The organism is Natronococcus occultus SP4, assembly GCF_000328685.1.
Taxonomy (GTDB): domain Archaea; phylum Halobacteriota; class Halobacteria; order Halobacteriales; family Natrialbaceae; genus Natronococcus; species Natronococcus occultus.
On the sequence record NC_019974.1, the window covers coordinates 3,449,858 to 3,507,528 of the forward strand.

Here is a 57,671-nt window from a genome sequence, read left to right on the forward strand (position 1 = left end):
GATCGCGGACAGCGCCGTCACCGACCTGATGATCCACGACATCGACGTCGTCCGCGCGCTGCTCGAGGACGACCCCGTCGACGTGGCGGGCTGTGGCGTCGCCGGCGACCGTCACGCCGGTGCCCTGCTCGAGTTTCCCGACGCGATGGCGTCGCTGACCGCGAGCAGACTGACCCAGCGCAAGGTTCGGACCCTCGAAGTCACCACCGAGGAGTGTCTCGTCGCGGTCGACTACCTCGATCAGTCGGTCGAGATCCACCGGCGTTCGATCCCCGAGTACGTCGAGCGCGACGAGGGGGTACGGTTCAGACACGAGCGCCTGATCGAACGGGTTCGCGTTCCGAACGAGGAGCCCCTCCGGCGGGAGCTCGCGTCGTTTCTCGAGGCCGTTCGAACAGACTCGACACCCGAGGTGACCGTCGATGACGGGCTCGCTGCCCTCGAGATCGCCCGGCGCATCGAACGCGAAGAACCCGACGATCGGCCGACGGTTGATCTGGAGGTTCCGAATGACTGAGCGACGGCGGCCGGAACACGTGACCGCACGTCCGAGGCAAGCGCCGACCTGTACCGGTCGCTCGCCCCGAAACCGCGAGGAACGGACGGATGTATAGGGGGCGAACGGTCGGTGTCGTCGTCCCGGCGTACGACGAGGCAGGGTTCGTCGGCGAGGTCCTGGAGACGGTGCCGGACTACGTCGATCGGGTTTACGCCGTCGATGACCGCTCGACGGATCGTACCTGGACGGCGATCACCGACGCTGCGACTCGGCTCAACCGCGAGGACGCGACCGACCGGGGACAGGGAACGGTCGCTGCGACCGACGCCGCGTTCGACCGCCGGATCGTCCCGATTCGCCACGACCGAAATCGGGGGGTCGGGGCCGCCATCGCGACGGGGTATCGCAGGGCCCTCGCCGACGGTCTCGACGTCGCGGCCGTCATGGCCGGCGACGGGCAGATGGATCCCGACTACCTGCCCGCGTTGCTCGATCCGATCGTCGAGAACCAGGCCGACTACGCGAAGGGAAACCGGCTGGTCGACGACTCCGGAGAGATGCCCCGGCTCCGACTGCTCGGAAACGCCGTTCTGACCGTTCTCAGCCGAATCGCCTCGGGGTACTGGCGAATCGGCGACCCCCAGAACGGCTACACCGCGATCTCCCGGCACGCGCTCGAACGCCTCGATCTCGACGCCGTGTACGACCGCTACGGCTATCCGAACGATCTCCTGGTGCGGTGTAACGCCGCCGGGCTGCGCGTCGCAGACGTATCGATCCCCGCCCGGTACGGCGACGAGGAGTCCTCGATCGAGTACGCGACGTACGTGCCGACCGTGTCGGCGCTGCTCGTTCGGACCTTCGTCTGGCGGCTCGCGAACCAGTACTCGCCGTCTGCCGGCTGGTCGGTTCCGTTCTGGTACGGACTCGGTGCGCTCGCGCTCGCCGGGAGCGTCTGCGAGAGCGTCTGCGGGCTGGTCCGACGAGGTCCCGACGACGAACCGTCGATCGGGCGGGGGACGTTGCTCGCGATCGCGGGTGTGGCGGCGATAGCGATCGCTGCCCGCCTCGAACGGCGACTGAACGCCCCCCTCGAGGTGAGGCGGTATGACTGAGCAGGTCGTCGTCACGATCCAGCACCCTGCCCACGTCCACTTCTTCAGGAACGCGATCGGCGAACTGCGCGACCGGGGGTACGACGTTTGCGTCCTCGCCCGCGAGAAGGACGTCGCCTGCGAGCTCCTCGATCACTACGGAATCGACTACCGACGGCTGTCCGGCGCCCCGAGATCGACACTCGGGCTGCTCTCGGTCCAGGCAAGATACGAGTACGAGATCCTCAAGCGGGTGCGCCACCTCGAGCCCGCGGCGATCCTCGGGATCGGCGAACCGGCGGTGGCCCACGCGGGACGGGTCGGCGACGCCGAGAGTGTCCTCTTTACCGACACCGAGCACGCGGCGCTGCAAAATGCCGTCTCGCTCCCGCTCGCGGATCGGGTCTACACGCCGTCGGCGTTCTGGGACGAGTACGGACCACACCACCGCCGGTACCCCGGCTACCACGAGCTGGCGTACCTCCACCCCGATCGGTTCGACCCCGTGGAACTGGCGGCGGTCGGCGGGGACCGCCCGCTGGTCGTGCTCCGACTTGTCTCCTGGACCGCAGCCCACGACGTCGGCCGAAGCGGACTGGACGACCTCAAACGGCTCGTTGCCGGCCTCGAGCGGTTCGGCGCGACGGTTCGGATCTCCGCCGAGGGACGGCTGCCGCCGGCGCTTGCGGCCCGTCGCCTCGCGGTCGCCCCCCACCGGATTCACGACCTGCTTGCCAGCGCCGACCTGTTCCTCGGCGAGAGCGCGACGATGTCCCTCGAGAGCGCGCTGCTAGGGACCCCCGCGCTGTACGTCTCGGAGCTTCGGGCGGGCGTCCTCGAGGACGTCGAGCGACGCTCCCGGCTGCTCCGGTGGCTCTCGGACGGGAGCGGTCCCGGCGAAGTGCTGTCCCACGCCCGGGAGCTGCTGGCGGTCCGTGACTCGACCTGGACGCGCCGTCGGCGACGGCTCCTCGAGGACCGCATCGACACGACCGCCCTCGTCGTCGAAGTCGTCGAGGACGTCGTCGGCGCCGAGCGGGCGGAGGCGACCGCGGCCCGGATCGGTCCGGAGGGCCGCCGATGACCGATCGCCTCGGGGGGTACGAGTTCGCGCTCTGTCTCACCCACGACGTCGATCGGGTCTTCAAGACCTATCAGGCGCCGTACTACGCCGTCCGCGAGCGCGACCCCTCCCACCTCCGGGCGCTGGTCAGCGACGAGCGCCCCTACTGGCAGTTCGAGGAGCTGATGGCCCTCGAGGACGAACTCGGCGTTCGATCGTCGTGGTACGTCCTCAACGAGCGGTCGCTGTGGGAGCGCTCGCCCCGCGAGTGGCTCCGCCCGGAGAGCTGGAAGCTGTACGCGGGACGGTACGACCCCACGCAGCCGGAGCTGGTCGACGCCATCCGCACCCTGGATCGAGGCGGCTGGGAGGTCGGACTCCACGGCTCCTACGACTCCGCCGACGACCGGGAGCGACTCCGTCACGAGAAACGCGTCCTCGAGGGCGTCCTCGGGAGCTCCGTCGTCGGCGGCCGCCAGCACTACCTGAACCTCGCCGGTCGGCGCACCTGGGAACACCACCGCGCGATCGGACTGCGATACGACGCCAGCTACGGTTCGAGCACCCGCTACGGGTTCGACGGCCGGTACGACGTCTTCCGGCCGTTCGACGACGCGTTCGTCGTCTTTCCGCTGACGCTGATGGAGCGAGCCCTGGTTCCGTCGGCGCCCTCGCTCGAGTGGGCCTGGCGGGAGTGTCGGCGGCTGCTCGAGGAGGCTCACGATCACGACGCGGTGATGACCGTGCTCTGGCACCCCCGGTACATGAACGCCGAGGAGTTCCCCAGCTACCGGGCCCTCTACGAGCGCCTGATCCGCGAGGCGAAGGCGATGGGCGCCTGGATCGGCCCCTGCGGGGAGTGTTACGAACTGCTCGAGCGACGTCGGGAGGCGTCCTCGCAGCGGTAGCTCAAACTCGCCCGTATCGAGGGTTCTTCCATGGAGATGCCTATTACTCGACATCCGCCTGAAGACGGAGGTATGCGCTATCAGTTTATCAATACTACTGGCAATGGGGAGAGGGCGGGAAAATCAAATCAGAGAACATGCGACCAGTTGATCCGGTTGAGAGCGCCCACCCCTTCGTGGTCGGTAACTGTTAAGGGAGAACTCAGAGACACACCACTGTTTCCGGAGCTACGCCTTCCTACACACCATCGGTTCCGGAGCTACGCCTTCCTACACACCATCGGTTCCGGAGCTACGTTTGGGCTAGTATACTAAGCGATCCCCTCCACTATTGAGCTACCCCTCCACTGTTTCCGAAGCTTTCAGTCAGTTTTGAATTACTTCAATATCGAATGGACGAGCAATAGTAGCGGGTTTCAGTAGTTAGAAATCCCGGACTGTAGGAGATCATTGTCGGTGGCCGTAGACTGGATAATGTTGGCGATCTCCTCAAAGCGATTTGTCGAGAGAAGAACATCCAGAACTGCGTTTAGTGGTACATCAAGTTCGTACTCGTGGTAGCGACCCGCCGAGAGTCCTTCGTTGCGTTCGTAGACGCAGATCAGTCCGAGCATATTCATATCAGAAAGGTGATCGCGAACGCGGCGTTCACTCACATTATCAGTGTCGAGCCGGTCACAGATGTTCACATATCGTTCGTAGAGATCTCGAGAACGAATTGGGACTTCATTGAGCGCCTGGTGGTAAGCAAGCGCACAAAGGACAGCGTGGCCCTGGGTTGTGAGTTCTTGCATCCCTTCGTACAGTTGGTTCTTTTCGAGCTCCTCCTGAGCATCACGGACATGCTCTTCAGTTACGGTGTCAGCGTCTTCTGCTTGAGCCAGTTCACCGGCTTCACGAAGAAGACGAATTGCCTGCCGAGCTGAACCAGTATCCTGCGCAGCGAAAGCAGCACAGAGTGGCACAACCTCACCACTGAGGACACCCTCGTAGAACGCTTTCTCAGCACGGGGTTCGAGAATTGATCGAAGTTGATTTGCGTCGTATGGTGGGTAGAGGATCTCTTTTTCCGCTAACGTGTCTTTGACTTTCGGCGAAAGATTCTCCCGAAACTGGAAATCGTTACTGATACCGATGATAACCGGTCGGACGTCCTCGACATAGCCATTCGATCGCGCCCGAGGGAGCCCATAGAGAATCTCATCCGAATGCCCAATATTATCGATTTCGTCGAGAACAACGATTACTGTTCCCCCAAGTGCATTGAGTTCCTCATAGAGAAGATCGAAAACCCGCTGCTGTGAATACCCAGTGGTGCTGATTCGTTCTTTAGTTTGGTTCTCTCGGAGCGTATTCACAAGTGCGACGGCGACCTGGTAGGAAGAAGAAAGATTCTCACAACTTACCCACACGGTCGAAAGGTCAATATCATCGTACTCGGCAGCGTCGCGCTCGAGATGAGATAACATAAATTTCGTCGCGACGGTTTTCCCAGTTCCGGTTTTTCCATATAAGAAGATATTGGATGTTGGCCTGTTGTCAATGATTGGCTGAAGCGCCCGTTGATATTTCTCGAGCTCCTCGTCTCGTTCACGGATATCCTCAGGTTCGTAGGAATCATCAAGAGGTTCGGCGTTCGCGAATACCTGCTGATCACGCTCAAACATTCCCATATGGACATGTACTTATTTTAACCACAATAAAACCACTAGTTCCTTAGCTTCCGAAGCATCCGAAGCTTAGAGATTTATAAAGACAGGCGGACCAAAGTTTCCGGAGCTAGTTCACTTATAAAATACACTCCCTCCACCATTTCCGGAGCTCTGATCTATAGATGAGCCCTCTCTACGGAGATATCTGTGGATACCCAACTTTTAATACAAGCTACAACCAATACGGACTGTAATAGGTAAATAAAAGCTAGAAGAATCTAGATTTCGTTGATGTCTAGGTCGTCCTTATTAGCTTCAGTTCTCCTGGCCGCTCTCTCGTAGGATAGCTCCGGAAACAGTGGTGTGTGTGTGTGTGTCCAAACACTCTCGGAAATAGTAGAGGAGGGGGGGTTCCTGTGGAACAACCAGTCAACTACCCATCCTACTCGCTCGGGGCTCACACCTGCTTGCCTCGTTGAGGTGGGACTTGTCCGTAGACTCGGTCTCGAACTCGTCTGAGTAGGGATGTATCGTAGTAACCCTCGAAGGGTTCTGGCCTCGGGGAAAACCCCAATATCCAGTGAATTACTATCCGGCCGAATCCACTGTATACCGTAGATTGCAACGGTATTTGCTCCGGAAACGGTGGTGTCTTCTTCGCCGCTGTTTCCCCTCTCATTGACTCCTACGAAACCTTTCGATTTACGTACTATACCTTCCACTAGATGCCTTAGTTGTCCTTGTGAGTCTTGGCATGATCAGCGACCCACGACTGAAGTCGTGGGCTTCTTCCCGCACCGTACGGGGTTGTCGGTTGACTCCCGTTCTGCCGCTCATTTCAAGTGGAGGCGATGAACTGGAAGTGTTTACTTCGGCGGATGTTCATCGGTTGTACGTCTTGTCCAAGATCGACTCGTACACTGGCAACGAGGAATCGCGACACCCTCTCCAACCGATTCACTCGGTCACTCCGTTCCCTCGTTCCTCCCTCGCGCGGTGTCGTCGACCGATTCTCGTTATCGCTCGAACGGATCGACAGCGCACCACCGCAGCGTGGTCTGTAGACTCCCTTAAACGAGCCGATCGACCGTTGGCAGGCAAGGCCAACCCCTACCCGTACCTGCCGAGTACGCCCGTCAGAGACACGTGGTCGTCGCTACCGAAGTGCTGGTCGCGCTGGTCGTCCTGGCCTTCCTCGGCGGGATCATCGTCGCCACGATCGGCCCCGGCGGGATCCTCATCGTCACCGGGCTCTACCTCATGACGTCGCTTTCGAGCGCCGAGGTCGCGGGTACCTCGAGCGCCGTCTTTACGATCGGCGCAGTGCTCGGCAGTCTCATCTACGCGCGCTCGGGCGAGATCGACTGGTGGATCGCAGGCGTCGTCAGCGCCGCCGCCGCGGCGGGCACCTGGGTCGGCGTTCAGGCGAACGCCTACCTCTCCCGGGCGCTGTACGGGATCGTACTGGCGGTGCTGCTGGCCATCGTCGGCGTCACGATCGTCTACCAGGAGTACCACGACCTCGAGCCCCGCGTCGAACTCGGCCGCGGCGGGTGGGACACCGCCGGCTTCGTCGCGGTCGGGATCGTGATCGGCGTCGCCGGCGGCCTGCTAGGGATCGGCGGCGCGGCGCTGTCGGCGCCCGCGCTGGTGTTGGTCGGCGTGCCGATGCTCGCGACGATCGCGATTACGCAGGTTGTGGTCGTCGCGACCGCGCTGTTTACGACGCTCAACTACGTGTTACTGGACGCGATCGTCACCTCGCTGTTCGTCCCGATCACGCTCTCGTATCTCGGCGGCGTCGGGATCGGCTGGTGGCTCGCCCACCGGGCCGAGCCGGGCCGGCTCAAGCTCACGCTCGGCGTCGCGCTGATCGGGCTGGCGGGCTCGCTGGTCGTCTAAGGGCTACCCGAGCCTGCTGCGAGCGTCCTCGCGGTCCATCCCGAGACCGATCTGGTGCTCGCCGTAGTAGAGCGTGCCGCCGCCGCTGCCGACGATGTAACCCAGCGGACCGACCGCCTCGATGCGGTTGTCGTCGCTGGCCGTAAACCGCATCGACGCGTCCTCGAAGGCGAGATCGCCGTTGACCCAGTATCGCATCTCGCCGTCGGCCGCGGCGGTCCCGCCGTCGTAGGAGTTGACCGCGACGTGGCACTCGATCTCGTTCCAGGCGTCGGTCTCCACGACGGCGTCGGTCATCTGGAAGTCGCCCGAGCCGTCCATGTGGTAGGAGTACGAGAAGAACTTGTACCCCTCCGGCGCGGGCGAGTCGTTCCGGTTGGCGAACCCGATCGCGTTCGACCAGCCGTTTTGCCCGTCCGCCGCGCCGCCCCCCGATGAGCCCCCACCGTTGGTCAGCGGCGCCCAGAACAGCCGGACCGTGTCGTCGTCGCCCAGATCGAAGTCCTGGGGGTAGACGGTAAAGCGGGTGTAGAGTTCGTCCTGCTGCTCGCCGACGTGGTCGGCTAGCCGGTACTCGCAGTTCGCGATCTTCGAGTCGCCCGTAAACGCCGTCCGCAGCGATCGACCGTGACGCGTCGTCGGTTCGGTGACGAACTCCGGAACGTCCGACCCCCGGACGTCGTTGATGTCGTAGACCTCGCTCGGCTTGGCGTACTCGTCGTAGTCGACGTCGATCAGCGCCGTCTCGTCCGTTGTGGCTGCAGTCGTCCCTGCACCGGGGCCGACGCCAAGCGCAGTAAGCGCTCCGCCGGCGAGCCCCAGATAGGATCGTCGGCCGAGAGTGCGACCGTTCCCCCCGCGAAATCCCTCGTTGCGCGTCCCCTCGGATCGCTCTCGAACCGGGTGCTGTCGTTCCATGCGGTCGGGAAACGGGCGACCGTGGCTATAAATTTTCCTTTTACATTGAATGTAAGAAAATCCGAAACTGATTCTGCCTGGCCGGATCCTGTGTAACGTTTGACCGGTGTGTCGGTCCAAATAGCTCCGCTCGAAAACTCCGATTACGGATTCAAATACGGCGTTCACCGACGACAATCGCTCCTTGAACCGACAGACGGCGTCGCATCGGTTTGCGGTCGTCCGGTCGGTCGCGGGACAATCTGTCGTTACCGTCCGCGAGGACGCGAGACGGTCGGGACGGCTTTCCGTTCGGCCCTCGCCCTCGCGCTATGCGCTCGGATCCACGGGTGCTGGTGCTCGACGGCGACTACCCGGCCTCGCTGACGATCGCCAAGGAGCTCTCCGAGGACGTCGGGGCGACGGTCGTCGGCGCGGGAACGAGTCGGCACAGCCGACTCCTCCGCTCGCGGTACTGCGACGTCGCGGTCGCGATCCCCGCGACCGACGATCCCCGCTATTTCGAGGCCGTCCGTGCCGTCATCGAGACGCACCGCCCCGATCTCGTGCTTCCCGTCGGCTACGGGTCGGCAGCCGCACTCGAGAGCGGCCGCGACGACCTTCCAGCGTTCGTCTCGACCTGTCTCCCGGAGCCCGACGCCTTCGAGACCGCGGCCGACAAGCGAGCGACGGCGGAGCTGGCGAGGACGCTCGGGATCGACGTTCCCCGGGACCACTCGGCGCTCGTCGCGACCCTCGATTCGGAGGGCCGCGAGCCGGGGGCGCTCGACGTCCTCGAGTTCCCGCTGTTCTGCAAGGCCCGCCGCGAGGCCGGTGGCGGGGGAGAGACGACCGCCCGGATCGTGGATCCGGGACGGTTCTGGGAGGTCTACGACCGGCTCGCGGCCGCCTCGCCGACCGGCGAGGTGCTCGTCCAGGAGTCGATCGACGGCTCGGGGGCGACCGACGGCTGCGGGTTGTTCTGTCTAGACGGCGAGGTCGAGCTCCGGATGGCCCACGAGGAGCTGCGATCGGTCCCCCGCCGGGGCGGCAGCGGCACGCATCTCCGGCTGCGCCGGGACCCCGCGGTCGAGTCGGCGGCGACCGAGCTGCTCCGGAGCCTCGACTGGCGCGGGGTCGCCCTCGTCGAGTTCAAGCGCCGCGAGGACGGCGAGCTTGTCCTGATGGAGATCAACCCGAAGTTCTGGGCGTCCTACGCGCTGGCCAGCACCCACGGCTACCGGTTCGCCTCGCGGCTGGTCGCGAGGACGCTCGGACTCGAGGATCGCCTCCCCGACCGATCGCCCGAGCCGACGGGGGAGATGACGTTCCCGCTGCGGGAGCTGTACTACTACGCGCGAAACCGCGACGAGGAGCGACTGCTTGACTGTCTGGGCGCGATCGTGAAACCGGGCGTCCCCTGGAACGTCGACCGCTCGGATCTCGGGGCCTGGCTGACGCCGCCGGCCGCCGTCCTCGAGCGGCTGCCGACGAGCGCCGCGGAGCCGGACGGAGCCCTCGACCGCGAGGCGGTCGCGTTCACGCGTCGGTAGGCGAGTCGGGGTAGTCGTCGGGATCGACCTCGTCCCCACCGACCCACAGCTCGTCGGGAGCGGGGTCGGCCTCGAACGCGACGACCTCGCCGTCGAAGAGGTAGCCGTCGACGGTCTTCGGTTCGGCCGTCGCCTCGGCGATCGCGTCTCCGCTTTCGGACTCGTCGGCCGGCGTGATCTCGACGGTCCCGTTGTACGTCGCCTGGTGGCCGTCGGCGTTGCTCCAGTCAGTGTGGACGACCGTGCCGTCGACCGAGAGGCGATAGGTCGCGGACTCGGCCCCGTTGACGTAGGTTACCCGTCCGTCGTAGGCGTCCATGTTCGCCGGGTCCTCGAAGTAGGGGTGCTGGTCGTAGGGAGGAATCTCGGGGAGCCCCGTCGCGAGCAGCTCGTGCTCGTCGTAGTAGATCGCCAGATCCGCCGGTGCGGTCTCGCGCCCGCCGTAGCGCACGAGCGGACCGGCGTACTCGACGGCCTGCTCCTCGATCGTCGTCCACCTGAAGTCCGTCCGCTCGTAGGCCAGTTCGCCGTCGAGCCAGCACCGGACCTCGCCGTCGGGAACGGCCTCGCCGTCCTCGATCGAGTTCATCGAGACGGCGGTCTCGAGGGCGACCCACTCGTCGGCCGGCACCCGCACGCCCGTCAATTCGAACTCGCCACTCGTCGAGGGTTGATCGAGGTGATAGGTGTAGGTCGCGAGCGCGTACTCGTCGGCCGACCGCCCCTTCCGGTTCGTGACCGCCAGCGCGCTCGACCAGCCGTCGGTCCCGGAGGGACGGCCGCGCCCGCCCGAACCGCGCTCCCCCGCCTCCGTGTTCAGGCCGAGCGCCCAGAATCGACAGACGTCGCCCGCCCGCATCTCCCAGTCGGCCAGCCGAACCATCGCGCGCTGGCGAACCTCGAGGGGTTGCCCGTCACCGTTCGCCGGAAACCAGTAGGCGGCGTTGCTCCCGTTGCTCTCCCCGCGGGGGATCTCACAGCGCAACGCGCGCTCCCCCTCGAACGTGTAGTTGTCGACAAGCGAGAACGCCGTTGGATCGCCCGACCAGACACGGTAGACGTCGGTCGGCGACTCGAGGACGTCGTAGTCGACGCCGACGAACGCGGCGTCCTCGTCGGCGCGGTCGGCGAGCGAGTCCTCGAACCCGACCGGGTCGTCGTCCGCCGGCGGAGCCGCGGGCGGCTCTTCATCGTCGTCCTCGTCACCGTTGTCCGGCGGCTCGTCGGGCTCCGTCGGCTCCTCGGGATCGTCCGACGGACACCCCGCGAGGACGGTCGCTCCGACGAGGGCGCCGCTGGCCTTCAGGACGGTTCGCCGCTCCATCCTCCGAAGGGAGGGGGTGGCGGTGCTATAGCGTTCGGTACCGTCGCCGCGAGAAGTCCGGGATTGTGCTCGCCCGACCGCGCGGACGGTTCGCAAACGTCCGGTTACCGCTGTGCGGGACGACGGGCCCGAACCTCGCAACCGGCGCCGACCGCCGCGACCCAGCGGCCGATTACCCTCGCGTTGTTCGTCGAACGTGCTGTAACGTTTTTCGCACCGGTTCGCGTAGCGAGGCGCCGACGATGCACCACCGCCAGTCGGCGACGCTCGCACCGTCGGCGACCGCCTCGCCCGCGTCGAACGCCACGCTCGCACGGCTCCGGAGGGTATCGTGAGCGTGAGCCGACGGTCCGTCGAGCCGGTGTCGCTCCTCTCGGTCGCGCTCGTCGGCGCGGCCGTGCTGGGGGTCGGGGTCCCGCTGGTGCTGGGCCTGCCGAACCTGTCGATCCTCGGCCTGTACGTTGCAGTCCCGATGATCGCCGCGCCGCTGGTCGCTCGCCTGGTTCGTACCGATCGGGCGGGCGTCGGAAGCGCCGCGACGGCGATCCGGGTCGACTGGCGGCTCTGGTCGACGTGCTTTCACCTCCTGGGGGCCGCGCTCGTGGTCGCGCTGGTCGTAACCGAGGTTCGCCCCTACGGGTTCTACGCGGGCGTCGCCGTTCTCTACGGACTTTGCTTTCTCCTGATCGTCGCGACGCCGCCCGGGCGATCGAGGCGCGCCGTCGCGCTCTATCACCTCGTCGTCGCCCTCCTGCTCGTCGTCTACAGCGTCACGCTGAACTACGGCTTCTTCGTCGGCCACACCGACCTCTCGGCCCACACCGCGATCACGAACTCGATCCTCGAAACCGGGCGGACGTCGACGCTGCTGCCGGGCTACGAGTCGTTCCAGCTCTGGCACGTCCACGCCGCGTTCGGCTCGCTCCTGCTGGGCGACGGCGTCGCGGCCCACACGACCGCCTTCCTCCTCTCGGGCGGGCTGTTCGCGGCGGGGGTCGGCCTGATCTACGGGTTCGCCCGTCGGCTTCACCCCGACGAGACGTTCGGGCTCCTCTCGGCGCTCGTTGCGATCGCGTTCCCGCTGTATCTCTTCTACGGGATGTACTCGATCCCCCGCAGCGCGACGTCGATCCTCCTGCTTGCCCTGCTGGTCGCGCTCGCGAGTCGCCCGACCGGGAACGTGCGCCTGCTGACCCTCGGGCTCGTCGTCGCGATCGTCGTCGCCCACCCTGTCACCATCCCGTTCGTGCTGGCGATCCTCGTCCTCGTGGCCGTCGCCGAGCGCGCGACGGGGCGATCCGAGCCGCTGGTCGACGTCTACGTCCTCGGGGTGTCGGTGCTGGCGACGGGACTCTACTGGCTGTACGCCGCGGAGTTCGTCGTCGCGCGGATCGCGGGGACGATCCAGTCGGTGCTGTTCGACCCTTCGGAGTCGGCGGTTCCGGAGGGCGTGATTGCCAGCCCCTGGGTCGAGGTCGCGAACTACGTCCCCTACGGCTTCGCGCTCTTTTTCCTCCTGCTCGGCTTTCTCTTCCTGCTCGAGCGGCGGTCCCGAGAACCCGTCGCCGACGACCGCGCTCCTCCGGACGGGGCCGTCGCGGGCGACGGCGGCCGAGTGCAGCGTCCGCACCTGCTGACCATCGGCGTCGTCGCGGTCGCGCTCGCGCCGCTGGTCTTTCCCGGCCCGCTACTCTTGCTCGACGCGCTGGCTGGCGTCAACGTCGACCGGTTCGGCCACTACGCGTTCGCGTTCGTCGCGCTGACGGGCGGGTACGGGCTGTACGAACTCGTTCGCCGGGGCGGCCTCGCGACCCTGCTCGCCGCGCTCGTGATCCTCTCGCTGTTTACGTTCACCGCGGTCTCGAACGACTTCACCGCCTCGGACAACCCCGTCGTCGAGCGCCCGTTCTACACCTTCTACCTCGCGGACGAGGAGCGCCAGTCGTTCGAGACGATCGACGACCGCTACCGCGGCGCGTTCGGCACGGATCGGGTCAGCTGTCGGTACCTGGGCGAACTTCACGGCGCGCAGTGTTCGGTGATCGACGCCGGTGCGGGCGAGGCCATGTTCGACGAGCACGACGCCGTCCTCGTCCGCGAGGACGAACTCGCGGACCGACCGCTGCAGTTCTCGGCGTACGTCGACGAGGCCGAGCTTCCCCGAGAGTCGCTCGCGGAGCGCGACCGCGTCTACGACTCGGGATCGGTGTCGTTCCACGCCTGAGGAAGACGTCCGACCGCGCTCGAAACGTCCGATTACCGCACTCCCGAGCCGAGAGCGTCCGGTGACTTTACGGCTCCGACCGTGGAGGAGCGTCCGATGACGACGCCGCGACGACGCCGCTACCTCCGACTCCAGCTAGCCTGGGCCCTCGGCGCTGCGCTCGGGCTCGCCGTCCTCGGCGCGTTCTCCCTCGGCGCGTTCATCCTGCTGGCCGTCCTGGGAGCCGTCGTCCTCGACGAGGTGCTGACGCCCGTCGAGGTCCGGCCGCGCTGGCGCGGGCGCCGCCTCCGGTGGCTCGCCGCGGTCGGCGCCCTCGCCGTCGCGGCCGTCCTCGTCGGTCGCACGCTCGAGCTGCTCTCCGTCGGTCTCGCACTCCCTCCGGGATCGGTCGTCGCCGTGGGGGTGTTCGCGTAACCGTGCTCCACTCCGTCGATCGACGACGGCTCGCGTTGCTCGCGTTCGCCGCCGCCGTCGTCCTCGCGACCGTCTGGTTCGGCGCGACCGCGAGCGAGGCCCACGATCCGTACAATCCCGGGAGCGAGGGCACCAGCGAGCTCCGCCAGACCGTCGCGGACGACCCCGACAGCGAGGACGCGACCGTCGGCAACGACGATCTCGAGGACGCGGACGCCGCGATCGCCATCCCCGGACCAGAGACCGACGAATCGACCGCGGACGCCGCGGCGTTCGTCCGCGAGGGCGGGACCCTGATCGTGCTCGCCGACGATCCGTCGGCCGACGACGTCCTCGAATCGGTCGGTGCCGAGGCCCGCCTCGAGGACGGCGTGCTCCGCGACGATCGTCACCACCACCGCGGGCCCGCGATGCCGACCGCGACCGAGACCGCCGACCACGAGCTGACGGCGGGGGTCGACCGACTGGGGCTCGACCGCGCGACGGCGATCGAACCGAACGACGCGACCGTCCTCGCGACGACGAGCGAGTCGAGCTACCTCGTCGACGACCCCGACGCGACCCGCGACGAGGAGACGACGCCCGAACCTCACCCGGTCGTGACGGTCGAGGACGTCGGCGGCGGAACGGTGCTCGTCGTCGGCGACGCCGCACTCGCGACCAACGGCGGGCTCGACCGCGAGGACAACGCGGCGCTGCTGGCGAACGGGTACGCCGACGCCGATCGGGTCGTCCTGCTGGCGCCGGGCGCCGACGATCCCCCGCCGCTGGCGACGCTGCAGGAACGCGTCCTCGATCGCGTCGGCTCGTAGCAGCCGGTTCGTCCAGCAACCCGTCGACGCAACGGACGGTTTCCGAACCCACGGGAGCGGGAAATCCGACCGTAGCCGGCTGACGCTCCGAAGCTATTTCTCGGCGCGCGGTGGGGAAAGGAGAGCGTCGACTCTCGCATGGCTCTGGAAGTCGAACACATCGACGGCATCGAGGAGGCGAACCGCAACCAGTGGAACCACGTCGTCGAGGGCTCGGAACTCGGCTGCGTCTTTCACCGCTACGAGTGGCTCCGGGCGATTGAGGAGGGGCTGGACCGCGAGCCCAGACACGTCCTGGTTTCGAAGAAGGGGAATCCGATCGCCCTCTTGCCGAACTTCGTCGCCCCGCTTGGCCCCGTCGCCCAGCTGAAGTCGATCGAACCGGGCTACGGCGGGCCGATCGCGATGACCGACGAGGAGCGGGCGATCGAGCTCCTGCTCGACGGCGTCGCCGAGCGCTGCGACGGGCGCGTCCTGTTCAACCAGCTCCGAACCTACGACGAGGGGTACGTCCGGTACCAGAACGTCCTCCGGGAGCGAGGGTACGACGTCACCGTCCACTCCTGTCGGTTCGCGCTGGATCTCACCCGCGGCTGGGACGCGGTTTTCGAGCGGATGGACGGCGAGCGCCGCCGCGGGATCAGGCGCGGCCACGAGACCGAGTTCGAGGTCCGCGAGGAACCCCTCACGGCCGGCGTGCTGGCGGCGTTCTACGACGACTACGTACGGGTGATGGATCGGGTCGGGATGCGGGCAGTTCCCTACACCTTTTTGGCCGCGCTCGAGAACCTCGAGGACCGGGTCGTGATCCTCTCGCTGCGGGTCGACGGACGGCGACGCGGGATGTACCTGTTCCTCGAGGACGACGAGCAGTCGGCGGTCCAGCACCTCTACACCGCCGTCACCCGGGATCACTTCGAGTACCACGCCCCCGAGTTGCTCCACGAGCACGCGATCAGGCGGGCGATCGATCGGGGGTACGAGACCTACGAGCTCCGGGGGTCGACGCCCGACTTCAGGAACGGCGTCTTCGGCTTCAAGGAACACTTCGGCGCCCGGCCGATGCCGCTGTTGTTGTGGGAACGGGGCCGACCCGCGCCGGCCCAGTCGGCGCTCGACCTCGCGCGAACGCTTTACTGGCGGTTCGGGTCGCCGACGTGGAACTGATGGGAGCAAAGGCTCGGCTCGCGACGGGCGATCGCCGTCCGAACCCGTCGGCGAGCGCGTCGCTCACGACTGTCGACGGGTCGGCCGTCGTATTACGTCGATCGACGGCGTGGGAACCGACGGATCCGCATGGCTGACTCGCTGTCCTCGGCGGTGCGGTCGGTCGTCGGCGCGAAGCTGTTCGTCGTCTTCGCGGGCGTTCTGTTCACGCCCGCGCTGGTCAGGCTGCTCGGCCCGACGGAGTACGGCCGGTACGCGCTCGTGCTGTCGATCTTCGGGCTCGTCAACGTCGTGATCGCCGGCGGGACCAGCGACGCGGTCCGCAAGTACATCGCCGAGCGTTCGGTGCCGACCTGGCAGGCGGCGGTCTACGGCTACGTATTCCGCCCGACGCTGCTCCTGGGCGTCCTGGTTGGCGCTGCCTTCTGGCTCGCCGCGTGGTCCGGCCTCGCTGCCCGCCTGTTCGGCGCGCCGTTTACCTCGCTGTTCTATCTGCTCGGCGGGTACGCCCTCGCCAGCCAGCTTGCCACCCACAACCTGCGGACGCTGATGGGGCTCGAGCTGGAATCGCGCTCCGAGCCACTGAAGGTCGTCGAGAAGACGCTGTTCGTCGTCACCGCGCTGGGGCTGGTCGTCCTGGGACTGGGCGTCGAGGGGGTGCTCCTCGGACACATCCTCGCCAGCGCGACGGTGTTCGTCCTCGCGCTCCCGGTTATCGCGCGGTCGATCCCGCTGCGGGCGCTCGTCTCGCCGCCCGACGTCGACCTGCCGAAACGCGGGATCGTCGGCTACCTCGCGAGCACGGTGCTGTTCTTTCTGTTCCTGAACTCGCTGTACCACGTCGACGTCGTCCTGTTGCAGCTGTGGACGACCGACGAGACCGTCGGCTACTACCGCGGGGCGCTCTCGATCGCCGAGTTCCTCTGGCTCGCCCCCACAGCGGTCCAGCTCGTGCTCCTCCAGCGGATCTCGAACCTCTGGGCGACCGACGACCTCACGGCGATCCAGCGCCAGGCCGAGCGGGCCACCCGGTACGTCCTCTTGCTCACCGTCTTGCTCGCAATCGGCGTCGCCGCGCTGTCCGGGGCGTTCGTCCCGCTCTACCTCGGCTCGGCGTTTACCCCCTCGATCCTCCCGCTACTGCTGTTGCTCCCCGGCGTCGTCGGGTTCGCGGTCGCGCGGCCGACGCTTGCGATCAATCAGGGCCGTCGCTCCCTGCGGCCGCTGCTCGTCGCGACGGGCGCCTGCTCGCTGGTCAACCTCGCGTTGAACCTGGCGCTGATCCCCGCCTACGGGATGGCCGGCGCGGCGGTCGCGACCTCGATCGGCTACGGCAGCCTCGTCGCGTTCCAGGCGCTGGCCGCCCGTCGCCTGGGCTACCGCCCGCTCGCGGGGCTGCGGTGGCGCCCCGTCCTCCTCTCGGCCGCGGGGACCGTCCTCGTCGTCGTCCCGGTCGCGTTGCTCGCGCCCTCGTCGCTGTTCGCGCTCGCTGTCGTTCCGCCGCTTGGCGCGCTGGCGTACGCGGTGCTTTCGGTCGTTACCGGTGCCTTGACCTCCGAGGACGTCCGCGAGCTGCTCGACGGGATCGGCGTCCTCCCGCGGAGCCTCGAGCGACGGCTGTTCGTGGTCGTCGATCGACTGCCGAGGCTCCGTGAGTGATCGGGTACTGGCGATCCGACGGCGCCCCGCTCGCTCGATCACCGCGCCCGAGCAGCGCACGCAGTGCGACCCGGAGCGTGTGTTCGTTCTCGGTCAGTCGGTTCAGGAAGTACCGCTTCCAGCGGCTGCCGTAGGGGACGTACTGGTCGACGTCGTACTCGCTCGCCAGCTCGCGCTGGACCGTCGGCCGCACGCCCATCAGCATCTGTACCTCGAGGGTCGTCCCGTGACACTCGCCCAGTTCGGTCGCGTACTCGATGATCGTGAGGTCGTGGGTCGCGACGGCGATCGGCCCCTCGAAGCTCTCGAACGCCCGCTCGAGGACGTCCCGGTAGGCCCGGGCCATCCGCTCCGGATCGCGGTAGGCGACCGAGCGCGGCTCGTCGTAGGCGCCGCCCCTCACGAGCCGGAGCCGACCGGGGACGTCGGCGAGGCGATCGAGGTCGGCGGGCGTCCGTTTGAGGTTCGCCTGCAGGCAGACGCCCAGCCCCGAATCACCGTAGCTGGGGGCGAACGCCTCGAACGCCTCGAGCGTCGCGTCCGTCGTCGTCCGCTCCTCCATGTCCAGCCAGACGACGACGTCGCGATCGCTCGCGACCGCGAGGACGGACTCCAGGCATCGACGGAAGACGTCCTCGCCGAGGTCGAGCCCGAGCTGGGTGGGTTTGACCGACACCGCCCCCTCCAGTCCCGTCTCCCCGATCGCCGCGACCAGCTCGCGGTAGGCCGCCGCGTCGGCGCTCACCCGCCAGGGATCGTCGTGGTGAGTGCCGAGCCGATTTACCATTCCGCCGAGGCCGTCCTCGTTCAGCCGACGGACGCGGTCGAGGGCCTCGGCTTCGGTCTCGCCGGCGACGAATCGACTGGCTACGGGCGGGATCATCCGTCGGTATCGCTCGCGTCGTCGGGCTCCCACCAACAGGTGACCCGTCGCTCGCCGGGCCGGTCTTCCAGCACGATCGCGTCGACCGGGCGCTCGAGGCCGACCGCGAGCCCGACCCCCAGGATCGAGACGACGGGGTGGTCGAACCGATCCGCGGGACCGAAGACGCCCTCCGAAATCGCGACGTCGAGCCGCCCGTCCCCGGCGTCGATCGACGGCTCGGCGCGGTCGACGACCTCGAAGCGGTCGGCGAGCGCGTCGGTCAGCTGTTCGGCCAGTCGCTCCGGATCGCCCGCTAGTCCGTCCGCGAGCGAGCGCTCGAGCTCGGCGACGAACGGGGCGCCGACCGGCTCGAGCGACAGCGTCGTGTCCCCGGTCTCGCCGCCGTCCTCGGCGACGAGATCCGTCGATCGCGGGCGATCGGCCGCGAGGGGAACGATCAGTCGAACGCCGTCGGCTCCTCGTCCCGCGAGCGGAACGTAGCGCCGATCGGCGGTCGCACCGATCGTCTCCACGAGCCGGGCGAGGTTCCGTGCGCTCGTCTCGTACACCCGCGTCGCGTCCCGCGCCTCGATCGCCCGTTCGGGCTCTATCTCGGCCGCCAGTACGGCGGCGAACCCGCCGATCCCGGCCAGCGCGAACAGCACTGTCCGGCCGTCGGGGAGGGCGAGCCCGGCGACGAACGCCAGCGCGCCGAGGACGGCGAACCCGACCGCCGTCGTCGGGTCCTGGAGCTGTTCCTCGAAGCTCCGGACGTCCTCGCGACCGCGCGAGTGGCGTTCGGCGTCGCTCGAGTCCGAACGGTGATCGTCCGACGACCGCCGACGGATCGTCGAGGCGTCGTCGCCCAGATCGGCCGTCACGGCCGCCACCTCCGTCGAACGGGCGCGTCGTCGTGACTCGAGCCGGGGCGGGCGAACCGGACGAACGTTCGGGAACGCGACACGAGTGTCACCCGGCGAACGTACGGCGAAGGGGTGTTTGAAGCTGTGGGAGCGAAACGTTGCGTTTCCTCGCGCCCGTTCCGATAATTCCGGATTTCCCGACGTCGACGGCGAGCGACCGGTCGCGGGTTCGGGACCCCCGGACGGACCGTTTCGAAGGGATCGAGGACGTGGCTTCCGATCGTCGATCAGCTCGAGAGACCGTTCGGAACGACGACTACCGGGTTTTATGCGCCGACGGCGGAAGCTCCGTGTCGATGGGGTCGAACGGCGAATCCGAACCGGGCTGGCGGCTCCCTGCCGACCTCGCTGCGGCGCTGGCGCTGACGGCGCTGGTGAACGTCGCGGCGTTCGCGCCGGTGGTTCGCGAGACGCCGGTTCGGATCCCGCTCGGGCTCGCCGTTCTCCTGTTCGTTCCCGGCTACGTCGTCGTCGCCGCGCTGTTTCCCGGGCGACGCGACGTCGACGCCATCGATCGGCTCTCGCTGTCGGTCGTCGCGAGCGCGGTCGTGGTCCCCGCCGTTGGGCTGGTGCTGAACGCGACGCCGTGGGGGATCCGGCTCGGCCCGATGCTGGTGGGGGTCTCGCTCGTCATCGTCGTCGGATGCGTCCTCGGGACGCGGCGACGACTGGCGGTGCGGCCCGACGAGCGGTTCCGGGTGCCGTATCGCGAGTGGACTCGACAGAAGGTCGCGGTGGTCCGACCGAACGGCGGTACCGACCTCGCGCTGACGCTGTCGCTTGCCGTCGCCGTGATCGTCGCCGTCGGCGCGGCCGGGTTCGCCGTCGCTGATCATCACGGTTACGGGCCCGAGAACGGCGAGGACGACGCCGCGGCGATCTCGCTGCTCGATTCTGACGGCGACCTGCTGGCCGAGTCGGAAGCGACCCTCGAGCCGGGGTCGGCCGGTTCCGTGTTTGTCGGCGTCGACAACTACGGGGGCGAGCCGAGAAGTTACATCGTCCTCGCGCTCGAGCGGGAGCTCGCGGACGACGGCACTGTCACGGACGAGCGCGAACTCGAGCGGTTCGACGTGACCGTTGACGACGGCGAACGCGGGACGGTCGAGCACGAACTCGAACCGACGGCGGGGGGAGACGTTCAGTTCGTCTGGTTGCTGTATCCGGATGCGGTGCCCGAGGAGCCGTCGACCGACTCCGCCGATGCATACGCTTCCTTGATGGTCAGCGGTGAGGAGGCTCCCGGGTAGTGTCATTGAGGTGAATCTTGATCGATTGTTTTTCTGTCCATTTCGCTTCGGGACGTCGACGGCTCCTCACAGCCCTACTCGGCGAGTGCTGTGCGGTCAGATTTAATGTGGGTGTGTGTGAACGGTTGTGTTTAGTTAAGGCTGAAGGATGAGTCGGGGTGATTTTCAGCTGGTCTATGGCGAAAATCGCCCGCCTCAGTGGTGGTAGCGACTGGATCGAATTAGATTTTGTGGAGCGAGAGCGGACACCGCGTCAGTTGATGGAGCTGGGTATTCGGCTGCACTTTGCGGGATTATCGCTTTCGAATACCGTTCGAGAATTAGAGAAGTTCGGTGTCGAGCGGTCGCGGAAAGCTGTCCACGACTGGGTTCAGAAAGCCAATCTACAGCCGGCCAGTAACGCCAGTCCGGATCACGTTGCGCTCGACGAGACGGTGATCCGAATCAACGGCAAACAGTTCTGGCTGTACGCCGCTGTCGATCCCGAGACGTACGAATTCCTGCACTTACGGCTGTTTACGACGACTACAACGGCATTGACACAGCGATTCCTCCGAGAGCTTCGTGAGAAACACGACGTCGAAGACGCCGTGTTTCTCGTCGATCACGCCCAGCATCTAGCAACAGCACTCCAGCGAACCGGGCTCCGATTCCGACCCGAACGACACGGAAATCGGAATGCTGTCGAACGTGTCTTTAGAGAGGTAAAACGACGCACATCCTCATTCAGTAATAATTTCAGTCACGTCGATCCAACAACCGCCGAAACGTGGTTACAAGCCTTCGCTGTCTGGTGGAACTTGCTTAACTAAACACAATGGTGTGAACGGCACTGCCCCTCCGGAATGTTCTTCGTCTAGCCTCACGTGACTGATTGTCTATTTGAAGAGACAAGCTGGCTTCCACCTGATCGGCGTCGAGTGCAGATCGCTATTGGTAAAAGTATTGTCGGTATTAGACCGCTTGCTCTTGTAAATACATAGCAATACTGAAGTCCAATTCGATACTTACTGCGGAGTTCTTTGTACGACAAGAATCGACACATATACCAGGTTTTTACCTCAGCTAACCGAGAAACACGATTCATCAATAGATTTTATCAACTATCTTCTTTCTACACATCAGAATAGTCATATCAAGTGAAGAAATGCTAAGAGTCGCGCTATATACCGGATAGCTCCATCATATAATCTATGAGTTAGGAGTCGAGAAACGTTCTGCGGTATTGTGGTCATTTTACATAATTGAACCATTCCATTGTTATAATATAAATCTGAAAATAAATATAGGGTATAAGCTGGACAGTGGTTCCATGCGAGCGGAACCAGTTTCACTGAATGCACTGTCCGGTCTACGGAGTGGTAACAAATACTCCGTGAGAATTACATTAGTACCAATGTATAAACCACTGTTTTCACACCGTGAGCCGAGGATCATTATTGAAAATTATTGGTTGTTGAGCGAAATCACACACCCGAAATATCGGCGACGTCCCGACCCACTCGCGGTCGTGTCTCGTCCGAACAGCTCATGAATCAAATCACTTCTAAGAGGTCGTTCGAATCGGTGGAATCCGACCTGCTAACCGATGCCTGCAACTCGAGAATACTGACCCCGGTTCGACGGTTCCACCGACAAATATGGCATTTAATGCCATAGTAAGTGGTCAAATATATATTTTTGATTAACTCTCCATGGGAGGTCGAGTCAGCTTGAGATGCGTCGCTGCCCAGCTGTTAGTTAGTATCGTCTATTACGCTACTAGTGAAGAACTGGCTACTACTCCGAGCCAGTAGCCACTAGACTCCTCAGGATACGGAGTTCCTCTTCTTGAGAGATGTGCTCAGCAGTGAGACAAGCGTGGACGATTTTGTGTATCAGTTCGGGACTAAGAGAGGATAACGAATGCTCCGCAGATCGGTCCGTTAGCATCTCGACTTGGTCCGCCAATACTGTTATTCGGGTTTCGAGTTCCTCAAGTTCTTCGAGCGAATCTGCAGTGACTCGAGACGAAGTTCCGGTGAGAACGTGATCTTCTCTTTCGTGTTCCCGGTCACGGGTTGAACCCTCGGTACTACTAGCTCGGGAACGAACCGCATCGCTCTCCGCTTTCGGTTGTTCCTCGCGTGAATTTACACTTTCACTACTCGTATCCGCGTTCTTACTGCTCTCGATAGAACTGTCGCAGCGTGCATCAGAGTCCGAATCGACACTCCGATCCGCTTCAGTGGTTTCATCGTCGTTCGTGGCCTCGTTCTCGAATAATTCGCCGACTATATGTTGTCGGTTTGTCCAATCGAACCCAGCGATCGTATTCACCCGCTGGTTGATCGTTGCACTCGTGACGCCGAGCGTATCGCCGAGTTCGGCTTGCGTCGCGCTCGGCCGTCTGTAGATTTCACGGAGTGTCTCCAGTTGCTTTTCGGTGAGTTCCGACGCTGTGAGTGATGACGTTGCTTGCGATTCGTGCCCGTTTCTCACTGGCTCCATCGTTTCCGATCGTTGATCCCCTCCGTCTTCCTCCCCCTTTTCGGCCGGCATCTCGATACCAGTATCGGGTTCGCTATCTGCTGTCTCTTCGTTACCGTCTTCGAGTCTGCAATCCGTCTCCGCCTCGTTATCGTCGGTGATCTCTTCTGTATCCGGATTTTTGGGTTCGCTATTCGTTTTGCTGGTTGTCAAATCCGTGTCCTCCTCCTCACCACCTTCGCTTTCACCAGAGGGAGTCGCTGGATCGCCGTACTCCTCGAGAACCCGTTCAACCATTTGGGTGGTTGCGCCGTTCACGTCCTCTGCAATCGCTTCTATCGAAGCATCCGGACGCGACTCCGCGGCATCGAGGATTTTCTTGTGGATTACCGCCCGTGGCACTCTCGCTTTTTCTTGATGAGGATTTTTGACAGACGTCGTCGAGTTACTCATTTCCACCCCCCAGTTATGGTAACTGGTCATTCCAGCAGTTGACTCCCTAGTGGTTATAATTTTCCCAACGATCGAACAATTACATTCGTTAAATTCGGTTCGGCTATTACATTCGTGTGTATATAATTGGAAATCTGATGCTGTCTCATCGAACTCCTTCGAGGTGGGAACCGTATTACCAACTGTGACTTCACCGATCCCGGCAGACTACCTAATTCGTTGTTCGAAACCGGCGCAGTTGACCTTCGACAGCCAAGCTTTCGGATTCTGACTGTCCATCATCAACAAACTGAGAGAGAGAGCACGACGTCCAGACCGGACGTGACGACCGAGTTGATCGCCGTTTCGTCCAAGAATCTTCCAGACAGTCGGCGGAAGCCGATCTCTGTGATCGGATAACTGGTGGTCGGCAACCGTGACAATATCCCCTATTTTGAGATGCGAACCGACGAACCCAACATCTTCTGTACCATGTCAGCTATCCGCTATTGGTATCGGTGTCTTCGACGGCAGCGTGAGTTCTATCCCAAAACTGTGCCATCGGCGTTTCACACATGTCACAGACGATCGCGATGTTTCCTTTGTAGGCCGCTACCTCGAGTGCTCCGCCGTTACAGTAGTGACAGCGGTCCTCCTCGAGGTTAGCAAGTACTAGCTGTGTCATACGCCGCGAAGACTGTCGGTCGAGCATATCAGTCGACTGCACCAACGAGCAATATAAAATTTGAGGCGAACGACCCGTACGTTCGAACCGCTAACCTCTCTTTCTCCGCGTTTTTGAGAAACGGGCCGCACTAGGATAGGCATGTACACGGTGTTATCGAGCGCTAGTACTAGCGAAACACCGTGGATCCGCTTTCGAACTATGGGCCCCGCAGAACCGACAAACGATAGAACCGCAGACCGAAGATTTGATCGTCGAGATCTCCGAGAAAGAAATTGCGTTCGAGAAACCGTCTAAACAAAATCGGTATCGAAATCCCACTTCGACTCGATTATGTTCTTGGATACGGCTATTTGATCACCGGTCGACAGTTACGGCGGTGAACGTAACACATGTACCTCCCGCCCGCTACTGTCCGAGTACGCAGAAATCGAGAGCGACGAGCAGCTCGACCGGCTTCGATCACTCGCTGACGTCCTCAATATCCATCTGCTGACAAGCGAACCAGATACGACGATCAACCTCTCGCAACGCGAGTCCGATATCGTTCTCCAGAAGTCGCTCAGGAACGGTTGCGGCCTCGTCGTGTCCGAAGCACTCCGGAAACGGACACCCGTCCTCGGCTCGCGCACCGGTGGCATCCCCCTCCATCTTGAGGACAGTACCAAAGGTCATCTCGTATCTCCCCTTGATGTCGATACTATTGCGGACCACCTTGAACAACTCTTTTCTGATGGCCAACGCTGCCGATTAGGACGTAATGGGCGTGAAACTGCCCGCGAGCAGTTCCTCCTTCCGCGCCACCTGTTAGACCACTGTGAGTTATTCCATGGAGGACGGACCGAATCGAGCTAAACGAACACCGACTGGGAGAGGTGACAATAAAGGAACGTGAGGAGTGAAAAGGCAGCCGCGGATCCGAATCACGGCTGTTCGGGCACCTTTGCTTTCATGTTTCAGGGCAAAAATAATCGACGAGCGTTCGGGGTCACGGTAGGATAGATTCCGGAACAGTCTATTGAGTGAAGCTCTCCAAAATACGTAATTCTTCTTCTTTGGAAATCTGGTCTGATGTGAAGCAGGCATGAAGGACTTTATGTGCGAGTTCGGGATCGGTTAGGATGGAATCAGATGCCGTCGATTGCGTTTCGAGCTGTCGTTCAACCGCCTGGACATGCTCGGTCAGTTCGTGAACCTGATCGGTTAACTCTTCGCAGTACTGGTTGTCTAGGTCAGTGTTTACTTTTTCACCGTCCGAATTGCTATCGTTTGATTCTGGCATGGTTGTGGTGGTATCAGCCACTGACTCAACAGCACTGTTGACGATATTCGTTTTCTCCTCTCCAAGGCTACCGCTGATTGCTTCACGCTGGTTAAAAAGTGCCTCAGTGAAAGCACGCCGTTCGACCCAGTCGAATCCGTCAATCGAGTTCAGGCGCTGATTGATCGTCGCGCTGGTGACGCCGAGTTCGTCCGCAAGGTCCGCTTGTGTTGCGGTCGGCTGGTCGCGAATTTCGCGGAGCGTCTCCAGTTGCTTTTCGGTCAGATCAGCCGATGCAAGGTCCGGAGGTGGGTTGTGTCGCGAGTCGTGCTCGGTTTCGGTATTCGTCTCGAGAACGCTATCAGCTGGATCGTCAAAAACATTCATGGTATTTGAATCAAGGCTGTGATCGGTGGTACTGGGGGGGAGAGTGTCTGCGGCGAGTTCATCCGCTCTTGTTCCCTCGCTCGTTTCCATGTCGCCGGTCGTCGATGAGTCGGATTTCTCCTCCGTTCGCTCGTCGACACCCGTTTCTCCAGCGACGTCATCTTCTTCGCTTTCCTCCCCATCCCTACCGAGAACGCGCTTCACGATCGTCGTGGTCGTAGTGTCGTCAGTGAATCTCTTCATTCTGCGTCAGGTTGCTGTTCCGTGCGGCGAGGGTTTCCGTGTGAAGGAGTGCGACACAGCCGTTTTGCCATTTGTGTTAATCTTAACCGCCCCTGTTATCCTCATAGTCCAATTACCCGTGCAGTTGTTGAAATACACACCCTGCTACCAGAACGGCGGCCTTATACGTTTTTCAGTGAGAACGTAATCACACTCAGTCCGGATACTTCACCGATGATTCGAAGTTCGAGCAGTAACTCGATATAAAGCAATCTCGTATGAGTGGACCTAGTCACTAGTTCTGGGAGAATTAGATGGCTAATTGGCGGCTCTCCCAGCGCCGAGTATCCACTATTGCCCTCTTAGTCATCCTAGGTTCTCTCGATTCTTACTCCGCGAAGAGGACTCGTTACTTGAGCGTGATCACGCTCGCTCAAAACGCCTCACTAGAAAATGTTCTCTTCAAATGCTATCGGCCGATAACAAGCTGTGTACGGCAGAAGAGCAACCCTCAGTTTCAACATCTTACTTGACGGTTGAGTACGAGAGTGATGGATGAGAAGGGACCGGCTCAGGCCGCCACAAGCCGACCGACGGTCACCTGTAAGGACGTTTCCCACGAGTACGGGGGGCGAAGCGGTACGAGTAGCTTCGGCGTTCTTCCGTGGCGCTCGAGGGGCGATCAGAGAACGGTGGTGGCGCTCCGTGACGTTTCGCTTGAGGTCCAGTCAGGCGACGTCATCAGCCTGGCCGGTCCGAGCGGCAGCGGCAAATCCACGCTGTTGCACGCGATGGCCGGATTGATCGTGCCGACTCAGGGGACGATCGAACTGAATGAAACCTCGCTTACGGACCGCTCGAGACGCGAACGAGCACGGATCCGACGCGACCACGTCGGATTCGTCTTTCAGCGCTTTCATCTCCTTCCCTCCCTGTCCGCTAGGGCGAACGTTGCGGTCCCGCTCGTACAGTTCGGTCTCTCGAAACGCGAGCGCCGGAAACGGGCGTCCGAACTCCTCGAGCGGGTCGGATTAGGCGATCGTGAGACACATCAGCCAGGGAAACTCAGCGGCGGAGAGCAACAGCGCGTCGCGATCGCGCGGGCGCTCGCGACCGATCCGGCTGTCGTGCTCGCCGACGAACCGACCGGTGAGCTGGATACGGAGACGGGCTGTCGCGTGCTCGAGGTGCTGACGGATGTGGCCGGAGGCCGAACGGTGGTACTAGCGTCGCACGACGAACACGCCCTAGCGGTCACCGATCGCGTCGTCGAACTCCGCGACGGACGGGTGGTCGACGATGGGCAGTGACGCCGACGAAATTACGGACCAACCATCGTCGCGGAACGCGCTCGCTCGCTGGATAGCTATTGCCAGGTTCGCCGTCGGGCGACTAGTGTGGCGGGCGTGGCGCGCGACGCCTCGACAGGTTCTTGCAACGATCGGTGTCGTCGCGCTTGCGATCACTCTGCTAATTGTCGTCACCGGAATCTCGCTCGAGCTCGCCGACCAACAGGATGTCGAGACCGACGAAGCTGACTACCGTATCGTCCCGGAAGAGGGATCGTCGCTATCGGCGGTCGTCGACGTCGAAGGGCCCCGACTCGGCGACGTCCACGAGCGGACGAACGAACTCGAATCACACGAGGACGTCGAACACGCGATGCCCGTCCTCGTCGATGTCGTCAGGGTTCGAGCGCCCGCCAGCGACGAACCGGTTTACGTCCTCGCAATCGGCGTGGTTCCAGGCAACGGTGGGCCTCCGATCGCCGGGATCCGTTCCCGTTCGTTCGTCGGATCCGTCGCCATCCTCGAACGAGAGTGGGACTGGTAAGAGAGTTAGGTCGACTGGAGCGAGTACAACTGGGCGTACTTTCCGGATCGCTGGATGAGTTCGGTATGGGATCCCACCTCCACGATCTCGCCGTCTTTCATCGTGTAAATTTGATCCGCGTTTGTCACCGTCGATAACCGATGGGCGATCACGAGCATCGTATAATCCCGATCCATCGCTTCGATTCCGTGGTGGACTTCCTTTTCGAGCGACGTGTCTAAATCGCTCGTCGCTTCGTCGAGTATCAACAGATCAGAATCTTTCAATAGTGCTCGCGCAATCGCGACGCGCTGGCGTTGGCCACCCGAGAGCTTCACCCCTTGATCGCCGAGAATTGTATCATATCCATCCGGAAGTGTATCCAGAAACTCCGAAACCTTGGCGATTTCGGCGACCGTTTCGATTTCCTCCTGCGTGGCCTCACGATCACCAATTGTGATGTTTTGTCGGAGAGTTGTGTTAAACAGATGCGGATCCTGTCTCACGATGGATACTCGAGAGCGCCACTCGCGGATATTGAACTCGTCGATGGGTATCCCGTTTGCGGTTATTTTACCGCGATCGGGTTCGTACATCCGAGCGAAGAGCGAGGCGATCGTCGACTTCCCCGCTCCCGAGGGGCCGACGAACGCGGCGAAGTTACCGTGACCGATCTCGAACGAGATGCCCCGGAGCACGGTTTCCTTGGATGAGTCGTAACTGAACTCTACGTCGTCAAATGCGAACCGTTCTACGGACTCCGGAACCGCTCTCGTCCCTTCGACCTGCTCTCGGTTTTGTTGCAGTTCTTCGATGAACTCCTGTGTTCTGACGAGGTGTGGAAGTTCCCCCTCGATCCGATAGATATGCGTATTTAACTCGCTCAGCTTGGGGCCGAGTTTGAACATCGCAAACAGGAACACGCCCAGTTCGCCCACGGACATCGCAGAGAAGGTCAGCGCGAAGTAAATGAGAACGAAAACAGTGATCGCGGTCATGAGCTGATAAAAGTTAGTGATAGCGGACACGTTTCGAAGTAGTTGAATTCGCGACCGCTCGAACTGATCGACTGACGTACCAAACCCGGATCGAAGCTCGTCGACCATACCGAACAGTTTTACGTCTTTGATGCCCTGGGTCCCCGCCTGAGCGTTCGATTGAATTCTCTCCTTGGCGTCAGCGACTTTATCGCCGATGGAATACCCGACGTCGAGGATGTTTCTGTATGCGAACGTCACGAAGCCGAGAAACCCAACCGTTATAAGGGTCAAAACGGGAGCGATATAGAATGCGATCACGAGGTACATGAGCGACAGGAGCCCTTGCTCGATGCTGTCGATAGCGTACCTGATTACCATCCCGGCGTACTCCGCCTGGGTGACGATTGCGTTGAGGATGTCATCGGATCCCTCGTCGTCGAAATACGCCACGCGGGCATCGAGTGCGTTCGTGAACGCCTCCTCTTGTAAATATCTGACGTACTGCGTCTCGATGGCCGCCTGAAACCAGCCAACCAGAAACGAGAGGGTGTATCGTACCGTCATCACGAATGCGACGCCTGTTACGAGGTATCCGAGCGTGAACGGAATTCCCAACGTATCGTAGACGGTGAGAAATAGTTGTAAGAGGCTACTCGTTCCCTCCGCAGACGTCTCAGATTGTGATGTCTGTATGATGGGATCGATGAACGCCAATCCAATTCCTTCGAGCACCGCAGTGGTGACTGCCAATAGAACGAGTCCAGTTGCAAACCACGGCCGAAATAGCGCAACGCGGTAGAGGGCCCGAACCTTCTCACGAAACGAGAGGTCCACTTCGATATCGTTGGCGTCGGACATGATAACAGAGGCCTCGAGCGGAGGGATAAATGTGGGTCATAAACACGATGGGAAATCATTTCTTGGACAGTGACGCCGGTCTGATGGTGTCTTTGGAATCATTTGTTACCCAGGCTGGTTGTGACTCGAGGGTGCCTGACTAACTCGAGGGCTATTACACCTTACTAAGCTCTTATGTGAGCGGGAACCATCGTGTTCAGATAAGCTGATTCCACGCAAAGGCGAACGATCTGAGCCACTCATCAGCCGTTTCCGCGTCAGCGTTGCTAAAGCAATTTGAAAACGAAGATGTTCGTCGTTTTACCTCCCAAAAGATACGTTCGACGCTGTTCCGATTTCCGTGGCGTTCGTATCTGAAATCGAGGTCGTGTCGTTGGCACGCGTAGTTCAGTGCTTTGTCGCCGTCAACGAGAAACACGACGTCGACGACGCCGTGTTTCTCACGCAACTCTGAGAAAAACGAACTAGCGATCACTTTGGTTCTCGTCGGTTCAAGATCTGTATGAAGTAACTCGTTCGATTCGGGATCGACCGCTGCGTACAGCCAGTACTGCTCGCCGTTGAGTCGGATCACGGTTTCATCGACCGCGACGTGATCCGGGTTCTGACCAGATTTTGGCTGTAGATTGGCTTTGTGGACCCAGTTATGAACAGTCGATCGAGCTCGTTCAACACCGAAAATATCGAGAACTCTAACAGTATTCGAAAGCGAGAGGCCAGCAAGATGGAGCTGAATACTGAGCTTCATCAACAGCCGCAGTGTTGCCTCTCGCTCCACAAAATCCAAGTCGAGCTGGCCGATACTAGGACTGAGGCGTGCGTTTTCTGGCATAGAACACTTTGAAAACGTCACGCCTCACTCCTTCAACCTTATCTGAACACCACCATAGCCTCGGGGACGAACTCCCAATTGATCTTGGTAAGAGCGTAAAGGTCACCTCCGATGGGTTGTACGAGGTCCTCGCCGGCGCCAGCGCCGGCGAGGACCTCGATCAATCACGTCTGCGAAACGGCCGAGGACTCGCCCACGCCAATACTGTCCGTGGACACTTCACCGATCAGTTCGATCTTGACACTGTTGAGACGGTTGGAAACACGCCGCTCCAACGAGATGTCCTTGAGACCCTGCCGGATCGACCGGTGGAGGCCGCCGCCGACCTCCACCTCGATCCCTACTATGGTGGCGAGGATAAGACAGAGGCGCTGTACTTCTCGCAGGCGAAACGAGGAACCACTACGTTCCACGCCTACGTCACGCTGTATGCGCGGGTGCGTAACAAGAGATATACGCTGGCGGTTCGCCAACTCGTCGACGGAGAAACGACCAGCGATGTCCTCGGTGAGTTCCTTGAACTCCCCGACCGCGGTTTCTACAACAGCGACTGTCTGGAACTGCTGCACGCGCACAACTACGCATACGCGATGCCAAGTCGTGAAGTGGGGCGACAATCGTGAGTGGCGACACTGTCGCGTCGGCGGCGGATCGCCGCCGACAGCGACCGACCGACGCCAGAGCTCACCATCACCATCGTTCCGAAGGCTATCCAGGCATCGCAGACACAGAATCAGTGCCTACTGGAGGAGATCGTGAGTCTCTCGATGTGATCGACTGAGTATTCAGGGATTTCACAGAACACTCTCACCGACGTTCGGATAGGGATGAAAACCGTCGATTTCTACGGGAATCACGTTCCGAACGGTGACGGTGCCGATACCAGTGGATCTGTGCCCGATGCTTGAATCGTCTTACTAGCGCCCAGAAACTCGTCCCAAATAACGCCACGAGTAGATATACGTACGCAGATAGTTGGAAGTAATCGTATTGGAGACTACGTTTGAAGTATCGGCTGGCGGTTTTCGCGTCGCCGGTGTGAGCGTAGTACCTTCCTATATAATGAAACGCGTACGCCCGTTCTGAATCGGTAGCGGCGTACGTAAACGCCGTGTTGATGTGTTGTTTCGCTGCCTCGACACCGCTACTTCTCAGTGCGGCGAACCCGGCGTCGATACGTCGCTTCATTCGATAAATCGTATCCAGATCCTCCCCATGCTTTTCTAAAAATATATTTTCGCTCACGGGTATCAACCGATCGTTCCTCCCACCATCGTAATTGGTGAGTTGGTTTTCGCTATCCGTATATTTGTTGAGCAGAATTTCATCGACGACGTACAGATCTGCTGTCTCGGTGATTCGGTATGCGAGATCGGCGTCCTCCGATAGAGCCAGTCGTTCGTCGAACCCGCCAACCGTCTCGAGAACGGACGATCGAATCATGGACCCGCTCATAGTGGGAATTGCCAGAAATCTCGAGAGGTCGTCGTTCGTTATCACTCCCGATGCGACGTCCCAAATTTTGATCGTCTTTCCCTCCGTATTTTGTTCCTCGTAGTGTGAAAATACGCCAGCACAACTCGGTTGTGTGCGTGTGAGCGTCTCGTAGAGCGTTTCCACGGCCGATGGACGCAACTCATCGTCGGAATCGACGAACAAAATCACGTCGCCGGTCGCACAATCGATGCCGGTGTTTCGGGCCGCGGAAACCCCCTTATTTTCCGCGTGGCGGACGTACTTGAGTCGTTCACTATCCAATTTGGCAATGACTTTTTCCGTGTCGTCAGTAGAAGCATCGTCGACGACAATTATTTCATCGACCCTCTTCGATTGTCGCATCAAACTCCGTACTGTCCGTTCTATTACGGCTTCGCGGTTGTATGTTGGAACGACAGCGCTCACAGCCATGTAATCCTACGGCCACGTCTCCTACATTAAAACTACAGGTGAAATGGAGCGGTGAGTCGCCGATGGTCGCTGTTTGCAGTCAATACTAAAGTCCTCACGCTTGCCCCTACGGATCCATCGATGTCTTCACAACCCCGCGTTTCGCTGTTCGTTCCGACGTTGCAAGGTGGCGGTGCCGAACTAGTGATGGTTACCCTCGCTAGCGCACTATCCGCGAGGGGATATGACGTTTACCTGGTCGTTTCGAGGGCGGAGGGCGACCTAGCATCCGAGATCCCCGACGGAGTGACCGTGATCGATTTCGAAAGCCCGTATCTTGTGGCAAGCTTACCAAAACTCGCTCGACACCTTCGAAAGATCGATCCCGACGGCCTCATCGCATCGATGAACGGCGCCAACCTGGTAGCAATCTGGGCGAAGATCCTGTCCAATACGTCTCCGACAACCGTGGTACGAGTCGAGAATATGACTACCTATATGGCACGAGACTACGACAAACGAAGACATCGGCTGATCCCGTACCTGATGATGGTATTTTATCGCTTTTCCGACGAAATTGTCGCAGTCTCCGAGGGTGTTGCGCAAGACACTGCAAAAATCATCGGAACCGATCCGGACGATATTCGCGTCGTCTACAATCCTGTCGTTACCGATAACCTCGTTCAGAAGGCGGGCCAACCTGTTGACCATCCCTGGCTCTCGAACGGGTCGGTTCCCGTGATCCTTGGGGCGGGACGGATGGTTCCCCAGAAAGACTTTTGCACGCTGATTCGGGCGTTTCGGCGAGTCCTTCGCGATCGCAACGCTCGATTGATTATCCTCGGTAAAGGAGAGCAACGGGAAGCACTTCTCGAGCTCGCGGACGAACTGGGAATCTCCGATCGGGTATCGTTGCCAGGATTCGTCCCCAATCAGTACGCGTACATGGCACAAGCGGACGTATTCGTTCTCTCCTCCGTCCACGAGGGGTTCGGAAACGTTCTCGCGGAGGCGATGGCGTGTGGAACGCCTGTCGTGTCGACCGAGTGTAAGAGCGGACCGGCGGAGATACTCGACGGTGGAGAATACGGTCCACTCGTCCCCGTTGGTGACTCCGAGGAGCTAGCCGAAGCGATTCTAACAGTATTGGATGATCCGATCAAGACACACGTGTTACGGGAACGGGCTCAGGATTTCTCGGATCGCACCATCGTCGACGAACTTGAGTCGCTAATACATGGACAAACTAACAGGGACGGTACGATCCAACCGAGAATACCTCTCCTCTGAAACGACAATGCATCATGTGCCTCAACCGTCTCAAATGGGCACCCTCTGGGACACCTCTTCTGTTGTAAGCGATTAATAACTATGCCGGTTACCTCGACAGCCATGCTATGGGGCTTCCGTTGCTTGTCGCTTTCTCAATCCTTCTTTTCTGTTCGATACTACCTCATTCGATACTTGTCTCGAGTACAATCGGATCGATCGTCGTCATCCTGGGCTACGTAATCTTCGGTGTCTTCACCGCCCTCCATTGGCATAATAGACGGGGAATTCTCCGCTCCTTGATAGAAGGGATACGAGCGGTACCCCTAACTTGTCTGGTGTGTCTCTTCGTTGTCACCGCATTATATACGTTCCACGTCGCGCTTGGCAACTATAGTACGATCACGAACGCTATTTCAGGCCTGATAATTCCGCTACTAGTCCTGTTCAGCTTCGTGTATATTCCACGGGTTATCTCACCGGAATCATTCCTGCGAGTTCTAGCGGGTATCGCGGTAGTGCTCGTCAGTCTCGGCGGAATTATCCACGTCGCGGTTACTATTCGTGTCGCGCCGGAGACGCTACTCTGGCCTTATCAGATGAATGTTCCCATCATCGGGTCCGAAATCTACCCGTTGATGTCGCTCACGAACAACCCCAATACGTTAGCTCAGATCCTATTTGCGGGAACGATCGCCTCGTTCGTGCTGTCTGTTCGAACCGATCGAAGAGCATACGGTGTATTTACGGGGATATGCGCAGTTGGATTGCTCGCTACAGGTAGTCGTGCTAGCGTGCTTTCGGCCGTCGTCGCTCTCGCCATCTACATCGTCTACACGCGAGGTGGACAAACCTATCTCCGGGCTACGCTCGGTCTATTAGCGATCACTATCGTCTCCGTACTCATACTTCTCCCGTCGCTTAACCAGTTCGGGATTCACGTTACGTTCACCGGCCGGGTCCAGCTCTGGACGGCGACTATGCACGCAATTGCGGAGCGACCTATCGTTGGTTATGGGTTGGGTGACGCGAGTGAGATGATCAACACCTTCGTGGACGATCCGGCACTGCAGGAATTTGGTCCCCACAACTCGTATCTCAGGATGACCCTCCATCTCGGGATATTCGGAGGGTTATCGTATCTCGTTCTAACGGGGTGGGTGTTTCTAAGACACGTCACCGCTAAACGGATCGACGTCCCTTTCGTGGCAATTGGTGCTGGATTCGCTATCAACCAGCTATTTGAAGACAATATGATGTTTGAACCGACCATCGTTTCAATCGTTATGACGGTCGTCTTCGGTTATCTCGTAGCGGACCATCTTCATCTGCGACGAACCTATCGACAGGAACATCGAAATCGACGACCGATAATGCGATGTGATGATAGTGATACCGGACTTAATACGAACGGTTCGATGTCGAGTCGCTCTTCGTCGCGTACGTTAGTTCGCCCGGACCCTACGTCCGCTAGGTATGTGGCGAAACCGAAACCGAAACGACGAACCAACCGGCGGTCTCGACGACGTTACGGACGACGAGTGAGACGAGAGCGGTAAACAGGATCAAGATTGCTTCGTCTCTCAGTTCGGAGACTGGCCGTCGTTAGCCTCACTAGGTTGTTCGACGCGTTCCGACAGTTCTCTATCGTCCGTCTCATCGGTATGCCGTTCGGGCGTGTACTCGTAGTATGTTTCCCCAATAAGTACGTAAAACGACTGGCGTTCGGGATCTGCGAGTACCCGGCGATTGCTATCTATCGCTACATCCACGAGATCTTCCAGCGATGCTATATGAACCGCTGTTCCGTCCAGTTGGTTATCCGGCACACTTCCTTGCGATATCCACTCTTCGAAAGTCTTCCAGTCGTACTCGAAATCACTCTGAGACGCCTTGCTTTCGGATGGTGCGAGTGACCCGTGGTACCGAGCGATAACCAGCCCTACAAGCGCCACGAAACTGGCGACTGTAAACGCGATCGAACCGAATAACTGAGCCGTATTCACCGCCCCGGGAGTAACGAGCGTGGCGAGACCTGTCGGCCCACCGTCTTCGACCGTGTAGATATCATCGGTGAGCGTGATTGTCATGTTATTTTGATCAGATTCGAGAGTAGAATCGTCAGTATTCGGGTCGGTGACATCGGTTCGGGCTATCACGGTTAACTCAGGCTGTCCGGGGACCCACCCGTGGTCCTCGTTATATGACTCCAAGCGGTCTCGTTCTTGGGCAACATCGACGGTGAACTCGACGCGATCCGTCTCGCCGGAGCTTACGGTTTCAGTCGTCTCCTCGAGCTGATACAGTGAACGCCAGTATTCATCTTGGTCGCTTGCCGCGTCATCGATCGGGATCCACCGAACGAGGAGCCAAATATCTGTCTCAATCGTCACTTCATCCACGCTATTCGTTTTATAGGTGGCCGCGAACTCCCCCTCGAGCTCGGGAGTTATCGACGTAAAGTAGGTTGTCTCGTTACTCAACTCCGTTCCGTTGGAGTATATAGGATTTTCCTCCTGAACAGTTGCGCCGTGTTGGAACTCGGTTGAACCGTCTACGGATTGGGCAGCAGCCGAATACGTAATATACGTGGCCCAGCTCCCGAGTAAAATGAACAAAACGAGAAGTGCAACAACGAGAGGGAACCAATTATCAATAAGCCGATAGACAGAACCACCATAACGTCTCTGACTCATCTCTTACCCTTGGGTATGAACTGATACTTTGTTATCCACACCTTAGCAATCAATTCACAACCGAGTAGATCCTGGGCGTGAGAAGAGAGCGGTAAATAGCTAATTATGTATCAGTATCATCGGTCTTGCCCCAATCGATCGAGCACATCCCAGTATGTAATCAGTTCTTTTCCCTCGAGAAATACGCACGAACCGTAGTTACGTACGTGGAAATAAGATGCTAATCAGAAGGATTATTTCTCTCAGTTTCAGAATCCATCCGCATGAATCGTCGCGTATTTTTCCAGTCAGTCTGTACTGTCTGTTCTATCGCATGCGTTGGGTGTGGAGATCAGCCTCGGTTCCAAGAGAAGCCGGCCGAGGGTGACTCGAACGACGAGTTTGGATCGAACGAAGTCGACGAGGGTGTCTCGGATACGAACTGGCAACTCACCTTCAACGACGAGTTCGATCAGCGCGAACTCGATACATCCGTCTGGAACGTCGGCTACGGTTGGGGGCGCACACATCCCGGACTCGGAAGCTGGGAGTACGTCCGCGACGACGACGTCTGGGTCGACGGCCGGATCGACCGCCTCGTGCTCCAGGCCGATTACGACGAGGCCGACGGTCCGTACGAGCACGAGTATCTGCCGTATCACTGGTACGCTGGTGGCGTGAACACGAAAAGCACGTTCTCCCAGAGGCAGGGCTACTTCGAGGCCAGGATCCGACTCCCCGAAATCGTCGAAGGGATTCTCCCGGCGTTCTGGTGTATGCCGGACGACGGCGAGTTTCCCCCAGAAATCGATATCGTGGAACACTTCACCGAACCTTACCGGACGAAGGCAGCAATTCACTGGGGGGAACGGGACCTGACCGACACCGTTGACTACGAGAGTGAGCTCAACTCTGCGTCCGGACCGTACGACCACGACGACGACCCTCGAGAGAATTTTGTCGTCTACGGCGCTCACTGGCAGGAGGATCGGACTGACTTCTACGTCGACAACGACCATTTTCTGACGGTGACCGACGGGCACAGCGTTGATCCGAACCGTCGGGAGCTGAATTACGGTGCTCCCTTCTACCTGATGCTCTCGACACAGCTCAGCGATGAGTGGGGTGATCCCGCCCAACATGACGACTACCCCTACACATGGGAGATCGACTGGGTCCGAGTCTGGGAGGAAGGTGACTCGGCCTAGGGAAGAAACATAATTAGATACGCCAGATCGAGGAGGATGGCGGCGCGACGGCGAGGTGGCGGCGACTCCACGATGGAAACCGTCACGATAAGCTGACACCACTTTTCGATGGCGTTGGCGCCGCTGAAGAGCCAGCCACACGCTCGAGTCGTCTCGTCGTGAATCCGCTCAGAGTTCTGCTGCAGTACTAAGGATGGATTAACGACCAGTGGGTTTTCCGCAGTATTCAAAATTTATGAAAGTGGTAATGGCTAATGAACGGCCTTTATACCGATCGTCGGAGCACGTCCGGGAGCGCGAACGTTGACGCTAGATGGAAATGAAAACGACAGTTGCAGTGGTCACGTACGATCGCCCCGACCACGTCGATCGTCTGTTGAGCCACTTACTACGTCAGCGCTCCAATCCCGACGAAGTGATCGTCGTCAACAACGGTGCCAACGACGCGACGAGAGAACTCGTCGAATCGCAGACGAAACGCTTCGATCGAACGTCGATCGCGCTTCATCATCACCCGAGATCGACCGACACGAGCCTTCAAGGAGGACGAAACGACGCGATCAGGATTGCGAACGGGGACGTGATCTGTTTCGTCGACGACGACGTCATCCCACACGAAACGTGGCTGGAGGGGATCGAACGTGGCTACGAGTGGAGCACGTCCGCAGTTGCCGTCGGTGGGCCGGCCCCCACCACGGACGAAGAGCTAACGTTCCAACACCCCGTCGTGCAGTCGCCGACGAATCAAAATCACCTGAACCGGTTCGGAGAGCACAGACAGATCACGTACAAGTGGATCCCGCCGACCCCTGTCGAGACGGACTTCCTCATCGGCGCCAATATGTCGTTCGAGGTGGATGTGCTTGAGGAGGTAGGCGGCTTCGATCCATCCTACCGTGGGCATCCCCAGTTCGAGGAGCTAGACGTGATGGCAAAACTGTGGAAGCGCGGGGAAACGATCGTCTACCACCCCGACGCACTCGTGTACCACCTGAGCGCCTCGCAGGGGGAGAGAGATCGGGTATCGTACTGGTACGGACGGAACAGTTTGCGGTTTCGACGCCAGAATTTCCCTGAAACATACCGACGTTCACTCATGCGCCTGCTCATCAAGCCGGAGTTTGGACCTCCCGTGTGGCGCCAGCTCGGAGGTGCCATCTTGCGTGACAACACCACGTATCAGTGGCGGTTACGAGGGTATATCGACGAGCTACTTCTCGACCAATTCGACAGCCGGATCGGGAGCCGTTTGACGGCAGGGTATGCGGAAGAGTGATTAAATCACTTGTGTTATAATAACATCATGTACTTATTATAATATATTAATGGTATCTATTTAATATCGTATTATCTGGTTTGTGTGAGTCGGGGTTTAATACGATTGTGAGCGGTAGAGGCGGATGATGAACGCTCGGGACGGGCCACGCCCCACGCAGTTTTCCGTACTCATACCGGTATACGAGAAGAACGACGCCTCGCAGGTGGACGACGCGCTCGAAAGCACGATCAGTCAGACGACACCACCCGATCAGATGGTAGTCGTCGTAGACGGACCCGTGCCAACTCGAGTCGACGAGACGATCCATGGCTGGTCCAGCGAGCATCCAGAGACGGTCGATGTCGTCCAGCTCGAGGAGAATCGAGGGTTAGAAAACGCGTTGAACGTTGGACTCGAACGCTGTGACCACGAGCTCGTGGCTCGTATGGACGCCGACGACGTCTCCAGCGAGACACGTTTCGAGCGACAACTCGAGGTGTTCAGAAGGCAACCAGACGTCGATGTCGTTGGCGGCTACGTCGGTGAGTTCGTCGACGATCCCGACCAGGTCTCTCACGTGCGAACGGTGCCGACGGCGCCCGCCGAAATCGAACGGTTTGCGCGGTTTCGGAGCCCGATAAACCACCCAACAGTGATGTACAAAAAATCTCAGGTGCAAGCTGCAGGCGGCTACCGAACCATTCCAGGAGTCGGCGACTACGAGCTCTGGGTGCGGCTGTTAGAACGGGGAAACGTGTTGCGGAACGTACCCGCCGTGCTCGTCTATATGCGCGCCGGGGCGGAGATGTACAGACGTCGGGGAGGGATCGGGTACGCGAGAACGGAGTTTCGATTGCAGAAGGAGTTTCTCGAGCGGGGGTTCATTCCACCTCGCGTGTTTTTGCTGAACGTCGGACTTCGGATTCCGCTTCGACTCCTTCCAAACGGGGCGCGAAGGCTCCTCTACAGCCGTTTTCTTCGGTGAGTCGGAAACGCCGTACGGCGAGCGCTCACCCCGCCTGGTTGCAGCCCGCGCAGTGTTTGGAACCGGCGCATCGTTCGCGGCTTCGCATTGTTTCCATCCAGCACAGTACTTTAGCAATACATCGTGTCCACCGAATGCGTCGCGTCCAGCCGACGACCAGCAGCGGAAGACGGGGCCTGCTTGGTTTGTAACAATCTTCGCCTCCGGCGGGCGCCCGTGTCGTCGAGAAGGAACTACTCCGGACGCCGAACCGTGCTGACTGGCGCGAGGCGTGCGGTCACGAGGAGGCGGCGGGCCGACTGCAGCCTCGGAGAAGGGCGAACCGTCGTCCGGCCAGCGGTCCGATACAGTGAGAGACGAAATCAGTCGTCGGAGGCCAGGAGGAGGCCGATGGTAATCGGCTGGCAGCGCCGGACGGTGACTAAAACGACGCCAGGAAATCCGGAATTGAGTCGGTGAAAAAGGTATGACGTCGGAGACGATGATCGACAGTCGTGTCTCACAGCCACTGCGACCTATCGAGGGGCCTTGAACCGCCGTGATTCACGGTGAATGTCGTCTTTCCTGTGAAACGCCACTTCTTCGGAGCAGATAACACCCATATAATATCAGAATGTAATATCACTGAATTATACAGTTCAGTCAAGGGTGTGATAGCTTTAGGTAGCTGAACGCGGTGGAAGACGAGGAATGATGAAAGCAATCGTACCGACTGCGGGGAACGGAACTCGACTGTACCCGCACACGCACACCAAGCCGAAGCCGATGGTGCGTCTGGCAGGGAAACCGATTCTCGGACACATCCTCACGAACTTTCGAGCGACGAAGGTCGACGAGATCGTCGTCGTCGTCGGGGGGCCGATGCAGAATCAGGTCATCGAGTACGCCCAGGAGAACTATAGCGATCGCTTCGAACTGACATTCGTCGAGCAGGAATCCCCCCAGGGACTCGGCCACAGCATCTATCAGGCGGAGTCGGCAGTACGGGGCGACAGCGCTGTGATCGCCCTCGGCGACATGCTCTTTCAGAACGGGTACCGAACGTTTCTGGAGGCCCACGACGCGCTCAGCAACGTCGACGGAAGTATCGGGCTGAAGCGCGTCACCGAGCCACATCGGTACGGCATTGCGAGCGTCGAAAACGGACGCATCACCGAACTCGTCGAGAAGCCGGTCGATCCGCCGTCCGATCTCGCGATCAGCGGCGTCTACGTCATCGAAGACACGGGCCACCTCTTCGATAGCCTGGAACATTTGCTCGAGAAGAATCGTCGAGGGGCTGGCGGCGAGTACCAGCTCACGGACGCGCTGAACTTGATGGTTAGTCAGGGGAGCGTGCTGGGGATGTTCAAGGTCGACGACTGGTACGACTGTGGCCGGCCGAAGACGCTCCTCGAGGCCAACCGCATCACCTTAGAGCAGATGGGAACCGGCGCTTCCGAGACGTCCGAGGGAAACGTGATCATCGAACCCGTTGACGTCGGCACAAACGTGACGATCAACGAGAGCGTCATCGGTCCGTACGTCAGCATCGACGACGGTGCGACGATCATCAACAGCATCGTCCGCGACTGCATCGTCGGGCGCAACACGACGCTCCGGGACGCCACGCTCACGGAGAGTCTCCTCGGCGACAACAGCACCGTCGAGGGCGAGCCGAACAGCCTGAACATCGGCGACAACAGCTCGATCTCGATCTCACAATGAGCGGAGAGAACCCATCGAAACTACGCGACCACGCTGTCGTCACCGGTGGGGCGGGGTTCGTCGGGAGTCACCTCGTCGACTCGCTCCTCGACGACGGCTACCGGGTGACGTCGCTGGACAACTACGGAAGCGGGCGCAGACGAAACGTCGCGCGTCACGACAACAGGGAGCAGTTCACGCCACTTGATCACGACGTCCGTGAGCCGCTTCCCGAGTTCGACACCGTCGATTACATCTACAACTTAGCGTCGCGAGCGAGTCCCGCAGACTTCGGCTCGCATCCCATCGAAATCGCGTTGACGAACAGCGTCGGGAGCAAGCACGTCTTTGACCTTGCTTGTGAACACGACGCGACGGTCGTCCTCGCCTCCTCAAGCGAAGTGTACGGTGATCCCAAAGTACATCCACAACACGAGGGCTACTACGGGAACGTGAACCCGCGCGGGCCGCGGGCGCCGTATGACGAGAGCAAACGGTTCGCCGAAGCGCTCGGCGCCGCGTACGAGACCCAGCACGACGTCGACGTTCGCACGATTCGTGTGTTCAACACCTACGGACCACGGATGCGGGTCGACGACGGACGCGTCGTGCCGACGTTCATCACACAAGCGCTCGAGGGAAAGGAGCTGACGGTGTACGGTGACGGCAGACAGACCCGCAGTTTCTGTTACGTGACCGATCTTGTCGACGGAATACGACGAGTCGCAGCCGCCCCCGGCGCCACGGGAGAGGCGATCAACCTGGGAAGTGAACGAGAGATGACAATTTATCGCCTCGCAGAGATCGTCATCGACCACGTCGACTCGCCGTCGGAGATCACCCACCGGCCTCAGCCCGCCAACGACCCCAGCGTCCGTCGACCAAACGTCGAGAAGGCGAAACGGCTGCTTGGCTGGGAGGCGATGACCGATCTCGAAGTCGGCCTTCGACGAACGATCGACTACTTCAGAACGCTCACCGTCGAGACGAACCAGTGACGATCGATGACCTGGTACATCCATTCCGGTTCGTCGACCCCGATCGACGTGCGACTGACGAGAACTACTGGAGTTAACCACGAGCAGCCAGAGCCAACCACGAGCAGCCGGGGCCAACCACGAGCGACCGGAGGTAACCACGAGCGTTCGGCGCCAGCCACGAGCATTCGGAGTCGGCCGCGAGCAGCCGGAATCGGCCGCGAGCAGTCGGAGTCGGTCGCGAGCGACCGGGGCCAGCTATGAGTATCCGGTCGGTCCTCGTCACCGGCAGTAGCGGGATGATCGGGACGGCGCTCACGAGATGCCTCCATGCCGACGGCTACGACGTGTATGGCGCGGACGTCAAGTCGAATCCGTGGGATGAGGAGCTGGACGCTGCGACCGAGATCGTCGACCTCAGAGAGCGAGAAGCGCTCCGTCGACTCCCGACGGACGTCGACGCGGTGGTCCATCTGGCGGCACACTCACACGTCCGTCCCCTCGTCGAGCGCCCGGAGGGGGCGCTGGAGAACGTGACGATGACGTTCAACGTCCTCGAGTTCGCCCGAAAGAACGACATCCAGAACGTGCTGTTCGCGAGTTCGCGTGAAGTGTACGGCGAGGAACGTCAACTCGTCTACGACGAGGCGAACACCCAGGCCGATCGGGGCGAGAGCCCATACGCTGCCAGTAAAATCGGCGGTGAGGCGATGGTCACTGCGTTCAGCCGGAGCTACGGCATCACGACGTCGATCGCCAGATTCGCGAACGTGTACGGACGGTTCGACGTGTCGAACCGGGTGATCCCGCTGTTCATCGCACGCAGCCGTGACGGCCGCGAACTGGCCGTCTACGGCGCGGAGAAGCTACTCGATTTCGTCTTCATCGACGACTGCGTCGACGGCCTCTTCCGGATGATCGACAATCACGAAAAAGTCGCGAACGCGACGGTGAACATCGCGTCCGGTCGGGGAACGTCGCTCCTCGAACTCGCCCAGGAGATAGACGAGCGAACGCCCAGGGAGTCAGAGATCGTCGTCGAACCCTCCCGGACAGGCGAGACGAGCAGGTTCATCGCCGACGTCGAAAAAGCGAGGCGAATTCTCGGTTACGAGCCCGAGTACGACCTTGGCGAGGGGCTCGACGAAACCATCCCCTGGTATCTCGACCGGCCAAGTGCTCTAAAGAGAGTCGAGTCTTACTCCGATGAGAGCGCGTTCTAGTACACTGTTCGGGAAGATCCGACTCCTCCCGTCGCTAGCGGCACCTGCGCGTCGGTTGGCCCTCTCCGTGCTGTGGGACGGGGACGATTCGAAGGAACTCCCACTCGTATGAGCAGGAACGTTCTGTATATCGTCTCTACGTTGCGGAAAAGTGGTGTTACGAGTCAACTCTACAACATTCTCGATCACTTGCACCGAGAATTTGTTCCGTTTATCCTCACGCTCTCTCCAGAGGGAGAAGACACCGATTACGAACGATTCGCCCAACTGGATGCTATGTTCTATTCATTGGGGCTTTCACGCTTCGGCGGGGCTATCCGTGGACCGTTTCGTCTCCGTTCCGCCGTCGAGGAGGTCGATCCGGACGTCGTACACACGCTGGGAATCAGAGCTGACACGCTCTCAGCGTACCTCCTCCCAGAATACGATCGAGTCACGACGATCCAGAATCACCCCTACAAGGATTACCCGACAAGGTATGGAGAGCGACGGGGAACCGCGATGGCCTGGACGCACGTCCACACCTTCCGGCGAATCGATCGGCCGGTCGCCTGTTCAGAGACAGTACACGAGCAGCTCAGCGAGTACAGTGTCGAAGCGGAGACGATCCAGAACGGAGTCGATTGTGAACGGTATCAGCCGGTGTCACCAGCGCAACGACGACGACTTCGCGACGGGCTCGATTTGCCCACGGACGAGCCCGTGATCGTCTTCACTGGCTCTCTGATCCCTCGAAAAGATCCACTCACCGCGATACGAGGGTTTCTGGGGAGCGACGTCGAGGGATCGACGCTCGTGTTCCTCGGAGATGGTCCGCTCAGAGCGGAGTGTGAGTCGATCGCGTCGTCAACGGACAGTATTCGGTTCGAAGGTTGGGTCGATAGCGTCAAGGAGTATCTCGGCGCTGCCGACTACTTTCTCGCCTCATCGAGAGCAGAAGGGCTTCCAAACGCGGTAATGGAGGCGCTGGCTACCGGATTACCGGTCTGTCTCTCGGATATCGGCCCGCACGAGGAGATACTCCAGTACGATTTTCGGGCGGGTGAGCTGTTTGCTGCCGGTGACGAAACTGAACTGGCCACTGTACTCGATGAACTTCTCGCGACGGACGTCAATGACCGTTCGGAAGCTGCGGTCGGAATCGCACGAGACTGGCTGAGCGCGCGATCGATGTCAGAGGAGTATCAACGTCTCTATAGTGAGATTATCTGTTAGCTCCGATTTCGGCGCTGTGAAAGCGCGACTCGGGAGAGTGCCCGAGTATCAGATGGAAGATCGAAACGCAGCTCTCCCCCTCAGGAAACCCATAGACGTGGGCCCGTTAAATCCTTCGTAGAACGGGAGAAACCCGTCGACCACCAGGACGGCAGAGCACCACCACACGTGGACGTCAGGAAGTCCAGGGAGTGCGACGCGTGGGCCCCAGGCCGCTGCCCGGACGAATCGGACACTACTCGTCGGACGCCGACTCAAGAGGGCTCGATCAGAGAGCGATCGGATACCGCCCGTATACGATAGTTGTTAATTCTTCAGATAGCACAAAAATGTCAAATAGGTGCGCACCGTCTTCCCGGAAGGAATTCACGTCTGCAGGTGCACGACGAAATGTCATCCGGGGTTCTCTACATCACAGCCGGGAAAATGTACCTCGAGGAAGCGAAGGAATCGGCCCGGATACTGAAGGCAGAAATGCCTGATATCTCTATTTCGATCGTCGCAGATCGACCCCCCGAATCAGAACTGTTTGATGAATACATCGAACTGTCCGAGCCGAACTTTGGGTGGCTAGACAAAGTCGAGAATTTATCCCGGACGCCGTACGACAAAACGGTGTACTTCGATAGCGATGTCTACGTCGAGAGCGAGTTCTCGGAGATTTTCGATATCCTGGACGTGTTTGATGTAGCGATGGTTCCGGATCCGAACCAGCACCCCGTGCTGGACTCTCAGTACAACGCACAAACGACGGAGATGTACTCGGGAGCTGGTCGCACACTCACCGAATTCAACGCTGGTGTCATCGCCTACCGGATGACCGATTCAGTGAACGACTGTCTCGACGATTGGCAGGAGTTGTACGACCCAGACGAACACTGGAGTGATCAGCCATCCCTACGCGTCGCGCTTTCACGGAACGACGTGCGGTTTTACCCGTTGAGAACGCAGTACAACTACATGCCCGGTCTGGAGAACCTTCTCAGTGGAGAGGTGAAGATCGTCCACAATCGGCTCATCGATTCCCCGGATCTCCGCCCACGTTACAAGGACGTACCTCCATCCGAACTCCAGTCAGTCATCGCTAAAGTGAACAGTAACGCAGGGATCGCACGCGTTGCATACCCCGCCCTCGGTCACGGCGGCATTGAAAGCTATCACGAAATCGTCGTCCGTCCCCCCACGTCGCCACCCGAGCGCCTCTACTACTCCGTGAAGGCACACGGCCTGAGTGCGACGGTACGGGCATATCCGCCAGTTTCCTTGGTAGAGAGTCTGTACCGATCGATCACCGAACGAGGGGTAGAGACAACGACGAGAGCGATAGCCAGAAAACTCTTAGGGAAGAGTTGAGCAGTGACCGGATGCAAGGAGGAAAAACCCTGTCACGGACGCCAGGACCACTCTTCGCGTTCGCCAGCTGGACACGATCGGTCCAGACATCAATAGAGGGTGACTCCATGAGAATCCCGCTGAAATACCTGGACCGTGAAGTATGCCATGGAGTCCCGAAGGTCGATCTATGACATGCACCTCCGAGTACGGGAGGGTGACGGACCTCGGACGCGAAGGTACAGGAGAATTGGGATCGCAGCCCGGCCGACACCGGTCGGTCGCGGCTGCGAGCCCGTAGCGATGTCGTTCCGCTTCACGCGTTCAGGACTCCAGAGGGCACCATGACCGCAACCACTGATCACTACCTGGGCATTGACGTCCACAAACGGCAGCCACAGGTCGCTGTCCTTGACGATGAAGGTGCCGTCGTTGAAGAGATCCGCGTCGTTAACGCGGATCTCGACGAGATCGCAGAGAAATACGCAGGAAGTCAGGCGGCGATCGAAGCCGGAAGCAACTACTTCACGATCTACGACAGGCTCGATGAGCAGTTGGATGTGGCTCTCACAATCCGGCCAAGGCGGATTGGCTCGAAGATCAGAAACAAAAAAATGACCGCAAGGATGCCAAGAATCTGGCACGATTTCTTCGGTTGGGCAAAGTTCCCGAAAGTTACGTTCCACCCGAAGAATACCGGCGCTACCGCGCGCTTGCGCGCGGTCGCAAAGAAGCTGTAGACAAACAGTCAGATTTCAAAAACGAGGTCAACTCGTTGCTGGATCAAAACGGCGTGATCTACGATGGATCGTTGTGGAGTGATCAAGGGCGTGAGTTCCTCCGGGAACTTACGCTCGATTCAGCTTCAGAGCTGTTGTTGGAGCAATGGCTGGAAGCGATCGATGAGTTTACAGTGAAGATCAAGCGGATGCAGCGGCGGATCGAAGAGATAGTAACGGAGGTAGCAGAGGTGGAGACGTTGATGACCGCGCCCGGAATAGCAGCGTATTCCGGGCTCATGATTCACGGTGAGATCGGTGAAGTAGATAGATTTGACCGTGCAGCTGAAGTGGTGAGTTACGCGGGATTAGGCCCAGTAATCCGTGAGTCTGGTGACTCGCGGAGAGAGGGCCGAATCAGCAAGGAAGGAAACGGCTACTTGCGGTGGATTCTGATCCAATGCGCGAACACCGCGGTTCACAACGCGAAGGATCCGTACTTGAGCAGTTCTACTGGCGGCTACGGAATAAGCGTAACAAACCGCACAAGGTAGCGATCGTCGCAACTGCACGCAAGCTGCTAGTGGCGTTGTTCAACATGCTCAGGAACGACGAAACGTACGACCCACCGGAGGTGAGTGCCTGAGAGACGCCCTGGCGTCTCTCATCGGCGGGTTTGAAGCAGGACGAGCGACTGGTGTGTCAGTTCAATAAGTGACCGCCTGAGGGCCAGCTGAGAGTCTGATTCGACCGCTTGATAGGGATTAGTGACGTCCAAGATCAGGTCGTATCGTGTGGCCCGGAACAATTTTCTCGATTCACGTGGTATGGCTCGGTAGCGGGATTCTCAGCGATGTCATAGAATACGTCACACACGAAAGAGTAGGGTTGAGAAGCCGTGTCCAGCAGCACTCAAACCCTGCAAGATGAACCTTGGATAGACGAGTTCTTTAATCTCGTGGCGGTCGAGACGCTTCCGCTCTTTGAATACCTCGACTTCAACTTTCTCAGTGAGTATGACGTGTTCGCCCCCTCCCGTCGGGGGCGAACACGAGATCATCACCCGCCAGAACTGTTCAAAGGCTTTCTTCACTGCTACTACAAGGGAATCTACGGGCCTCGTCCTGTGAGCTGAGAACTCCAGAATACAGCCGTCTGATTCAGCTGTGGGTTCGAGCGACTGCCGTCAAGAGACGCAGTCGATCGCTTCCTCACTGATCTTGGACTCGTCGTTGACGACGTGTTCAGCCGATCGTCGAGCAGGCCGCCACCCGCGGCCTGCTCGACTCCACGTTTCGAATCGATTCAACCGATCTCGAAACCCTCGCGTGGAACGATGACGCTTCGTGGAACTACGATCCAACGGCTGAAGAGTACTACTACGGCTTCGGCCTCACGATTGTTTCGGCAGGGCCAAAGATTCCGATTGCAGCGGAGTTTACGCAGGCGAAACAGGCCTCGAAGGAGACGGCGATGCGCGTCACCCGTGACGCGCATCGCCGTCAAACAGCCGATCTGGACGCTTGGAGACAGTGCCTACGACATCCTTGACTGGCACGACTTCCTGCTGGAAACAGGAGTCGTGCCGATCGCCCCGTACAATCCACGAAACACCACTGATCCGCTCGATATCGAATACCGCGTCGAAAACCGAATCAGCGAATTCACCGAGGATGTGACGCTCAAGCGTTCGACTGTCGCTGAGACCTACAAGCGTCGAACGCAGGTTGAACGAACGTTTGAAGCGTGTTCAGACTGCGGCCTCAGGACGCTTCGCGCCCGAGGCCGCGTCCATGCGCGGGTACAAGCGTATCTTGGACTGTGCCTCCGAGTGATCGTCGCCATCACGAACTACGAACAGGATGAAAATCCGGGTCGAACCAAGCTCGTGGCATGAGATGAGTTGTATGACACCCTCTTCGTTACCAAGCACAGCCTAGCCTCGCCGATATCATCCATTTTCAATAGAGCACTCTGAAAGAGTGTCATGAATGTGGTAATAGTTGCTGGTCGCTTCAAGCGCGGCTTTGGACCCAGCGTACTGCTGGGCAGAGTAATCGAGATTCACGCTTTCGACGCGAACCTCTTCGACGATCTCACCGTTTTTGTTCAATACTGCGATTTGTGAGTACCGCTTGTGTATATCGATTCTAATGAACATTGGACTCACCTTGGAACGCCGGTGCGTGAAACAGAGATTCACCTATACAGGCTTTCCCGACTGCCGCTTTAGTGCCTAGCGTAACTTCTGAAGGTATCCACCAAGGTGCTCGTCGATCCACGAGACTGCGAAACTCAGTTGAGTCGTAAGTTGCTTAAAGAGCTCAGTGAGGAGAGCGCGGTATTCTGCCGCGCTCTCCACGATCAACGGCGATGCTTCCCATTTGAGGCTCTTCCAGACCTGTTCGATTGGGTTGAGATCAGGCGAGCCAACTGGGAGAAACACGAGATCAATGCCCAGTTGGTGGGCTCGCCTACGCGTGTACTCACACACGTGCGACGAGAAGTTGTCCAAGACGAGCAGAATCCGCTGGCCCGGATTCTGCTCGCGGATCCCTTCGAAACAGCCACAGATCCGTTCTTTCTCTTGATTAGCCGGAAACTGAATGACACTCTCACCGGAGAGTGCGTAGAACCCGACCGCTGGTTCGTCTAACTTCACCAGCGGTCGGGTGATATATGGGTCATCCACGGTGTAGAGCCGCTGAGAGTTGTCCCACGGTTGGAGATGCGACGTGTCGAGAAATCCAAGGATAGTTCCGCCATCCGTACGGATTTCCTTGTCAACAACCCACCCTTCTTCCTCATCTCCCTCGCGTTGGTTGTGCGGCTCATCAGTCCCCTCATCGAACGCGTCGGCGACGCGTTCGTCGAGAATCTCTTCGGCGTTCTCCGGGCGTGATGGATGCTTCGTCCGTGGAATTGCGTAGGAAAGACCGAGATCTTCGAGGAATGTACTCAGGTAGACCGGATGAAATTCTACGTCGAATTCTTCGTTGATGAGATGCTGAATTTCCTGTTTCTTCCACGGCTGTCCGTCACGAAGTAGTTCCAAGAGGAGTTCTCGTTGGTCCTCGCCGAGCTTCGGGGGCCTGCCGCCCCCGAAGTTCGGCATCAGCAGTCCAAGACCGCCTTTATTCCATCGTCGAGCCCAGCGCGTTCCTGTCGCGGAGGACCTGCCGACGTCATCGGCAGCGTCCTCCAGTGTTGCTCCCTTGTAGACTCGTTTGATGAAGATCAGCCGCTCAGTGAGTTTCTCATCAGTAGATTCCGCAAGAAGTCGGTCGAGATCGTCCTCACTGAGGTGACGGACGATCTCTTTGCGGCGATCTCCAGACATACTCTCATATCAGATGTTACCTTCATAACTTCCCCTGACCACTATGGCGGCAGTCGGGCTGTGACGTCCAGGACTCGGCTTCCTACGCACTCAGACCAGTCAGCACGTGCTCTCGGGCACGGAATAGAGCTCGGTCTCTTGGGTCCCATACTTGTTTCACGCTCTCATGGGATAGCAGAATTTCCATCAAGTCAGCAGAAGTCTCGTAGTAACATGGATGGGTGGATTATGGGATCGGTATCGAGTCACAACGGGGAGGTAGGATCTTCGCCTGGGTCGTGCCCTCGTATCCGCTTCAGCTCCCTGAAACCACGCCTCCCGAGTCGAACTCCTGGACTCCCGAGCAAGGAGAACAGGGCCAGCCCACCGAGTTTCAGCCGGTCGTTCGGCGAGTAGTACGCTGCCCGGAGAAAGGAGAGTGGCGCCTTCGGCGACCACACGCGTTCTTCGAGCTCTCGTGAACCCTGAAGCCAGTGGGTGTGCTCGAGCACCGTCCGGCGGAGTACGGGTGGATACTGGTCGTACACCTCAGCGTACTGGTTGATCACCCGAAATCTGCCTTCGACGTTCTGCAAGGACGCACCGAGAGAGTCGTCGGAATCCATCCGTCGTTCGACGAGAGGTTCGTCGACGTAGTCGAACTCCGTGCGAAGGGCGAGCTCGATTTTCATTCCCAGATCGTCCGCCGCGTGACAGTTGCGGAGCGGCATGATTCGATCGAGCACCTGTCGATCGATCAGCATCGTACAGGTGTAGCAGGCGTCGGGAAACCCTTTGTCGATCCGTAGCATCTCATCGAGGACGGAACCGTGGGTCCCCGGCTCCGGAAGCACGACCTCGCCTTTTTCGTGGGGCCAGGAGCCCCGGTAGTGAGGCCGATAGCCGGAATAGACGACGCCGACGGATTCCGAAAACATGGGGAGCTGTTTGGCTATCTTCTCCGGATGGAGCAGGTCGTCGTCGTCGAGAAATTGAATATACAAGCCGTCGGCGTGCGTTACACCGACGTTGCGTGCGGCATGTGCATCAGAACGTCCCGCGAGCGGGACGTACGAAACCGCCGGATACTGTTCGACGAGGGTGCGCGCGTGTCCATCCCCCGAGCCGTCGACGACGATGACTTCTATCGATTCGTGGGTCTGCTTGAGGGCGCTCTCGATGGCGTCTTCGAGGAGGTCGTTCCGATAATAGGTCGTGATAACGATCGAGACGTCGGCCCCGCCGCCTGTCATGCTAAAAGTAGTACCCCGTGATGGGCCTTATAGCCCAGGGGGAGAGCGGCCTGAGTAACTGAAAATTGACCTACCGATTTATTCGCAACACCCTCGTCTAGTGTTCTCGATGTCGCTCTCCAATCTCGTTATCGCCCTTCTCGCTGGGATCGTACAGGGGGTCGTCGAATGGCTTCCCGTCTCGAGTCAGGGAAACCTCTCGCTCTTTCTGACGATAGTCGGGATGAGCCCCGACGTCGCCCTCCAGCTCGCGCTCTTCTTACAACTCGGGACGACCGTCTCCTCCGCTCTCTATTACCGGGAGGACATCGCTGAGGCCTTCAATGCGACCCCAACGTGGCGACCGCGAACGGCGTTCGACGGTCCGAACGCCGTCACTTCGTTCGTAGTCGTCGCCTGTTTTGCGACGGGGCTCGTCGGGATACCGCTGTATCTCACGGCCGTAGACGTCGCGAGCGAACTCTCCGGTGGCCTCTTTATCGCTCTCATCGGCGTCTTGCTGATCCTGACGGGAGTTCTCCAGCTCACGTCCCAATCCGTCGATTTCGCGACGAAGTCGCATCCGACATTCGGTGACGCCATCATCGTGGGTGCGCTGCAGGGTCTCGCAATTCTCCCCGGCGTCTCCCGCTCCGGCGTGACGACGAGCAGGCTCATTTTTCGGTCTCACGACGCGCCATCGGCGTTCAGACTCTCGTTCTTGCTCTCGATCCCTGCAGGGATCGGTGCGGGGATACTGACGGTGTTCGCCGCGGGTGGGTTACCGGGTATCTCGTTCGTCGCTGCCGTCATCGCGCTGTTTGCGAGCGCGGTCGTCGGCTACGCGACAATCGGTGCGCTCATGCGGATCGTCGAGTCAGTTCCGTTTTGGGCGGTCTGTTTCGGTCTCGGTGGGCTCGCTATTCTCGGTGGTGGACTCGTTTCAGCAATATGATTGGAATCGGGCCCCGGGGCAACGTTCAAGCACTCCCCTCCTCCGATCCTTCGTCCGTGGACGTTTCGACTGCATCGTGTTTCGACGCTGCTCGATTCCGTAACAGGGAGAGCGCGTCGAATAGCACGCTTTTGAGTTCCATTCTAACGAGCCACACGTCGAGGAGGAACGATTGCCGTTCGATGTACTGGAGGTCGTAGTGTAACTTGGCTTCGGCGTCCGTGCTGTCGACGCCGTTAATCTGTGCGAGTCCCGTCAGTCCGGGTTTCACGAACCACCGTTGTTGCCACTCCTCAACTTCGCGCTCGAGCAGCCGTTCCTCCTCGATCCAGGCCGCTCGCGGACCGACGGCGCTCATCTCCCCCCGGAAGATCGACCACAATTGCGGGATTTCGTCCATGTGGGATTTCCGAAGCAAGCGGCCGGTCGACGTAATTCGGTCGTTCTCTTCGTCAGTTTCCGGTTTTGCATCCTCACTGCCGAGAAACATCGTACGAAATTTGGGCAGTTGAAACGTGGTTCCGAGTAAGCCGGTTCGTCGCTGCGTGTATAGCACGGGTCCCGAGTTCTCCATCTTAATCCCGAGGATGATGATCGCAATAAGAGGCGCCAGCGTGACCAGCCCGACTGTCGCGAACACGACATCGAACGCCCGTTTCAGTGCCCATTGTTGCCACGTGAACGGGTCGAAGTTAACAGCGGCCCACTTTCTATGCGTATGCGAAGAGATGACTTTTGAGGCGTGGTCAGGATGAACGACGGCTTCAATGTTACGTCGCCGACACGCCCGTAGCGTTCCGAAAAACCGATGGCGATCAGCGTCCCGAAACGCGAGGACGACACAACCGACGTTTCGGTCGACGAGCACGCGTTCGAACTCCTCGAGTTCGCGGACTCGCCCCCCGACAGGGCCATCGGTCTGTTCCACCTCGGGGTTACCAGTCTGCTCCATCTGGAGGACGACGCCGCCGTTCGTTCGAATTTCACGCGCGTTCCCAAATTCGTCCAATGCGTCTTCGAGCCGGTCCTGATCGTCACCGACGATGGCGACGGGCTCCTGTCCCGACAAATCGTATACGTTCCACTGACGCATCTCCATTACGGTACACCTCCGGAAATGGGCGAACGGGGCGGTACTGCGGTCGAGAGGGATGTGGAGTGGAGTTTTTGGCACGTCTGGGTCGGCTCATGCTTTTCATCAGTAGTGATTCTCCGCTCTCTCCCCGTAGCTCCGTACAGCGTGACAATCACGAATAACGATGCACTGCGCCAGTACTCCTGTGATAGTGACGATGACATGGCTATCGCTCCCCTTTCTCCTTACCGATACTCGGGAGAATCGGCTCGGAGAACTTGTGTGCGTCCTGGATCGGCCTCGGCGTATTAAGAGTAGAAGTCGTTACATCGGGTACTGTCTAGTTGAGCTAGTTTGAGGAACGAGCAGGTGTCACCGTCTAGTTTAGCACTTCCACTGGCGTCTGTCCATTGAATGATTAATGCGGCGCTGTGTGTTATAGTAGTGTACAAACTGTTCAAGGAATTCTCTGACGCTTGATCGACTGTCGACCCATGAGTTATGAAAGCGGTCAACGCGCATCTTGAGGGTGTGAAACCACTTTTCGGTACGGTTTCGGTCGACATAGTCGAGCTGACCGCTCAATCCTAATCGGGAATGGGCAGTCAGATATCCATAGCTATCGACGAGAAGCACTGTGTCGTCAAGATCGTCTTTCTCGGTCAATCGATGCAGGAACGCAGCGGCTGGATCGGTGCCTCGCCGTCCGAACACTGCGACATCAAGGATTAGCCGTGAGTCTAGGTCTATTGCAGCGCATACCCAAGGCCAGCTACCGTTAATCTTGATAGCGGTCTCATCAATCGCGACTGCGACGGCTTCGCCGTCGATGGGTCTAGTACGCTGTCAGTCAGCTGATGTTCCCAGTGCCAGATCGATTGGTGAGTGCGCTCTACGCCAACCAAGCGAAGAATTGCTTGTGTCTCTCGAAGGGAACAACCGGTCGCGTGGAGGCGGACGCCCTGACGGATGTCGCCGTTCGCTCACGCTCCCAAACTTCATCAGACTCCGCCGCGTAGCTCTCGCTGAGCAGGTCTGCGAGCATTCTAGCCAATTCACTCAGCAACCTGCTCACTTCTCAAACTGGCTCAACTAGTGTTGCTTCAACCGTTAGCTGATGAGCCAAAACCGGCAAGCGAGACCAGTCTTTCACTCATCGGTTGAGCCTTGAAGCAACACTAGACAGTGCCATCGGCACCAATGTGACCGTTGTCGGGTGTATTACGGGGACCGGCTCGACGATCGAGCGACTCGTCCTGTTCACTTCCGCGCTCTTGCACACTCGAGTCGGGGGACTTCTCACTGTAGCTATTCGGGCGGGTCATTGATCATCACGATAGCTTCGCCGTCAACGAGTGTTGTTGTCCGATCTTCGGCATCGATTGTCGTCGAGAGACGGTACTGCTCGTCAGCTATGATTTCTCGAACTTCGACTGTTCCGCTCACACGATCCCCGATTCGCACCGGGTCACGGAATTTCAGATTTTGTGAGAGATAGACCGTCAAACCAGGGAGGCGGGCAAGTGCGGCGCTGATAAGCCCGGCAACGAGAGTTCTGTGAACGATCCGTCCGTCGAACCGTGTCTCGGTGGCGTACTCGTCGTCGAGATGCAGGCGGTTAGTATCGCCCGTTACTTGGACGAACGTCTGGACGTCTTTTTCGTCAAGGACTTTCGAAAAGGTGCCGTATCGCCGACCACGATTTCCTCGGGTTCCTCGACGGATCGTTCGAACGTCCAATCGTACTGTTCAAAGCCGATGGAGTCGATATCCGCCGGTTGATTCTCTCGGATCGAACTGTTGAGTAGTGATGATATAAGTGCTTTATTTCCACGGAGCTCTTTATCACCGATGTTCCCACTCTTGTCCATGTGTTCGTGGACATACGTTTTCGTAAGTAGCGTTCAATCTTGTTTCTTGTTGCTTTGAAGAACTTAATGAAGAAGGCAACTAGTCATTAGTGAGCAGATTAGGCAGTAAGGGCGGTAAAAAGGAGGTCCGCCTGGCGAAATGGCTCATCGCACCGGAAAAGTTTATCATACAACCGTTCCGTATCGTGTTGTTGTGTTGTGTGGTCTCAATGTTCATAGTAAAATGCAGCACCTGCCAGGAGGCGAGTTCTTTCGGAGACTATACTGAAGCCAATGGCTGGCGGCGTAAGCATACTACTGATGGGCACCTTGTCGAAATAATCTACAAGTCCGACAGGGTGTACGTCAAACGCTGACTCCTTCGACACCGGCGCACCGTGGTATGTGGTCGTTTTCAGTAGCTTTACCATATGGTATTACCAAAGGTTACTCCTCGCTCGTTTCAGTGCTCTGGCAACCCCTCGAGGAGTTCCCGGGTAGCTGTCCGGACGGCTGCGTCGATTTCCGTCGTTGGCTCCCAATTGAATGCAGAGAGCTTCTCGATCGAGACCCACATTTTTGACACGTCGTCAGTCCAGCCCCGATCGCCGCCCGTATACTCGTATTCCGGATCTAAGCCCATTTCTTCGGCGACGATATCCGCGATCTGGGTCACAGAGGTTGTCGTTCGTGTACCGAGGTTGACGGAGATCGTGGGCTCGCTCGCTGGACGTGTAGTCCTGCATCAATGCAATCATCAATATGCATGAAAGACTTCGCTTGACGGCCGTTTCCGAAGATCGCCAGGATCGTCTCCTGCTGTTTCTCGGTCAAATCGGATAGCCCGACGTCTGAAGCCGACTGGCGCTCCGATTGCGAGTCGTCGTCCTCGGTGCTTACGTCGGGACCGTGATCGTGGTCGACCGCCCCTTCGTGGTAGATCATAGCGTCATCGTTCGATTCGGATTCGATTTCATCGTGGATCGCGTCGTTGTCGATCCCGTCGGTCACAGAGGGAGGAGCGGAATTCACCTCCGACACATCGTCGTCCCCCTCCGGCTCGTCGTCGCGGTCGATCGACGGCTCGTGCTCCGGTCCTGTTTTCTCGGTCGTCATCGTTTTTTCGTCGGCCGTTTCCTCGTCGTCTTCTATTTCCGGGTCGCCGTACTCATTGAGCACGCGCTCGACGAGATCAGTCGTCGCGAAGCTAATCTCCTCAGCGAGCTCCTCCATGGATGTGCCGGGCCGCTGTTCTGCGGTATCCAGAATCTGTTTGTGGAGGACTGCTCGTGGAACAATGCGATCAGTATCGGTACGCCCCTCAGTGGTTGCAGTATTGTTCATATGTCTCCTCCTACCTATGTAACGTACACTGAGGTACTATCTACCGGTTCTTATACGTTTTTCAGTAGGATGATAATTACACTTGCTCCGATTACTCTAGTGATGAATAGAAGCGTCGGAAGATTGCTGATTTACGATAGTACTTCCAAGTATCAGCAGCCGTTATGACAGTGGGAGGGCCGTCTGCGAGCGATGTCATCACCTAGTACGAGGGAAAGGACCCTCTCACAGCGTCGTTCGTCAAAAATACTCTGCTCGATTCCACGTATTCGGTTGCCCATTATCCGATAAATTCCAATTTTTCGGTGAACCGGTTGACACGGTCGCGATATATTGTGGTTGTATTTGCCAGCAGGCAGTTTAAATTGCTAACGTAAACGAAATAGATGCTTCTACGCTCTCCGGCCGGTCCGTCTCCTGCTGCGAAAAGCGGACTAAAACTAATTACTACCGGTGCTATACACCAGTACTTATGTAAATAGATCCGTTCGCCCTATTCCTCTCCGACTGAACGATTTTGTGCCTAACGACCGGTGCTGACGAACACTACTAAAACCAAGTCTGTAACCGGCTAGCGCGTGGCTACACGTCCAGTAGAATGGCCGGACATCGGACCTCGAGTGGGCAGGCAGACAGAGATCGATCACGCGTCATTCGACTGGGAACCAGCCACTGTCGCCCTCGGTTCTCTCGGCGTTGACATTCGCGAGAGCGAATTTCTCGTGTCACCTATCAAAATACTTGGTTTCTATAGCTGTAGACTATAGTAGCTCATTAGTAATATAGATCAGTTAATTCTGGACGGAGGTAGTATTGTGTATTTAATACAATCTCAGGGCCTCGAGATCGTTAGATCTCACTGAAGAAATTCCGATAAAGGTGCCGTATTTCTATGTAAGCCGGATGAAAATAGGCTGAGGACGAGTTCAATAATACTAGATGATGCTAAGATACACTATTTATTATAATCTACCGGCAAACTTGATTAAATTGGAGTAATTTACGCTATAGGTAGACAAATATACAAATATCGAGGGGTAAAAGATCAAATATTACGTATTCTAGACATCAAATCCACAAATTATATTGTATATTCTGCCCATTTCTGCAATATAACATTATAAATAGATGATTATTTTGTTTAGTTCGAAGTACTAGCGCGGATATGTCCTATTCAAATGATATGGAATTCTAATATCTCAAAATGGTGCATGTCGAGCACCACGGGCGATTCCACCTCACGCTATTGGTCCCGGCCGAGTGGATCAGCTGACGATCAACAGGATGGGACAATGGGGGAAAGACGGTATCAGTATGA

At 59.2% G+C, this 57,671-nt stretch carries 43 protein-coding genes and 7 pseudogenes (1 of these 50 cut by a window edge); 31 read left to right on the plus strand and 19 right to left on the minus strand.

Going from position 1 to position 57,671, the window contains the following annotated elements; translation table 11 throughout:
• The 4 genes from NATOC_RS16855 to NATOC_RS16870 all read left to right on the plus strand — a co-directional run.
• Window positions 1-517 carry the 3' portion of a Gfo/Idh/MocA family protein gene (locus NATOC_RS16855; RefSeq protein WP_015322683.1) on the plus strand. 470 nt of this gene lie to the left of the window's left edge, so the window shows 517 of its 987 coding nt (coding positions 471-987); its start codon lies beyond the left edge, outside the window; its stop codon occupies window positions 515-517.
• A gap of 89 nt (window positions 518-606) precedes the next feature.
• Window positions 607-1,614 carry a glycosyltransferase family 2 protein gene (locus NATOC_RS16860; RefSeq protein WP_015322684.1) on the plus strand — a complete coding sequence of 336 codons (1,008 nt, stop codon included), beginning with the start codon at window positions 607-609 and terminating at the stop codon, window positions 1,612-1,614.
• Window positions 1,607-2,677: a DUF354 domain-containing protein gene (locus NATOC_RS16865; protein ID WP_015322685.1), complete on the plus strand. Its 1,071-nt coding sequence runs from the start codon at window positions 1,607-1,609 to the stop codon at window positions 2,675-2,677. The genes NATOC_RS16860 and NATOC_RS16865 overlap by 8 nt, the downstream gene beginning before the upstream one ends.
• A complete protein-coding gene (locus NATOC_RS16870; protein ID WP_015322686.1) occupies window positions 2,674-3,564 on the plus strand; it encodes a polysaccharide deacetylase family protein in 891 nt (296 codons plus the stop codon). Before NATOC_RS16865 ends, NATOC_RS16870 begins: the two co-directional genes overlap by 4 nt.
• A 416-nt stretch (window positions 3,565-3,980) precedes the next feature.
• Here NATOC_RS16870 and NATOC_RS21285 read toward each other — a convergent pair whose 3' ends face one another.
• On the minus strand, window positions 3,981-5,237 hold the full coding sequence (locus tag NATOC_RS21285; RefSeq protein ID WP_015322687.1) for a Cdc6/Cdc18 family protein: 1,257 nt from the start codon (window positions 5,235-5,237) through the stop codon (window positions 3,981-3,983).
• 1,125 nt (window positions 5,238-6,362) lie between these two features.
• On the opposite strand from NATOC_RS21285, the gene NATOC_RS16880 reads away from it, so the two are divergent.
• Entirely contained in the window at window positions 6,363-7,118 is a 756-nt protein-coding gene (locus NATOC_RS16880) for a sulfite exporter TauE/SafE family protein (RefSeq protein WP_015322688.1), read from the plus strand.
• Window positions 7,119-7,121: 3 nt separating this feature from the next.
• On the opposite strand, the gene NATOC_RS16885 is transcribed toward NATOC_RS16880, so the two are convergent.
• Complete coding sequence (locus NATOC_RS16885; RefSeq protein WP_015322689.1) at window positions 7,122-8,036, minus strand: hypothetical protein; 915 nt, start codon at window positions 8,034-8,036, stop codon at window positions 7,122-7,124.
• A gap of 311 nt (window positions 8,037-8,347) precedes the next feature.
• On the opposite strand from NATOC_RS16885, the gene NATOC_RS16890 reads away from it, so the two are divergent.
• Window positions 8,348-9,568: a carboxylate--amine ligase gene (locus tag NATOC_RS16890; protein WP_015322690.1), complete on the plus strand. Its 1,221-nt coding sequence runs from the start codon at window positions 8,348-8,350 to the stop codon at window positions 9,566-9,568.
• Here the strand turns inward: NATOC_RS16890 and NATOC_RS16895 are convergent.
• Complete coding sequence (locus NATOC_RS16895; RefSeq protein ID WP_015322691.1) at window positions 9,555-10,892, minus strand: twin-arginine translocation signal domain-containing protein; 1,338 nt, start codon at window positions 10,890-10,892, stop codon at window positions 9,555-9,557. The two genes, NATOC_RS16890 and NATOC_RS16895, sit on opposite strands and share 14 nt — an antisense overlap.
• Window positions 10,893-11,229: 337 nt before the next feature.
• Between NATOC_RS16895 and NATOC_RS16900 the strand changes: the two genes are divergently transcribed.
• The 5 genes from NATOC_RS16900 (at window position 11,230) to NATOC_RS16920 (ending at window position 17,168) form a co-directional block, all read left to right on the plus strand.
• Window positions 11,230-13,116, plus strand: coding sequence for a hypothetical protein (locus tag NATOC_RS16900; RefSeq protein WP_157224645.1), 1,887 nt, complete (start codon window positions 11,230-11,232; stop codon window positions 13,114-13,116).
• 96 nt (window positions 13,117-13,212) lie between these two features.
• Window positions 13,213-13,530 (plus strand): hypothetical protein, encoded by a 318-nt coding sequence (locus NATOC_RS16905; protein WP_015322693.1) that lies wholly within the window; start codon window positions 13,213-13,215, stop codon window positions 13,528-13,530.
• A gap of 2 nt (window positions 13,531-13,532) precedes the next feature.
• A complete protein-coding gene (locus NATOC_RS16910) occupies window positions 13,533-14,342 on the plus strand; it encodes a DUF4350 domain-containing protein (protein ID WP_015322694.1) in 810 nt (269 codons plus the stop codon).
• Between the two features lie 138 nt (window positions 14,343-14,480).
• Window positions 14,481-15,509 (plus strand): peptidoglycan bridge formation glycyltransferase FemA/FemB family protein, encoded by a 1,029-nt coding sequence (locus NATOC_RS16915; protein WP_015322695.1) that lies wholly within the window; start codon window positions 14,481-14,483, stop codon window positions 15,507-15,509.
• A 129-nt stretch (window positions 15,510-15,638) separates the two neighbouring features.
• Window positions 15,639-17,168, plus strand: coding sequence for an oligosaccharide flippase family protein (locus NATOC_RS16920; protein WP_015322696.1), 1,530 nt, complete (start codon window positions 15,639-15,641; stop codon window positions 17,166-17,168).
• A gap of 91 nt (window positions 17,169-17,259) precedes the next feature.
• Here the strand turns inward: NATOC_RS16920 and NATOC_RS22910 are convergent.
• Window positions 17,260-18,051, minus strand: a pseudogene (locus NATOC_RS22910) (proline dehydrogenase family protein); the annotation flags it as partial.
• Window positions 18,048-18,914 (minus strand): hypothetical protein, encoded by an 867-nt coding sequence (locus tag NATOC_RS16930; RefSeq protein WP_245549661.1) that lies wholly within the window; start codon window positions 18,912-18,914, stop codon window positions 18,048-18,050. The pseudogene NATOC_RS22910 and the gene NATOC_RS16930, both read right to left, overlap by 4 nt.
• Window positions 18,915-19,252: 338 nt before the next feature.
• On the opposite strand from NATOC_RS16930, the gene NATOC_RS16935 reads away from it, so the two are divergent.
• Entirely contained in the window at window positions 19,253-20,206 is a 954-nt protein-coding gene (locus NATOC_RS16935) for a DUF1616 domain-containing protein (RefSeq protein WP_015322699.1), read from the plus strand.
• Window positions 20,207-20,382: 176 nt separating this feature from the next.
• A complete protein-coding gene (locus tag NATOC_RS16940; RefSeq protein WP_015322700.1) occupies window positions 20,383-21,018 on the plus strand; it encodes an IS6 family transposase in 636 nt (211 codons plus the stop codon).
• Window positions 21,019-21,985: 967 nt separating this feature from the next.
• On the opposite strand, the gene NATOC_RS16945 is transcribed toward NATOC_RS16940, so the two are convergent.
• Window positions 21,986-23,128, minus strand: a complete 1,143-nt coding sequence (locus NATOC_RS16945; RefSeq protein WP_157224647.1) for a MarR family transcriptional regulator — start codon at window positions 23,126-23,128, stop codon at window positions 21,986-21,988.
• A 478-nt stretch (window positions 23,129-23,606) separates the two neighbouring features.
• Complete coding sequence (locus NATOC_RS21290; RefSeq protein ID WP_015322702.1) at window positions 23,607-23,819, minus strand: HVO_A0556 family zinc finger protein; 213 nt, start codon at window positions 23,817-23,819, stop codon at window positions 23,607-23,609.
• Between the two features lie 489 nt (window positions 23,820-24,308).
• Between NATOC_RS21290 and NATOC_RS23315 the strand changes: the two genes are divergently transcribed.
• The gene (locus NATOC_RS23315; protein WP_394296447.1) at window positions 24,309-24,647 is read left to right on the plus strand and encodes a glycosyltransferase; all 339 of its coding nucleotides are present in this window, start codon (window positions 24,309-24,311) and stop codon (window positions 24,645-24,647) included.
• Between the two features lie 160 nt (window positions 24,648-24,807).
• Here the strand turns inward: NATOC_RS23315 and NATOC_RS16955 are convergent, their stop codons facing one another.
• Window positions 24,808-25,644, minus strand: coding sequence for a MarR family winged helix-turn-helix transcriptional regulator (locus NATOC_RS16955; RefSeq protein ID WP_217255549.1), 837 nt, complete (start codon window positions 25,642-25,644; stop codon window positions 24,808-24,810).
• A 569-nt stretch (window positions 25,645-26,213) separates the two neighbouring features.
• Between NATOC_RS16955 and NATOC_RS16960 the strand changes: the two genes are divergently transcribed.
• Both NATOC_RS16960 and NATOC_RS16965 read left to right on the plus strand, forming a co-directional pair.
• Window positions 26,214-26,972: an ABC transporter ATP-binding protein gene (locus tag NATOC_RS16960; RefSeq protein WP_015322704.1), complete on the plus strand. Its 759-nt coding sequence runs from the start codon at window positions 26,214-26,216 to the stop codon at window positions 26,970-26,972.
• A gap of 85 nt (window positions 26,973-27,057) precedes the next feature.
• Complete coding sequence (locus NATOC_RS16965; protein WP_049888826.1) at window positions 27,058-27,495, plus strand: hypothetical protein; 438 nt, start codon at window positions 27,058-27,060, stop codon at window positions 27,493-27,495.
• Between the two features lie 5 nt (window positions 27,496-27,500).
• Here the strand turns inward: NATOC_RS16965 and NATOC_RS16970 are convergent, their stop codons facing one another.
• Together NATOC_RS16970 and NATOC_RS21300 are read right to left on the minus strand one after the other, a co-directional pair.
• Window positions 27,501-29,312 carry an ABC transporter ATP-binding protein gene (locus NATOC_RS16970; protein WP_015322706.1) on the minus strand — a complete coding sequence of 604 codons (1,812 nt, stop codon included), beginning with the start codon at window positions 29,310-29,312 and terminating at the stop codon, window positions 27,501-27,503.
• Between the two features lie 196 nt (window positions 29,313-29,508).
• Complete coding sequence (locus NATOC_RS21300; protein WP_015322707.1) at window positions 29,509-30,144, minus strand: IS6 family transposase; 636 nt, start codon at window positions 30,142-30,144, stop codon at window positions 29,509-29,511.
• Between the two features lie 8 nt (window positions 30,145-30,152).
• On the opposite strand from NATOC_RS21300, the pseudogene NATOC_RS16975 reads away from it, so the two are divergent.
• Together NATOC_RS16975 and NATOC_RS22485 are read left to right on the plus strand one after the other, a co-directional pair.
• Window positions 30,153-30,759, plus strand: a pseudogene (locus NATOC_RS16975) (ISH3 family transposase); the annotation flags it as partial.
• Window positions 30,760-30,767: 8 nt separating this feature from the next.
• Complete coding sequence (locus tag NATOC_RS22485) at window positions 30,768-30,917, plus strand: hypothetical protein (RefSeq protein WP_169330920.1); 150 nt, start codon at window positions 30,768-30,770, stop codon at window positions 30,915-30,917.
• Between the two features lie 34 nt (window positions 30,918-30,951).
• Here the strand turns inward: NATOC_RS22485 and NATOC_RS16980 are convergent, their stop codons facing one another.
• Window positions 30,952-32,052 (minus strand): glycosyltransferase family 2 protein, encoded by a 1,101-nt coding sequence (locus NATOC_RS16980; protein WP_083866613.1) that lies wholly within the window; start codon window positions 32,050-32,052, stop codon window positions 30,952-30,954.
• 120 nt (window positions 32,053-32,172) lie between these two features.
• Here NATOC_RS16980 and NATOC_RS16985 point away from each other — a divergent pair, with 120 nt between their 5' ends.
• Complete coding sequence (locus tag NATOC_RS16985) at window positions 32,173-33,321, plus strand: glycosyltransferase (protein ID WP_015322709.1); 1,149 nt, start codon at window positions 32,173-32,175, stop codon at window positions 33,319-33,321.
• A gap of 617 nt (window positions 33,322-33,938) precedes the next feature.
• Window positions 33,939-34,859: an O-antigen ligase family protein gene (locus NATOC_RS23320; RefSeq protein WP_394296448.1), complete on the plus strand. Its 921-nt coding sequence runs from the start codon at window positions 33,939-33,941 to the stop codon at window positions 34,857-34,859.
• A 24-nt stretch (window positions 34,860-34,883) separates the two neighbouring features.
• On the opposite strand, the gene NATOC_RS16990 is transcribed toward NATOC_RS23320, so the two are convergent.
• Window positions 34,884-35,996 carry a DUF5305 domain-containing protein gene (locus NATOC_RS16990; RefSeq protein ID WP_015322711.1) on the minus strand — a complete coding sequence of 371 codons (1,113 nt, stop codon included), beginning with the start codon at window positions 35,994-35,996 and terminating at the stop codon, window positions 34,884-34,886.
• A 263-nt stretch (window positions 35,997-36,259) separates the two neighbouring features.
• Between NATOC_RS16990 and NATOC_RS16995 the strand changes: the two genes are divergently transcribed.
• The 10 genes and pseudogenes from NATOC_RS16995 to NATOC_RS17040 all read left to right on the plus strand — a co-directional run bounded on the left by NATOC_RS16995 (window position 36,260) and on the right by NATOC_RS17040 (window position 48,475).
• Window positions 36,260-37,183: a glycoside hydrolase family 16 protein gene (locus NATOC_RS16995; protein WP_015322712.1), complete on the plus strand. Its 924-nt coding sequence runs from the start codon at window positions 36,260-36,262 to the stop codon at window positions 37,181-37,183.
• A 313-nt stretch (window positions 37,184-37,496) separates the two neighbouring features.
• Window positions 37,497-38,459, plus strand: coding sequence for a glycosyltransferase family 2 protein (locus tag NATOC_RS17000; RefSeq protein WP_015322713.1), 963 nt, complete (start codon window positions 37,497-37,499; stop codon window positions 38,457-38,459).
• Window positions 38,460-38,586: 127 nt separating this feature from the next.
• A complete protein-coding gene (locus tag NATOC_RS17005; protein ID WP_245549662.1) occupies window positions 38,587-39,426 on the plus strand; it encodes a glycosyltransferase in 840 nt (279 codons plus the stop codon).
• 693 nt (window positions 39,427-40,119) lie between these two features.
• Window positions 40,120-41,133, plus strand: a complete 1,014-nt coding sequence (locus tag NATOC_RS17010) for a sugar phosphate nucleotidyltransferase (RefSeq protein WP_049888957.1) — start codon at window positions 40,120-40,122, stop codon at window positions 41,131-41,133.
• Window positions 41,130-42,110, plus strand: a complete 981-nt coding sequence (locus NATOC_RS17015) for an NAD-dependent epimerase/dehydratase family protein (protein WP_015322716.1) — start codon at window positions 41,130-41,132, stop codon at window positions 42,108-42,110. Before NATOC_RS17010 ends, NATOC_RS17015 begins: the two co-directional genes overlap by 4 nt.
• A gap of 239 nt (window positions 42,111-42,349) precedes the next feature.
• Complete coding sequence (locus NATOC_RS17020; protein WP_015322717.1) at window positions 42,350-43,312, plus strand: NAD-dependent epimerase/dehydratase family protein; 963 nt, start codon at window positions 42,350-42,352, stop codon at window positions 43,310-43,312.
• 108 nt (window positions 43,313-43,420) lie between these two features.
• The gene (locus NATOC_RS17025) at window positions 43,421-44,527 is read left to right on the plus strand and encodes a glycosyltransferase (RefSeq protein ID WP_015322718.1); all 1,107 of its coding nucleotides are present in this window, start codon (window positions 43,421-43,423) and stop codon (window positions 44,525-44,527) included.
• 378 nt (window positions 44,528-44,905) lie between these two features.
• Window positions 44,906-45,880, plus strand: a complete 975-nt coding sequence (locus tag NATOC_RS17030) for a hypothetical protein (protein ID WP_157224649.1) — start codon at window positions 44,906-44,908, stop codon at window positions 45,878-45,880.
• A 323-nt stretch (window positions 45,881-46,203) separates the two neighbouring features.
• A pseudogene (locus NATOC_RS17035) lies at window positions 46,204-47,224 on the plus strand (IS110 family transposase).
• A 252-nt stretch (window positions 47,225-47,476) separates the two neighbouring features.
• Window positions 47,477-48,475, plus strand: a pseudogene (locus tag NATOC_RS17040) (transposase).
• Between the two features lie 75 nt (window positions 48,476-48,550).
• Here NATOC_RS17040 and NATOC_RS17045 read toward each other — a convergent pair.
• From NATOC_RS17045 to NATOC_RS17055, 3 genes and pseudogenes are all read right to left on the minus strand, one after another.
• A pseudogene (locus NATOC_RS17045) lies at window positions 48,551-48,739 on the minus strand (IS110 family transposase); the annotation flags it as partial.
• A 75-nt stretch (window positions 48,740-48,814) separates the two neighbouring features.
• Complete coding sequence (locus NATOC_RS17050) at window positions 48,815-49,918, minus strand: IS630 family transposase (RefSeq protein WP_015322721.1); 1,104 nt, start codon at window positions 49,916-49,918, stop codon at window positions 48,815-48,817.
• Between the two features lie 245 nt (window positions 49,919-50,163).
• Window positions 50,164-51,150, minus strand: coding sequence for a glycosyltransferase family 2 protein (locus tag NATOC_RS17055; RefSeq protein ID WP_015322722.1), 987 nt, complete (start codon window positions 51,148-51,150; stop codon window positions 50,164-50,166).
• Window positions 51,151-51,259: 109 nt separating this feature from the next.
• Between NATOC_RS17055 and NATOC_RS17060 the strand changes: the two genes are divergently transcribed.
• Window positions 51,260-52,084, plus strand: coding sequence for an undecaprenyl-diphosphate phosphatase (locus NATOC_RS17060; RefSeq protein ID WP_015322723.1), 825 nt, complete (start codon window positions 51,260-51,262; stop codon window positions 52,082-52,084).
• A gap of 25 nt (window positions 52,085-52,109) precedes the next feature.
• Here the strand turns inward: NATOC_RS17060 and NATOC_RS17065 are convergent, their stop codons facing one another.
• The 4 genes and pseudogenes from NATOC_RS17065 to NATOC_RS21315 all read right to left on the minus strand — a co-directional run.
• A complete protein-coding gene (locus NATOC_RS17065; RefSeq protein ID WP_015322724.1) occupies window positions 52,110-53,183 on the minus strand; it encodes a sugar transferase in 1,074 nt (357 codons plus the stop codon).
• 355 nt (window positions 53,184-53,538) lie between these two features.
• Window positions 53,539-54,204, minus strand: a pseudogene (locus NATOC_RS17070) (IS6 family transposase).
• A gap of 263 nt (window positions 54,205-54,467) precedes the next feature.
• A complete protein-coding gene (locus NATOC_RS21310; RefSeq protein ID WP_394296428.1) occupies window positions 54,468-54,899 on the minus strand; it encodes a MaoC family dehydratase in 432 nt (143 codons plus the stop codon).
• Between the two features lie 573 nt (window positions 54,900-55,472).
• Window positions 55,473-55,816, minus strand: a pseudogene (locus NATOC_RS21315) (UDP-glucose 4-epimerase); the annotation flags it as partial.
• Window positions 55,817-57,671: the final 1,855 nt, after the last annotated feature.

Bases quoted from the DNA above. Each gene is read 5' to 3' on its own strand.
- NATOC_RS16860 (WP_015322684.1), top strand. From the start codon at position 607: ATGTATAGGGGGCGAACGGTCGGTGTCGTCGTCCCGGCGTACGACGAG.
- NATOC_RS16865 (WP_015322685.1), top strand. From the start codon at position 1,607: ATGACTGAGCAGGTCGTCGTCACGATCCAGCACCCTGCCCACGTCCAC.
- NATOC_RS16870 (WP_015322686.1), top strand. From the start codon at position 2,674: ATGACCGATCGCCTCGGGGGGTACGAGTTCGCGCTCTGTCTCACCCAC.
- NATOC_RS21285 (WP_015322687.1), bottom strand. From the start codon at position 5,237: ATGGGAATGTTTGAGCGTGATCAGCAGGTATTCGCGAACGCCGAACCT.
- NATOC_RS16885 (WP_015322689.1), bottom strand. From the start codon at position 8,036: ATGGAACGACAGCACCCGGTTCGAGAGCGATCCGAGGGGACGCGCAAC.
- NATOC_RS16890 (WP_015322690.1), top strand. From the start codon at position 8,348: ATGCGCTCGGATCCACGGGTGCTGGTGCTCGACGGCGACTACCCGGCC.
- NATOC_RS16895 (WP_015322691.1), bottom strand. From the start codon at position 10,892: ATGGAGCGGCGAACCGTCCTGAAGGCCAGCGGCGCCCTCGTCGGAGCG.
- NATOC_RS16905 (WP_015322693.1), top strand. From the start codon at position 13,213: ATGACGACGCCGCGACGACGCCGCTACCTCCGACTCCAGCTAGCCTGG.
- NATOC_RS16915 (WP_015322695.1), top strand. From the start codon at position 14,481: ATGGCTCTGGAAGTCGAACACATCGACGGCATCGAGGAGGCGAACCGC.
- NATOC_RS16920 (WP_015322696.1), top strand. From the start codon at position 15,639: ATGGCTGACTCGCTGTCCTCGGCGGTGCGGTCGGTCGTCGGCGCGAAG.
- NATOC_RS16935 (WP_015322699.1), top strand. From the start codon at position 19,253: ATGGGGTCGAACGGCGAATCCGAACCGGGCTGGCGGCTCCCTGCCGAC.
- NATOC_RS16940 (WP_015322700.1), top strand. From the start codon at position 20,383: ATGGCGAAAATCGCCCGCCTCAGTGGTGGTAGCGACTGGATCGAATTA.
- NATOC_RS16945 (WP_157224647.1), bottom strand. From the start codon at position 23,128: ATGAGTAACTCGACGACGTCTGTCAAAAATCCTCATCAAGAAAAAGCG.
- NATOC_RS21290 (WP_015322702.1), bottom strand. From the start codon at position 23,819: ATGCTCGACCGACAGTCTTCGCGGCGTATGACACAGCTAGTACTTGCT.
- NATOC_RS16960 (WP_015322704.1), top strand. From the start codon at position 26,214: ATGGATGAGAAGGGACCGGCTCAGGCCGCCACAAGCCGACCGACGGTC.
- NATOC_RS16970 (WP_015322706.1), bottom strand. From the start codon at position 29,312: ATGTCCGACGCCAACGATATCGAAGTGGACCTCTCGTTTCGTGAGAAG.
- NATOC_RS21300 (WP_015322707.1), bottom strand. From the start codon at position 30,144: ATGCCAGAAAACGCACGCCTCAGTCCTAGTATCGGCCAGCTCGACTTG.
- NATOC_RS16980 (WP_083866613.1), bottom strand. From the start codon at position 32,052: ATGGCTGTGAGCGCTGTCGTTCCAACATACAACCGCGAAGCCGTAATA.
- NATOC_RS16985 (WP_015322709.1), top strand. From the start codon at position 32,173: ATGTCTTCACAACCCCGCGTTTCGCTGTTCGTTCCGACGTTGCAAGGT.
- NATOC_RS23320 (WP_394296448.1), top strand. From the start codon at position 33,939: ATGTCGCTCACGAACAACCCCAATACGTTAGCTCAGATCCTATTTGCG.
- NATOC_RS16990 (WP_015322711.1), bottom strand. From the start codon at position 35,996: ATGAGTCAGAGACGTTATGGTGGTTCTGTCTATCGGCTTATTGATAAT.
- NATOC_RS16995 (WP_015322712.1), top strand. From the start codon at position 36,260: ATGAATCGTCGCGTATTTTTCCAGTCAGTCTGTACTGTCTGTTCTATC.
- NATOC_RS17000 (WP_015322713.1), top strand. From the start codon at position 37,497: ATGGAAATGAAAACGACAGTTGCAGTGGTCACGTACGATCGCCCCGAC.
- NATOC_RS17005 (WP_245549662.1), top strand. From the start codon at position 38,587: ATGAACGCTCGGGACGGGCCACGCCCCACGCAGTTTTCCGTACTCATA.
- NATOC_RS17010 (WP_049888957.1), top strand. From the start codon at position 40,120: ATGAAAGCAATCGTACCGACTGCGGGGAACGGAACTCGACTGTACCCG.
- NATOC_RS17015 (WP_015322716.1), top strand. From the start codon at position 41,130: ATGAGCGGAGAGAACCCATCGAAACTACGCGACCACGCTGTCGTCACC.
- NATOC_RS17020 (WP_015322717.1), top strand. From the start codon at position 42,350: ATGAGTATCCGGTCGGTCCTCGTCACCGGCAGTAGCGGGATGATCGGG.
- NATOC_RS17025 (WP_015322718.1), top strand. From the start codon at position 43,421: ATGAGCAGGAACGTTCTGTATATCGTCTCTACGTTGCGGAAAAGTGGT.
- NATOC_RS17050 (WP_015322721.1), bottom strand. From the start codon at position 49,918: ATGTCTGGAGATCGCCGCAAAGAGATCGTCCGTCACCTCAGTGAGGAC.
- NATOC_RS17055 (WP_015322722.1), bottom strand. From the start codon at position 51,150: ATGACAGGCGGCGGGGCCGACGTCTCGATCGTTATCACGACCTATTAT.
- NATOC_RS17060 (WP_015322723.1), top strand. From the start codon at position 51,260: ATGTCGCTCTCCAATCTCGTTATCGCCCTTCTCGCTGGGATCGTACAG.
- NATOC_RS17065 (WP_015322724.1), bottom strand. From the start codon at position 53,183: ATGGAGATGCGTCAGTGGAACGTATACGATTTGTCGGGACAGGAGCCC.